The organism is Escherichia sp. MR, from assembly GCF_005280595.1.
Classification (GTDB): domain Bacteria; phylum Pseudomonadota; class Gammaproteobacteria; order Enterobacterales; family Enterobacteriaceae; genus Escherichia; species Escherichia ruysiae.
Genome location: NZ_SZVK01000027.1, coordinates 1 through 53,855, shown reverse-complemented (window position 1 = coordinate 53,855; position 53,855 = coordinate 1). Strand labels below are relative to the sequence as shown.

The window sequence follows — 53,855 nt, the reverse complement described above, 5'->3', positions numbered from 1 at the left end:
ATCGGTGGAGCTGCATGACAAAGTCATCGGGCATTATCTGAACATAAAACACTATCAATAAGTTAGAGTCATTACCTTCAGCGCCCAGGCAATAATCCCCATCACAGAAAGAATAATAAAGCCGGGAATTAATGCTGAGAAAGAACGTGAGACCGATGTCGGTACACTGTCGGGTAATTTAATCACCCAGTTGCGGTGGACAATAAAGGTAAACATTTCTGCCACCACCAGCCCGATAATAATCCCGGAGATGATATTCGCGCCACCTAACCAATTAGCGCCGACCGCATAAGCTTCATCGACACTATAAGGCGTGACGGTCATAAATGCCGCAACGGATAACAACCCTGCCGCGAGCGCATCGACTTTACGCTCTTCTGCCAGCGCCATACCGATAAAAAACGGTGCCATTAAAGACATAATCCCTAATGTTCCGTTGTATACGTTTCCGCCAATACCTTTCAGGCCATTAAGTGTTTCAATGGTTGAAGCGTCGAGGCGAATACCTAAGGAGTAAAAAAACGCCCCCTCCCCAAAGCTCAGAAAAACGTTATTGATTAATACAAACATGGCCCCCGCAAGGGTTAACGGCATTAAGCGAATAAAACCGTTTTTGATTGCATTAACGTGTGGCTGTTTTCCTATTTTGACTGCAAAAGGGAGGAGTACCTTTTCAAGCGATGCAATAACATTACTCATAGAAAAATACCCTTAAAAACCGCAATTAAAGTATTGCGGTATAGATTTATGAAATAACTCTTTGACGGAAAAATTTAAAAATTAATTTGCTGCGGCTTTTTTAATTGCTGCAACTGCAGCCTTAAGCACGCCTAAACCATCGACTTTGCCATATAACAGTGAATCAATGACTTCAACGGGTTTGTTGGGTAACAAACGCTGGATTTCGGGCAACATATAAGCAATCTGCGGCCCTAATAACACGACATCGGCATTCTGACCTTTTTCACCCGCCAGTGTTTCCGGAAATGCTTCAATAATGACCGGAACTTCATATTTTTCTGCCTGTGCGCGCATTTTTGATACCAGTAAAGAGGTAGACATGCCCGCAGAACAAAACAGATAAATGTGTTTCTTTTCCATAAAACTGCCCTCATCAACGATTATCTGTCAGCCAGACACTCCGCAAGCCTTCACCTGCTTCCATGCTCTGGGTAACTTGCGAAACCAACATGACTTTTTTTGGTGGCTGAAAAGAGTATACGGTATTGACCTGAACGATAGTATTTCTTTGACCATGCAAATTGTCTCTCCTTGACCTGTTGTTATGACCTCCTTCACATTTCGGTTAAATAATTCGCGACAATAAATAAGAACACGGGGCAAAAAAAACCGGCGCAATGGCCGGTTTCCGGTGTAACTCAAGCTTTCAGGCGAAGAAATTACTTCGCTGCTTGTGGATCGGTGTCGTATTCGGCACAGGTCTGATAGCCAGAGTTGATAACATGTCCGGTATCATCTAAGGCAACAAAATAGGTTTCTGCTTTACCATCACGTTGACCCAGGATATAGGTCTGGCAAGTACCACGAGCATGGATCATGCTCACTTCAGACGAAGGTTTACCCGCAATTTGTGCAACCTGCGCCCGGCTCATGCCTTTTTTGACGTCTTTCACCACAGGCTGTACAAACTGGTCTTTGGTACGATCATACGCCGTACAACCTGCCAGCATGGTTAATACCGCCGCTGCACCCAGAATTCCTGCCATATTCTTGTTCATATTCCGTCCTCTTGTTTATCAGCGTGTTAGATAAGCCTGGAACACATCGGGGGCTTTTTCAAGCCTGTGAACGAAACGGCTCCGCTTTCAGAGGATTCCTGTATGACGTTTTAACCGCCATTCAACCTGTTGTCGCTTGTCGTTTCAGTAGCAACGGGTTAGCTTTAAGGAAGTTTTATTTTTCTGTCTGGAGGGGTTCAATGACATTGCAACAACAAATAATAAAGGCGCTGGGCGCAAAACCGCAGATTAATGCCGAAGAGGAAATTCGCCGCAGCATCGATTTTCTGAAAAGCTATCTGCAAACCTATCCGTTCATTAAATCACTCGTACTTGGTATTAGTGGTGGTCAGGACTCCACTCTTGCCGGGAAACTGTGTCAAATGGCAATTAACGAGCTTCGTCAGGAAACGGGCAACGAGGCACTGCAATTCATTGCCGTGCGCCTGCCCTACGGTGTTCAGGCTGATGAACAGGATTGTCAGGACGCCATTGCCTTTATTCAACCGGATCGCGTATTAACCGTGAATATCAAGGGCGCGGTATTGGCCAGCGAACAGGCGCTGCGCGAAGCAGGTATTGAATTAAGCGATTTCGTTCGCGGCAATGAAAAAGCGCGTGAGCGGATGAAAGCGCAATACAGTATTGCAGGCATGACCAACGGCGTCGTGGTTGGCACCGATCATGCGGCAGAAGCCATTACCGGATTCTTTACTAAATACGGTGACGGTGGTACTGACATTAACCCGCTATACCGTCTGAACAAGCGTCAGGGTAAACAGTTACTGGCGGCATTAGGTTGCCCGGAACATCTCTATAAGAAAGCACCCACCGCCGATCTGGAAGATGACCGCCCTTCCCTGCCGGATGAAGTGGCGCTTGGCGTCACTTATGACAACATTGATGACTATCTGGAAGGGAAAGCCGTGCCCGAACAGGTCGCCAGAACAATAGAAAACTGGTATCTGAAAACCGAACATAAACGCCGTCCGCCAATTACCGTTTTCGATGATTTCTGGAAAAAGTAATAATTTGCACATAATGGCTTGTACGCAAAAACGTACTTTGTTCATGCCGGATGCGGCGTGAACGCCTTATTCGGCCTACAAAACTTCGCAAATTCAATTCATTGCAGGGGGCGAGTAGGCCTGATAAGCGTAGCGCATCAGGCGGTGTTACTTTTGTCATCGACCCGCCTCTTTTTTAATCGTTTCCCACCTGTTACACTGGATAGATAACCAGCACCTGGAGTCAACAGTGGTACGGCGTTTAACTTCCCTGCGGCCAGAATTTGAAGCGGCGGCAATCTACGAATATCCCGAACATTTACGTTCATTCCTTAATGACTTACCCACCCGACCAGGGGTGTATCTGTTTCATGGCGAAAGTGACACCATGCCGCTCTATATCGGCAAAAGCGTTAATATCCGCAGCCGGGTGCTTTCTCATTTACGCACTCCGGATGAAGCCGCCATGCTGCGGCAATCCCGGCGAATTAGCTGGATCTGCACCGCAGGCGAAATCGGTGCGCTACTCCTTGAAGCGCGATTAATTAAAGAACAACAGCCACTGTTTAATAAACGCTTGCGCCGTAATCGCCAGCTCTGTGCCCTGCAACTGAATGAAAAGCGTGTCGATGTGGTGTATGCCAAAGACGTGGATTTTTCTGCCGCAGCAAACTTATTCGGCCTGTTTGCCAACCGTCGTGCGGCTTTACAAGCATTACAGACCATCGCCGATGAACAAAAACTTTGTTATGGCTTGCTCGGGCTGGAACCGTTAAGTCGCGGGCGCGCTTGTTTTCGTTCGGCGCTAAAACGTTGCGCCGGGGCGTGCTGCGGTAAAGAGAGCCATGACGCTCATGCGCTACGTTTGCGTCAGTCTCTGGAGCGTTTGCGGGTTGTTTGTTGGCCATGGCGAGGTGCGGTGGCGCTGAAAGAACAGCATCCGGAAATGACGCAATATCATATTATTCATAACTGGCTGTGGCTGGGGGTCGTTAATTCGCCGGAAGAGGCTGCAACGTTAATTCGCACACCCGCTGGGTTTGATCACGACGGTTATAAAATCCTCTGTAAACCTCTGCTTTCCGGTAACTATGAAATTACTGAACTTGATCCGGTGAATAGCCTGCCAGCCAGTTAATTTCACTGAACAGCAGTTTGCCTTGCGGTTGCAAAAGCCGCAGGGTGTGCCTTCCGTCGTACCAGCACGCGCCCTGGTCGGTAGTCAACAGCTTGTCGCCCAGTTGCCACGCTCCGCTAATCACAAACACCACCCCACCGCGTGAGCCAAAAGTGGTGAACGTGCGATCGGCAATTCTGACTTTCGCCTTACAGGCATCAAGGCGCGTCATAATGTTGAAATCCATCGACATCTGACCTTCAGTCAGTTTCGCTTTTACCACCTGATCCGCAGCGAAAGCAAAAGGCTGTAGCGGTTTTAAGGTATGGCTAAAACGGTTAGTGCTTTCAAGGAGCATCTCACCGCCTTCCAGCAGCGTCACGCTCCTTTCCATTCCCGGAAACAAAGAAAACTCACCATTTGCCGCAATGGAAGCAATGCTGGCACGCCAGTAAAAATCACGTTTTGCCGGAGGAAAGCTACAGATTTCACGAGTTTCACCGGCAGCGTTTCGCCACAGGTTCACCGACATTTTACGCATATCAAAGTATTCCATACTCGCTCCCGGCATGCTCTTTTCATTGTTATCGTTCAGGCAACCGTGGATTGTTATCGGCAACTCGGGTGATTTACCTTAGTGGTGATTAGACTTTTTTTGCAAAAGTTGAAGAACAGAAAAGAAAACCGCCGATCCTGTCCACCGCATTGCTGCAAGGTAGTGGACAAGACCGGCGGTCTTAAGTTGTCAGGCTGAAAGATTATTCAGCAGTTGCAGGCATTTTACCTTTTGCCGCAGGGCGTTCTGTCAGACGCTTCTCAAAATTAGCATTAAATTGCTTTTTCTGCTCCGGCGTCAGGATGTTGTAAATCTTGTTCTGGGTTTCCAGGTGCGCCAGCATGTTAGCTTTGCGCTGTTCTTCCATTTTTGCGATCTGCGCTTCAGCTTTCGCTTTGTCGAAGGTATCGCTGGCAATAATGTCATGCATTGCGCGGCGTTCTTCCAGCGGCGGGCGTTTCATCTGGTCACGCTGACCTTTCATGATTTCGCGAATCTGCTGTTTCTGCGCGTCGGTCAGGTTCAGATCTTTAAACATCATGTCGTGATGCGGACCGAATTTACCTTTATGGTGCATCATCGGCTTCGCGTCAGCCGGTGCTGCAGTAGTGGTATCGGCGGCATGGGCCAGGTTAGCCGCGCCAAAAGCCAGGGTAGAGGCAACAAACAGTGCAGTTAATTTACGCATATTCTATATCCTTCCTTTCAGTTATTTATTACGGCTTTCTTCAGTAGCGTGCCGTGTTGACGAGATTAACTTTACTGACTTTAGCGTCAATTAATCAGAGCAACGGTAAAACAATGAAAGTGTAAAAAACACTTTTGCGCCAATTATGGAGAAAAAAAGAAAATTTGATGGAGAGTGATGATGAAATATTACAACACACTGATTTTGCAGAAATTATGAAGAACTATACCTGATGACTGGTGATAAATAAAGCAAATAACCAGGATTAATCCGCATTATTTCATTAAAAAGCCAGTAAATACCCGCAGAATGATTTCTGCGGGCAAGTATTAGGTTATTTTTTCCAGCATTAATCCCGCACGTAATCCCGTCGCCACCAATGGATTAGGGAATAACACATACTCAACATCATGAGTCACAGTAAAGTGTTCCTCACCATCCTGCGCCAACAACGTTCCTTTCTTAAACGGCGTGAAGTTCAGCGTCTCGCTTGCCATATGCAGTTCGAAGGATGATGAGTGGCGGGTAATTTGCGAAACGACCCGATAGCGTAGCGGCGACTTTCTCTCAGTACCGACACTCACGCCAGATAACAGCGCAGCAATCGCGCTGGCGGTGGGTGAAAACTGGCGAAGATCGTTTTTGCCAAATGGCAATGCTTTACCAAGCTCCAGCGTACACGCCAGTGCACCGAAATGTTCGGCACTAAAATGGGTAAACGTGCCCCCCGGCGCCTGGTGAAACACCAATGCCTCCAGCCCTGCCGCACCCAGCCATGTCAGAAAGTTTTCGTCCCAGGGAATATTACGTTGCGGTAAAACACCAAACCGTGGGTGATACGAACCACGAATCGCGGTATGCAGATCAAGATGCCAGCGGACAGACTCTTTACCCTGTTCATAAAAATCTTCCAGACACTGTTCCAGCTCGCGCGCACGGCACGTTTCGCCGCTTTCGGCAAATCGCTGCCAGCGTCCGCCAAACATGCGATTCATATCACTATGGCAATAACGTGTTCCTTGCTTCAGCGCCGGGGGATTTCCAAGGATCGCCAGTAACCGCCAGCGTAGAGGGATCTCGCCGTGGAGAATCGCGCCAAGCAAAGCATCAAGCATTTCTACCGGCGCGGTTTCATTACCGTGTATTCCCGCAGATATCACCAGCGCACCTTGCGGTGGCGTTAACGGCGTCAATTCCAGCACACCATCACCCAGCCAGCGCCAGCGAATACCGTTGCTTTCCCTCTCACTCATGGCTGGTTTTTTGCCCGTTAAGGTCAGGGCAAGAAAATTATCCATTGCTCCCTCCCTCACGCTGAAACGGATAAACCGAACCGAGATTCAGTAAACGGGTCAACGAATCCAGGGCTTCCCTTCCTTCACGCAGCAATTGCGGGTCGGAAAGATCGGCGGCTGTAAGACGATCGCGATAGTAGCGATCCACCCAGTCATTGAGCGTATTAAACAAGGTATCGTTCATCATCACAGCCGGGTTTACCGTCTGATATTCTTCTGCCGTCAGCACCACACGTAACCGCAGGCACGCCGGGCCTCCGCCGTTTGCCATGCTTTCGCGTAAATCAAAAACTTTCAGCTCGCTTATCGGGTTATCGGCAGCAAGCAATTCATTGAGATAACGCCATACTCCAGCATGTTCCCGACACTCCTGTGGCAGCACCAACACCATCGAACCATCATCACGGCTCAGTAACTGGCTGTTAAACAGATAAGTCGAGACAGCATCCGCTACGGAAACCTGTGCCGCCGGAACTTCTATCACCATAAAACCGTTCACCCGCGCGCGCAGGTTTGCCAGTAATTGCGCCTGGCGGGCGAACGCCTGCTGATGGCAAAACAGCACCTGGCGGTTGCTCACCGCAATGACATCATTATGAAAAACCCCCTGGTCGATGACGTCCGGATTTTGCTGGGCGAAAATCACCTGCTGCGGATTCACCTGATTCAACCTGGCGACCGCTTCACTGGCTTCGCGGGTTTGCCGCGCCGGATAACGGGAAGGTCGCGTGCCATTGCCCTCTTCTCGGCCATAGACGAAAACCTGTATACCCGGATCACCATAGTTACCACCGAGCCGATTGTGGTTTGCCGCCCCCTCATCCCCCAGCATCGCCACCTGCGGCAGAGCAGAATGAACGGTGAACTTCTCTTCATCGTTAAAAATCGCTTTTAACAGCGACTCGGTGACGGGCGCTTCCAGCGAACGGTGAAATTTATTGTTCAGGTTGGCGACGGTCAGATGCACTTTGCCATCCAGCGTATCAGCGGATGGCGCTACCGTGGCTGCATTCGCTACCCACATTGGCGAAGCGGAACTGACGCTGGAAAGCCAGTGCGGAGCCTGACGGGCAACCTTTTCCAGCACTTGTTCATCGCTGCCGCTGAATCCCAGTTGACGCAAAACAGGAATAAACGGTCGCTCGTGCGGTGGCATCACCGCCTGCGGGAATCCCGCATCAGCAAGGGCTTTCATTTTCAATAAGCCCTGTTTTGCCGCCAGTCGCGGATTAGAGACCTGAAAACGGTGGCGGGTAGAGGCTTCATTGCCAAACGACAGCCCCGCGTAATGATGCGTCAGCCCCACCAGCCCGTCGAAATTCACTTCCCGGGCGTTCATGGCACCACCTCATCGGAAAAATCAAGCCCGGGATTAAGCGTAGTGGGCAGCGTTAATGAAGATGATTCAAGACTTGCCATCGGCCAGGCACAATAATCAGCGGCGTACCAGGCACTTGGTCGGTGGTTGCCGGAAGCGCCAACGCCACCGAATGGTGCAGTACTGGCAGCGCCGGTAAGCGGTTTGTTCCAGTTGACGATCCCCGCCCGCGCTTCCAGTAACAGTTGATCGAACTTTTCCCGCTCCGGTGACACCAGCCCGCAAGAGAGGCCAAAGCGAGTGTTATTCGCCATCTTAATCGCCTCATCAAAGGTGTCATAACGCCAGACGCGCAATAGCGGCCCAAACACTTCTTCATCCGGCACGCCAGCAATGCCCGTCATTTCGATGATCCCCGGCGTCAGCAACGATGTTCCTGCGCGCAGTAAGCGTGGTGCAAGCAGCGTTCGTCCCCCCATTGCTTCCAGTTCCTGCCAGGCAGAAACAACCTGCTGCGCGGCCTGCTCTGATATCAGCCCGCCAATAAATGGCTGTGGTTCGTCATCCCAGTTACCTGGCGTTAACCGCTGGCTGACGGCAACCAGGCGAGCAAGGAACGCATCGCCCTGCGCCCCGCGTTTAAGCATTAAACGGCGGGCGCAAGTGCAGCGTTGCCCGGCAGTGACAAATGCTGACTGAATAGTCAGATGCACTGCGGCGTCGATATCCGCCACGTCATCAATAATCAGCGGGTTATTGCCGCCCATTTCAAGGGCGAGGATTTTTTCCGGCTGACCAGAAAGCTGGCGATGCAACTGGTAGCCCGTGTTGGCGCTGCCGGTGAACAGCAAACCGTCGAGGTCTTCCAGCGCACTCAGCGCCTGACCCGTTTCGCGCCCACCCTGCACCAGATTCAACACCCCCGACGGCAAGCCTGCTTGCTGCCATAAGCGCATTACCACCTCGCCGCTCCACGGTGTCAGTTCGCTGGGTTTAAAGATAATTGTGTTGCCTGCCAGCAGCGCCGGAACGATATGCCCGTTCGGCAAATGCCCTGGGAAATTGTACGGTCCAAACACGGCCAGTACGCCGTGCGGGCGATGGCGCAAACTCGCCGCACCGTCTGGCATTTCGCTGCGCTGCTCGCCCGTGCGCACGTGATACGCCTTGATTGATATCGCGATTTTATTAATCATCGCCGTCACTTCGGTTGCCGCTTCCCAGCGCGGCTTACCCGTTTCTCTGGCAATAATCGCCGTTAATTCGGCTTTATTGCTTTCCAGCAGTCCGGCAAAGCGTTCAACTCTTACCTGACGATCGCCAAAGGAGAGCCGCGCCCAACGCGGAAACGCGGCGCGTGCAGCACGACAAGCCAGCTCCACCTGAGCGGCATCGGCATCATTGCCTTGCCATAATACGTCGCCCGATACCGGATTATGCTTCACGCGAAGTGCGCCCTGCCCCGTCACCCAGTCGCCGTTGATCCATAAAGTCATGTTGTTTTCTCCTCTGCGCACAGGCGCACCAGACGAACGCGATCCCCGGCGTGGCACTTGAGAGCGTCCAGTTGTGCGGCGGTTAAAATCAAACGCTGGGTTGCCGGATCGGCACGCACCAGTACCACGCGGAAATGGTGATAATTTTCATTGGCGACCAGACAGGCCGGGATATCCCCCTGCGCTGGCTGCCCTTCCGCTACTTCCACCAGCCGACTTTTGCGGATGGCGCGAACGCGGTCGATGTCACACTCCAGCGTCGGCCCACCGTCGAAGATGTCGATATAGTTACGGTAGCGAAAACCCTCTTTTTCCAGCACCGCACGCGCGGGAGCTGTTTGCGGATGCACCTGGCCGATAACGTCCTGCGCTTCCTGGGATAAAAAGTCCGTATAGATCGGATGTTTTGGCATCAGTTCAGCGATAAACGCCTTTTGACCAGTACCGCAGAGAAAATCAGCGCGGCTAAAATCCATCGAAAAGAAGCGTTTACCGAGGCTTTGCCAGAACGGCGAATAGCCGTGTTCGTCAATCACGCCGCGCATTTCGGCGACCACTTTGTCGTTAAACTTGTCACGAAAAGCCGCCATAAACATAAAGCGCGATTTCGACAGCAAATAGCCATTGCCCTCTTTGCGCCACTCCGGGTCGAGAAACAGCGTGCATAACTCACTGCTTCCGGTGTGATCATTACTGAGAAACAGCGTCGGTAGCGCGTTATAGACATTCAACTCTTTCGAAGCGTGAACCAGCGTACCGACGCGATAGTTGTACCAGGGATCGTTTAGCCCGACAGCCACCTCAATAGCGCAAATACCCGCCACGGTGCCTGTCTCGCTCTCTTCCAGCACGAACACATAACCCTGTTCGCTTTCGGGTAATTCGCCCTGCCAGGTTTTAATGGATCTGTCGATACGCGCCGAAAGCGTGGCTTCATTGGCAGGGAGCGACGTCAGGCCACCGCCCGTTTTACCTGCAAGCTGCATTAAGGCTGCGACATCGGTACGCTCAACGGGACGGATGACCATCATGATGAACCCCGGCTAACAAAGTGTTCGCAAGTAGCGGCAAAGCGATCCAGGCCGGTTGTCACCTCTTCTTCGCTGACGTTGAGCGCCGGTGCAAAACGCACCACGTTGCCACCCGCAATCAGCACCATCACGCCTGCTTTCGCCGCCTCCTGAGAGATCAGTTTCGCTTGTCCGGCGTAATCCGCATTCAGCACACAGCCAATCAACAGACCTAATCCGCGAATTTCACTGAACAAACCACAGCGATGATTAATGGTATTAAGACGCTCAACAAACCAGTCGTGACGCCGTTTGACACCAGTAAGCATCTCTGGCGTGTTGATGAGATCAAGCACTTTACCCGCCACCGCCGAGGCCAGCGGATTACCACCATAAGTGGTGCCGTGAGTGCCAACGGTCATCACCCGGCCGCACTCTTCGGTTGCCAGCAGCGCACCAATCGGGAAACCGCCGCCCAGGGCTTTAGCGGTGGTCAGCAGATCGGGCGTCACCCCGTAGTGCATATAGGCATACAGTTCACCGGTGCGCCCGACGCCGGTTTGTACCTCATCGAAAATCAGCAATGCATTGTGGCGATCGCATAGCTCACGCAATCCCTGCAAAAATGCCTTGCTGGCTGGCACCACGCCGCCTTCGCCCTGTACTGGCTCGACGATCACCGCGCAGGTGGAGTCGTCAATCAGCGCACTGGCAGAATTAATATCGTTATACGCGGCGTGGCGGATATCCGGCGGCAGTGGCGCGAAATCCTGTGAATAGGCTGGCTGCCCGCCCGCACTAACGGTAAACAGCGTGCGCCCGTGGAAAGCATTTTTAAACGCCACGATGCCGCTCTTATGGCTACCGTAGCGGTCGTGAGCGTATTTGCGCGCCAGCTTCAGCGCCGCTTCGTTGGCCTCCGCGCCGGAGTTACAAAAGAACACGCGATCGGCAAACGTCGCGTCAATGAGCTTTTTCGCCAGCCGTAATACCGACTCGTTGGTGTAACCATTACCGGTATGCCAGAACTTACTCGCCTGCTCGTTCAGCGTCTCCCGCAGTTCCGGATGCGCATGACCCAGTGCGTTCACTGCAATGCCACCCGCGAAGTCGATATACTCTTTCCCCTGCTGATCCCACAAGCGCGAACCTTCGCCACGTACCGGAATAAACGGTGCCGGAGCGTAAACAGGTATCATCCATTCATCAAAATTTTCACGCGTAATTGGCTGAGACATAGCGACCCCTACAGTAAATAAATAGTTATTTATATGTTAATAATAAGTGACGATTACGCTGTAAATGTAGATTGCAGGGTTCGTGCCAGCCAGTGGTAAAAGTGCATAAACGGCGGCAGTTAACTGGAAATCAAGGCGTTACAACCCAGCGATATGCACCTGAAGTGCATATAAAGTGAATACGTTTGCGATACTGATGAATAAAAAGAATAAAAAACGAAATGTTATGCAGAAGTAAAATATAATTCTGGAATTGTGATCGTTGACGAAATTTACTGGAAATTACTGCGCCATTCTGACGCAGCCGCACCAAAAACGGGCATTTTTTGCGCCATCGTTGGCATCATTAACAACCATCGATCAAATCACTTAACAACAGGCAGTAAGCGCGGCGAATTTCTGCTAACATCCACGCACTCTTTATCTGAATAAATGGCAGCGACTATGAAATTTGTCTCTTTTAATATCAACGGTCTGCGCGCCAGACCACACCAGCTTGAAGCCATCGTCGAAAAGCACCAACCGGATGTTATTGGTCTGCAGGAGACAAAAGTTCATGATGATATGTTTCCGCTCGAACAAGTGGCAAAGCTTGGCTACAACGTCTTTTACCACGGGCAGAAAGGCCATTATGGCGTGGCGCTGCTGACCAAAGAGACGCCGATTACTGTGCGTCGCGGCTTCCCCGGCGACGGCGAAGAGGCTCAACGACGAATTATTATGGCGGAAATTCCCTCGCCGCTGGGTAATGTCACCGTAATCAACGGTTACTTCCCGCAGGGCGAAAGCCGTGACCATCCGATTAAATTCCCGGCGAAAGCGCAGTTCTATCAGAACCTGCAAAACTACCTGGAAACCGAACTCAAGCGTGACAATCCGGTGCTGATTATGGGCGATATGAATATCAGCCCCACCGACCTCGATATCGGCATTGGTGAAGAGAACCGCAAACGCTGGCTGCGTACCGGTAAATGCTCTTTCCTGCCGGAAGAACGCGAATGGATGGAGAGACTGATTAACTGGGGTCTGGTGGATACTTTCCGCCATGCGAACCCGGAAACGGCAGATCGCTTCTCGTGGTTTGATTACCGCTCAAAAGGTTTTGATGATAACCGTGGTCTGCGCATTGACCTGCTGCTCGCCAGCCAGCCGTTGGCGGAATGCTGCGTAGAAACCGGCATTGATTATGAAATCCGCAGTATGGAAAAACCGTCAGATCACGCCCCGGTGTGGGCGGCCTTCCGCCGCTAATTTCTCTGTTCTCCTGACTCGCTCTGGGTCAGGAGAATTAACCTTGAGAAAAATCAACAAACTGTCAGTAATGATTTGTTGCCTGCCGTCCTTTGTTATACCGTCACTGCGTTTTTAGTTGTCTGACCACTTCTCTATTATCAAGTTTGATATAGGAAACTCCACGATGAACGCTGAGCGTAAATTTCTTTTTGCCTGTATTATTTTTGCGCTGGTCATTTACGCTATCCATACTTTCGGTTTATTCGATCTGCTCATCGATTTACCTCACTTACAGGCGCTCATTCGCCAGAGCGGATTTTTCGGTTATAGCCTCTATATTCTGTTATTCATCATCGCCACCCTCTTTCTGTTGCCGGGTAGCATACTGGTGATCGCCGGTGGAATAGTCTTTGGCCCGCTCTTAGGGACGTTTCTTTCACTAATTGCCGCCACGCTGGCCTCATCATGCTCCTTCCTGTTGGCGCGCTGGCTGGGGCGTGATTTACTGCTGAAATACGTTGGTCATAGCCACACTTTCCAGGCCATAGAAAAAGGTATTACGCGTAACGGTATCGATTTTCTTATTTTGACCCGCTTAATCCCGCTATTTCCTTACAATATTCAAAATTATGCTTATGGATTAACCGCCATCTCCTTCTGGCCTTATACCCTTATTTCGGCATTAACTACTCTGCCCGGAATAGTAATTTATACCGTAATGGCAAGCGATCTCGCCAGTGAAGGCATTACGCTGCGCTTTATTTTAAAACTCTGTCTGGCAGGACTGGCGCTGTTTATTCTCGTCCAGTTCGCCAGACTCTACGCCCGACACAAACACGTGGATCTGTCTGCTTCGCGCCGCAGCCCACTAACTCACCCCAAAAATGAAGGATAGAACGATGTTGCAACATTATTCAGCGTCATGGAAAAAAGGACTGGCTGCACTGTGTTTACTGGCAGCCGCAGGGCTTAGTGGCTGCGATCAAAAAGAGAACACCGGAGCAAAAGTGGAATACGACGGGCTTTCCGCCAGCCAGCCACTGCGTGTCGATGCCAATAACCATACGGTCACCATGTTAGTGCAAATTAATGGCCGTTTTCTGATAGACGATACCCGCCACGGCATTGTGTTTAAAGATGGCTCCAACGGACATAAATCGCTGTTTATGGGTTATGCGACCCCGAAAGCATTTTATGAAGCCCTGAAACAGGCCGGTGGCACGCCGGGCGAAAACATGACGATGGATAATAAAGAAACGACCCATGTGGCGGGCAGCAAACTGGATATTTCGGTCAACTGGCAAGGGGCGGCAAAAGCGTATTCCTTCGATGAGGTGATTGTCGATAGCAATGGCAAGAAACTGGACATGCGCTTTGGCGGTAATTTAGCAGCGGCAGAAGAGAAGAAAACTGGCTGCCTGGTGTGTCTCGATAGCTGCCCGGTCGGTATCGTCAGCAATGCGACATACACTTATGGGGCAGTGGAAAAACGCGGTGAAGTGCAATTCAAAGGTAATGCGTCGATTCTCCCGGCAGATAACACGCTGGCAACGGTTACCTTTAAAATCGCCGAATAAAACCAGGATAAAGGATGATGAAAATGCAATCGCGTAAAATCTGGTACTACCGTGCCACCATCATCATCCTGTTGATCGCTTCGCTGCTGGCATGGGCGCTGCTTCCTGGCGTCCATGAGTTTATCAATCGCAGCGTTGCGGCGTTTGCCGCCGTCGATCAACAGGGTATAGAACGCTTTATTCAGTCTTACGGCACACAAGCGGCTGTGGTCTCGTTCTTCCTGATGATCTTACAGGCCATTGCCGCGCCGCTGCCTGCGTTTTTGATAACCTTTGCCAATGCGTCGCTGTTTGGCGCATTCTGGGGCGGCTTGCTGTCTTGGACCAGTTCGATGGCGGGCGCGGCGCTGTGCTTTTTTATCGCCAGAGTGATGGGCCGCGAAGTGGTGGAAAAGTTAACCGGCAAAACCGTGCTTAACAGCATGGACGGCTTTTTTACTCGCTACGGCAAACACACCATCCTGGTATGTCGGTTATTGCCTTTTGTCCCTTTCGATCCTATCAGCTATGCTGCCGGATTGACTTCAATACGTTTTCGCTCGTTTTTTATCGCCACCGGGCTTGGTCAGCTACCCGCAACCATCGTCTATTCCTGGGCGGGCAGCATGTTAACGGGAGGCACATTCTGGTTTGTCACCGGGCTGTTTATTCTGTTTGCCCTGACCGTGGTGATATTTATGGCGAAAAAAATATGGCTTGAACGCCAGAAGAGGAATGCCTGATGGGTTTACCGCCGCTTAGCAAAATTCCTTTGATTTTACGTCCGCTGGCGTGGCTGCATCGTCGCCATTATGGCGAGGTGCTAAGTCCTATTCGCTGGTGGGGGCGAATTCCGTTTATCTTTTATCTGGTGTCGATGTTTGTCGGCTGGCTGGAGCGCAAACGCTCACCGCTCGATCCGGTGGTGCGATCGCTTGTCAGCGCACGCATTGCACAAATGTGTCTGTGTGAATTTTGCGTAGATATCACCAGTATGAAAGTCGCGGAGCGTACCGGCAGCACTGACAAACTGCTGGCGGTGGCTGACTGGCGGCAAAGCCCGCTGTTCAGCGATGAGGAGCGGCTGGCGCTGGAATACGCCGAAGCCGCGAGCGTTACACCGCCAACGGTCGATGATGCCCTGCGTACCCGACTGGCTGCCCATTTTGACGCTCAGGCGCTCACCGAGCTGACAGCATTGATCGGCCTGCAAAATATGTCAGCCCGTTTTAACTCTGCCATGGACATTCCCGCTCAGGGGCTGTGCCGTATTCCTGAAAAACGTTCTTAAGGAGAGATGATGCGCCATTGTGTGTGGTTGCTGGGATTGTTATCGCTGTTTTCTTTGGCAACACATGCCAGTGACTGGCAGGAAATCAAAAACGACGCCAAAGGGCAAACCGTCTGGTTTAACGCCTGGGGCGGCGATACCGCAATTAACCGCTATCTCGACTGGGTTAGCGGCGAGATGAAAACCCATTACGCTATAAACCTGAAGATTGTCCGTCTGGCGGATGCCGCAGACGCAGTAAAACGCATTCAGACCGAAGCCGCAGCCGGGCGCAAAACAGGCGGTTCGGTGGATCTGCTCTGGGTGAACGGCGAAAACTTCCGCACCTTAAAAGAGGCCAATTTATTACAAACGGGCTGGGCGGAGACTCTACCCAACTGGCATTACGTCGATACGCAACTGCCGGTACGGGAAGATTTTTCTGTACCTGTCGAAGGTGCAGAATCTCCGTGGGGTGGCGCACAACTGACGTTTATCGCCCGCCGCGATGTTACGCCACAGCCACCACAAACGCCGCAAGCATTGCTGGAGTTTGCCAAAGCCAATCCCGGCACGGTTACTTATCCGCGCCCACCAGACTTCACAGGCACGGCGTTTCTGGAACAGTTGCTGATTATGCTGACGCCCGATCCCGCCGCATTAAAAGAAGCGCCGGACGATGCGACTTTCGCCCGGATCACTGCGCCCTTGTGGCAATATCTTGATGCACTGCATCCGTATTTGTGGCGCGAAGGAAAGGATTTTCCGCCCTCGCCTGCACGGATGGATGCCCTGCTAAAAGCCGGTACATTGCGCCTGTCGCTAACCTTTAACCCCGCTCATGCCCAACAAAAAATAGCCAGCGACGATTTGCCAGCAAGCAGTTACAGCTTCGGCTTTAGCGAGGGGATGATTGGCAACGTGCATTTCGTCACCATTCCTGCCAACGCGAATGCCAGTGCTGCGGCGAAAGTTGTCGCCAACTTCCTGCTCTCACCCGATGCGCAACTGCGTAAAGCAGATCCTGCTATCTGGGGCGATCCTTCGGTTCTCGATCCACAAAAACTGCCTGACACGCAGCGTGAAACATTGCAATCAAGAATGCCGCAGGAGCTGCCACCGGTACTGGCTGAACCGCACGCGGGTTGGGTAAATGCGCTGGAACAAGAATGGCTACGCCGTTACGGTACGCATTAATCTTTCTGCTGTGGGCGATGGTGGCGGTGATTTATGCACCGCTGATCCCGGCTGCTTTCACGCTGATAGCGCCAGCCTTGTCGCTGACGCACTGGCAGGCGTTATTTGCCGACCCGCAGTTACCGCAGGCATTACTGGCGACGCTGGTTTCGACGACTATCGCGGCGGTCGGGGCGCTGTTGATTGCCCTGCTGGTGATTGTGGCGCTGTGGCCTGGCGCAAAATGGCTGCGTATGTGCGCCCGTCTGCCGTGGCTGCTCGCCATTCCCCACGTGGCTTTTGCCACCAGCGCCCTTCTGCTCTTTGCTGACGGCGGCCTGCTTTACGACTATTTCCCGTATTTCACTCCACCAATGGACAAATTGGGTATTGGGCTGGGTTTCACTCTGGCGGTGAAAGAAAGCGCATTTCTGCTATGGATCTTGTCAGCCGCGCTAAGTGAAAAACGGCTGCTACAGCAGGTTATAGTGATGGATTCACTGGGCTACAGCCGCTGGCAATCCCTGAACTGGCTGCTGTTGCCCTCCGCCGCTCCTGCGCTGGCAATGGCGATGCTGGCAATTGTCGCATGGACGCTGTCGGTCGTGGATGTGGCAATTATCCTCGGGCCAGGTAATCCACCGACGCTGGCAGTAATAAGCTGGCAGTGGTTAACCCAGGGCGACACCGATCAACAAATGAAAGGCGCGCTCGCCAGCCTGCTGCTGATGCTGTTACTCGCCGCCTGTGTTTTGCTGGGCTATCTGTTATGGCGCACCTGGCGGCACACCATTCCCCGTGAAGATGGCGTTCGCAAGCCGGCTGCGCCTTTACTGCCCGGCTATACGCTGGCGTGGTTTTTACCCTTAACCGGTGTGCTCTGTGTGGTTCTGCTGGCGATCCTCGCAGATCAGTCGACTAACAATCACGTGGCGCTGCTCAATAGCCTGACGATGGGACTGGTAGCGACGTTCATCGCTTTGATCCTGTTACTGCTATGGCTGGAATGGGGGCCACAGCGTCGCCAGTTGTGGTTATTGTTGCCCATTTTATTACCGGCACTGCCATTAGTGGCAGGCCAGTACACGCTGGCATTATGGTTGAATCTGGATGGTAGCTGGACGGCGGTGGTCTGGGGGCATCTGTTGTGGGTGATGCCGTGGATGCTGTTTATCCTGCAACCTGCCTGGCGGCGTATTGACTCACGGTTAATTTTAATTGCGCAGACGCTAGGCTGGTCGCGTGCCAAAATCTTCTTTTACGTGAAATGTCCTCTTATGCTACGCCCTGCGCTAATTGCATTCGCTGTCGGATTTTCAGTGAGTATTGCGCAATATATGCCGACGCTGTGGCTCGGTGCGGGACGTTTCCCGACGCTGACGACAGAAGCGGTGGCGTTAAGCAGCGGCGGCAGCAACGGTATTCTCGCCACCCAGGCTTTATGGCAACTGCTATTACCGCTTATTATTTTTGCCCTGACCGCCCTGCTTGCAAAATGGGTAGGTTATGTCAGACAAGGACTCCGCTAATGCTCTGCGTGAAAGATGTTTCGCTACGTTTGCCAGGAACCTGCTTACTAAAGGACGTCAACTTTACGGTCACTAAAGGTGACATTGTCACGTTAATGGGGCCGTCTGGCTGTGGGAAATCTACGCTGTTTTCCTGGATGATTGGCGCGCTGTCCGGGCAGTTTTCTTGTACAGGTGAGCTTTGGCTCAATGAGCAACGCCTCGATAGCCTGCCGACTGCACAGCGCCAGATTGGTATCCTTTTCCAGGATGCGCTGCTATTTGACCAGTTCAGCGTCGGGCAAAATTTGCTGCTGGCGCTACCGGCGACACTAAAAGGTGTTGCAAGGCGCAATGCCGTGAATGATGCGCTTGAGCGTGCGGGACTTGGTGATACTTTCCATCAGGATCCGACAACTCTGTCTGGTGGTCAGCGGGCACGGGTAGCTCTGCTACGCGCCCTTCTCGCCCAACCCAAAGCATTATTACTCGATGAACCGTTCAGCCGTCTTGATGTGGCTCTGCGCGATAATTTTCGCCAGTGGGTGTTCAGCGAAGTTCGCGCCCTGGCGATCCCCGTCGTTCAGGTAACTCACGATCTCCAGGATGTTCCTCCTGATAGTTCTGTTCTGGATATGGCGCAGTGGTCAGAAAATTACAACAAACTGCGATAACGCAAAGTTTTTCTCAATACATCAGTTCAGAATGGCGCACTCAAAACTACAATGTCGGGATTTTCGATGAAACGTGTTTCTCAAATGACCGCGCTGGCAATGGCTTTAGGGCTGGCTTGCGCTTCTTCGTGGGCCGCTGAACTGGCGAAGCCTCTTACTCTTGACCAGCTTCAACAACAAAATGGCAAAGCGATAGATACTCGCCCCAGCGCGTTTTATAACGGCTGGCCACAAACTTTAAATGGCCCTTCCGGTCATGAACCTGCCGCCTTAAACCTTTCTGCAAGTTGGCTCGACAAAATGAGCGCCGAACAGCTCAACGAGTGGATCAAGCAGCATAACCTGAAAACCGATACGCCAGTGGCGTTATACGGTAATACTAAAGACGTCGAAGCCGTCAAAACGCGACTGCAAAAAGCAGGCTTTACGCATATCTCCATCCTGAGTGACGCGCTAAGCGAACCTTCCCGCCTGCAAAAATTGCCGCACTTTGAGCAACTGGTTTATCCGCAATGGCTGCATGACCTGCAACAAGGTAAAGAGGTTACGGCAAAACCTGCCGGTGACTGGAAAGTCATTGAAGCAGCCTGGGGCGCACCAAAGTTTTACCTTATCAGCCATATTCCCGGCGCTGACTACATCGATACCAACGAAGTTGAAAGCGAACCGCTGTGGAACAAAGTTTCCGATGAGCAACTGAAAGCGATGCTGGCAAAACACGGCATTCGCCATGACACCACGGTCATTCTGTACGGGCGAGACGTTTACGCAGCAGCACGTGTGGCGCAGATTATGCTGTACGCAGGCGTGAAAGATGTACGCCTTCTGGACGGCGGCTGGCAAACCTGGTCCGATGCGGGGCTGCCCGTTGAGCGCGGTACGCCACCGAAAGTGAAGCCGGAACCTGACTTCGGCGTGAAGATCCCGGCGCAACCGCAACTGATGCTCGATATGGAGCAGGCACGTGGACTGCTGCATCGTCAGGATGCTTCACTGGTAAGCGTTCGTTCATGGGCTGAATTTATTGGCACCACCAGCGGCTATGACTACATCAAGCCAAAAGGTGATATCCCAGGTGCTCGTTGGGGTCATGCGGGCAGCGACTCAACGCATATGGAAGATTTCCATAACCCGGACGGTACCATGCGTACTGCGGATGACGTCGCGGCAATGTGGAAAGAATGGAATATCCGGCCAGATCAACAAGTCTCGTTCTATTGCGGCACCGGCTGGCGCGCCTCAGAAACCTTTATGTATGCGCGCGCAATGGGCTGGAAAAATGTCTCCGTTTACGACGGCGGCTGGTATGAATGGAGCAGCGATCCGAAAAATCCGGTAGCAACCGGTGAACGCGCCCCGGACAGTAGCAAATAACACGGCAATTACTGACGCTGAAGCGACTTCAGCGTCAGATACCCACTCCACACTCGCGTAAATGTTGTCATCCAGCACAGCGCGCCAAATACCCACGCCAACCACGGGAAATACGCCGGAAAGAGACAACTTAAAACAAACAGCAAAATCGTCTCGCTGCCTTCAGTCAACCCGCCCAGATAGTAAAACGATTTGTGCGCATAACCGGGGTTATCAATCTGATGTTTCGCCGCCAGCGCAGCAAATGCGAGAAAACTGCTGCCCGTGCCGATAAACGCAAACAACAGCCAGCCTCCGGCCAGCGCGTTTTGTTCTGGTGCGGCGAGAATAAACCCGAACGGCACCAGCGCGTAAAAGAGAAAATCGAGAGAAATATCAAGAAAACCGCCTGCGTCAGTTAACCCTCTGCGCCTCGCCAGCGCGCCGTCCAGTCCATCAAGCAACCTGTTGAGCAAAATGGCAATCAGCGCCGCCAGATACCATCCCAGTGCCAGAAACGGCAAGGCCAGCACGCCGATGGCAAACCCCACTAACGTTAAACCATCTGGCGTTATACCGGGTCTATCAAGAACCCGCACACACTGATGCAACAACGGTTTAATTCGCGGATGAAGATGGCGGTCTAACACAGGTACTCCTTACATATAAAGCCCTTCTGATCGGGCAACACTGCGGATATTATGACATTTTTCCGGTATTCGACCGTGGGTAATTTATGAAAATGATTGAAGTTGTTGCTGCCATTATCGAAAGGGATGGCAAAATTTTACTCGCACAACGCCCCGCCCATAGCGATCAGGCGGGGTTATGGGAGTTTGCCGGTGGCAAAGTCGAGGCGGCTGAAAGTCAGCCACAGGCGCTGGTACGGGAATTGCGCGAAGAACTGGGCATTGACGCAACGGTTGGTGAATATGTTGCCAGCCATCAGCGGGAAGTGTCTGGCCGGATTATCCATCTTCATGCCTGGCACGTACCGGACTTCCACGGTACGTTACAGGCACACGAACATCAGGCGCTGGTCTGGTGTCTGCCAGAGGAAGCATTGCAATATCCGCTGGCTCCTGCTGATATTCCACTACTTCATGCGTTTATGGCTTTACGCGCCGCCAGACCAGCGGATTGGTGCTAATGGTTTTGTCATCCCGCTGGCATTGCAGCAGTATCCCCTCCGCTTTAATCACTGCGCCCTCCGAATAATTTTGATCCTGATAAACGCAGCACTGGTTACAGGGCTGCGCCGATTTCCCGCCAGAACTAAACACCTCCGACGGCACATTCACTTCCACATCCGGACGGTATTGCGGGTTAGCCAGCGCAAATAATGGAAATACCAACGCTACGGCGAGTAATGTTCGACTCACAGGAAACTCCTTATTTTTCGTTGCCTCTGGTACTGATAACGGTTACCAGGCGGAAAAACTTTAGCATCTGGTAGCCGGATGCGGCGTGAACGCCTTATCCGCCTACGCTCCACTCTTGAAAATGCGCCCGTTTTTTCAGGTCTGATAAAACGCACCTGACATTAGGTGACTTTTATAACTACCACACATTATTAATTTGCTTTCCGGTGTCATTTTTTTCTTGCTTACCGTCACATTCTTGATGGTATAGTCAAAAACTGCAAAAGCACATGACATAAACAACATAAGCACAATCGTATTAATATATAAGGGTTTTATATCTATGGTTCAGACATATTCTCTGGAGTCATTCCTCAACCATGTCCAAAAGCGCGACCCGAATCAAACCGAGTTCGCGCAAGCCGTTCGTGAAGTAATGACCACTCTCTGGCCTTTTCTTGAACAAAATCCAAAATATCGCCAGATGTCGTTACTGGAGCGCCTGGTTGAACCGGAGCGCGTGATCCAGTTTCGCGTGGTGTGGGTTGATGATCGCAATCAGGTACAAGTTAACCGTGCCTGGCGTGTCCAGTTCAGCTCCGCCATCGGCCCGTATAAAGGCGGTATGCGTTTCCATCCGTCCGTAAACCTCTCCATTCTTAAATTCCTCGGCTTCGAACAAACCTTTAAAAATGCCCTGACTACCCTGCCGATGGGCGGCGGTAAAGGCGGCAGTGATTTCGATCCAAAAGGGAAAAGTGAAGGCGAAGTGATGCGTTTCTGCCAGGCGCTCATGACCGAACTGTACCGTCATCTGGGTGCAGATACCGACGTTCCGGCGGGCGATATCGGCGTTGGTGGTCGTGAAGTCGGCTTTATGGCGGGGATGATGAAAAAGCTCTCCAACAATACCGCCTGCGTCTTCACCGGCAAGGGGCTATCTTTTGGCGGCAGTCTGATTCGCCCGGAAGCGACCGGTTACGGTCTGGTTTATTTCACTGAAGCGATGCTGAGACGCCACGGTATGGGTTTTGAAGGAATGCGCGTTTCCGTTTCTGGCTCCGGCAACGTCGCCCAGTACGCTATCGAAAAAGCGATGGAATTTGGCGCTCGCGTGGTTACCGCATCAGATTCCAGCGGCACCGTGGTTGATGAAAGCGGATTCACGAAAGAGAAACTGGCGCGTCTTATCGAAATCAAAGCCAGCCGCGATGGTCGCGTGGCAGATTACGCCAAAGAATTTGGCCTGGTCTATCTCGAAGGCCAACAGCCGTGGTCTGTGCCGGTGGATATCGCCCTGCCATGCGCGACCCAGAACGAACTGGATGTAGATGCCGCGCACCAGCTTATCGCTAATGGTGTTAAAGCGGTGGCGGAAGGGGCAAATATGCCAACTACCATCGAAGCGACTGAACTGTTCCAGCAGGCAGGCGTACTGTTTGCACCGGGCAAAGCGGCTAATGCTGGCGGCGTCGCGACATCGGGGCTGGAAATGGCGCAAAACGCTGCACGTCTGGGCTGGAAAGCCGAGAAAGTTGATGCGCGTTTGCACCATATTATGCTGGATATCCACCATGCCTGTGTTGAACACGGTGGTGAAGGTGAGCAAACCAACTACGTGCAGGGCGCGAATATTGCAGGCTTTGTGAAGGTTGCCGATGCGATGCTGGCGCAGGGCGTAATTTAAGTCATCAGGCGTTTGCGCCGGATGCGGCGTGGACGCCTCATCCGGCCTACAAAAATCTACTGCATCAGACCTTTATGTTATCGCTCCACTGCCCGCGTCTTCTGATGGCGGGCTTTTTTTCACCGCTCGCTTGCGTGGTGAAGCCTTTTTCTTCTCTTCTCCACTACCCGGTGCCACTATGCCGCGAAACTGCCGCACCGGCGTACGTTTTGCCTGATCAATCAATTGGTAAAGCGTCCCCACCAGCGGCTGCATAAAGTCCTGGTAGCGACACTGCTTTTCGCTGATTTGCGTCAGCACCGATTCCCAGTGTGCCGTCATGTCCGGTCGCGTTGCCATCTCTGGCAGCGAATGGAATAACGCTTTTCCGGCGTCGGTGGAGTGGATATAGCGCCCTTTTTTGGTCAGGAAACCACGCTTGAACAGCAGTTCAATAATCCCGGCACGAGTTGCTTCCGTCCCCAGTCCATCGGTCGCACGAAGGATTTTTTTCAGATCTTTGTCCTGCACAAAGCGCGCGATCCCGGTCATCGCTGAAAGCAGCGTTGCATCGGTGAAATGACGTGGTGGCTGAGTTTGCCGCTCTACCACTTCACCTTTTTCACACAATAACTCATCGCCTTTCGCTACCACCGGCAGCGGTGTACCATCGTTTTCTTCATCACGCTCTTTGCTGCCTAACAGCGTGCGCCAGCCTGCTTCAGCAAGAAAACGGGCTTTAGCGACAAATTTGCCTTTGGCAATGTCCAGTTCGATAACACATTTGCGGAACACCGCATCCGGACAGAACTGCATCAAATACTGACGGGCAATCAGGTTATAGACCTTCGCTTCGTTCTCCGTCAGGTTGATGGCAGAACTCCGCGCGGTCGGGATGATGGCGTGGTGCGCATCGACCTTTTTGTCATCCCAGCAGCGATTGCGTAAATCTGGATCAACCACCGGCTGCGGTAACAAGCCCGGCGCATGAACGCTGATGGCATTCATTACCGCCTGACGTCCGGCAAAATGTTCTTCCGGCAAATAACGACAATCGGAACGCGGATAAGTGATCAGTTTGTGCGTTTCGTACAGCTTCTGGCAGATATCAAGTACGTTCTGCGCACTCAGACCAAAGCGTTTTGCTGCTTCAATCTGCAACGCCGAAAGTGAAAACGGCAACGGCGCGGATTCTGATTCCCGTTTATCGTTATAATTGGTGACAATCGCCGGTTGACCGCTGATGCGGTTAACCACATGCTCCGCCAGTGGACGATGCAGCAAGCGCCCTTCTTCATCCTGGTACGGCTCACACGCTTCGCTCGGTTGCCAGATAGCGGTAAATCGCTCATCGGCAGGCGTCACGATATGCGCTTTGACCTCAAAGAAATCTTTCGCCACGAAGTTTTCAATTTCTTCGTCGCGGCGCACCACCAGCCCGAGCACTGGCGTCTGCACGCGTCCAACGGAAAGTACGCCCTGATAACCCGCATTGCGACCGAGAATGGTGTACGCGCGGGTCATATTGATGCCATACAGCCAGTCGGCACGCGCTCGCGCCAGCGCAGAAACGCATAGCGGTACAAACTCGCTATTGGAACGAAGACGATCGATCGCCCGTTCAACCGCCTGCGGGTTCAGGTCGTTGATCAAGCAACGCTGCACCTGCTGGCGCTTTTCCGGTGCCAGTTGCAGATAGTCCAGCACTTCATCCACCAGCAATTGCCCTTCACGATCCGGGTCCCCGGCATGAACGATTTCGCTGGCTTCATGCAAAAAGCGTTTGATGACATTAAGTTGTTTGGTCACGGAGGGTCGGGGCTGTAATTGCCACTTTTCCGGGACAATCGGCAAATCCGCAAGATTCCAGCGCGCATAGCGACTGTCGTAGGCGTCTGGCTGCGCCTGCTCAAGCAGGTGACCAATACACCAGGTCACCACCTGACCGTTACCGCACTCGATAAAGCCATCGCCTTTACGGTGCGGTTTGGGCAAGACATCAGCAATAGCGCGCGCCAGACTCGGTTTTTCGGCAATAAATAACCGCATTGAATTAACGGATCTCAACCATGGCACGACCAGCGCGCGCAGGCACCAGTTCGCCAATCGCCGTCAGTTCGATACCAAATTCGGCAGCGGTAGCTTTTACTTCGTTTTCAGCCTCTGGCATCACCGCCAGCAGCAGACCGCCGGAGGTTTGCGGATCGCACAGCAGATCGCGCACTTCACGCGGCATTTCACCCATCAGATGACCATAGCTGGCAAAGTTGCGTTCGGTGCCGCCAGGTACTGCACCCAGCTTAATGTACTCTTCCACGCCAGGCAGTTTCGGGATCGCGTCATAGTCGACACGTGCCTGTACGCCTGCGCCCTGACACATTTCGCTCAAATGCCCCAGCAGACCAAAACCAGTCACGTCAGTCATCGCTTTTACGCCTTCGATGTTGGCAAAGGACGCGCCTGCGATGTTCATCCGGCACATCACTTCCGTCGCCAGCCCCTGATGTTCCGGTTTCAGCAGTGATTTTTTCTCCGCAGTGGTAAGAACGCCAATCCCCAACGGTTTCGTCAGGAACAGTTTACATCCGGCTTGTGCGGTACTGTTTTTCTTCACCCGCTCAGTTGGAACGATCCCCGTGACCGCCAGACCGAAAATCGGTTCCGGCGCGTCGATGGAGTGACCGCCAGCCAGCGCAATACCCGCCTGACGACATGCGTAGCGACCACCTTCGGTGACTTCGCGGGCAATTTCCGGGGACAGTTTGTTAATCGGCCAGCCGAGGATCGCAATTGCCATAATCGGTTTTCCGCCCATCGCGAAGATATCGCTGATGGCGTTAGTCGCGGCAATGCGGCCAAAATCGAAAGGGTTATCAACGATCGGCATAAAGAAGTCGGTGGTGCTGATAACGCTGGTGCCATTGCCCAGATCGTATACCGCCGCATCGTCGCGGGTTTCGTTACCCACAAGCAAATTCGGATCAACAAACTTCGCCTGTTCGCTGTGCAGGATGGTTTCCAGCACTTTTGGGGAAATTTTACAGCCGCAACCGGCTCCGTGGCTGTATTGGGTCAAACGAATCGAGTTCTCGCTCATGGACATCTCCTGTCAATGCAATCCGGGTATGGTAACCCTCATTCCGTGAAGTGATAAGTGAGAGTGTCTGAATTACTGCGCCTTTGCTCACAATCCACACAGTTTTGCCGTTTTTATCAAAAATAAGTCACAAACGGTGTCGGGTCCGGAATGTTTATCGACGTTGACGCTTTCAGTTGTGGCGTACCGAGATAGAGAAATCCGACAATTTTATCCTGCTCGCGACAGCCGAATGCGTCACGCACCACCGGGCTTTCAGTTAATGCGCCACTGCGCCAGATGCCGCCAAAGCCCTGGGCAACCGCCGCCATTTGCATTGCCATAACCGCGCAACCCGCCGACATTTCCTGCTCCCAGCGCGGGACTTTATGATTTTCTTCGCATTTCGCCACCACCGTTATGATGAGCGGCGCCCGGAACGGCGCATTACGCGCTTTGTCGATTGCTTTTTCATCGTTACCGGCAGCAATCGCCCCCTGCTCCAGAACGGCACTGAAACGCTCACGCCCTTCCCCTTCAATCACAAAGAAATGCCACGGTTGTATGGATTTATGGTCTGGCGCACGCATACCCGCGCGCAGGATATTTTGCAGTTGCTCACCCGTTGGCGCTGGCTCAGCCAGACGGGAGGCGCTACGGCGGTTGATCAATAGTTCGAGTGCATCCATTTGATTAACTCCTGTCATGATGTTTATTCACAAAATTAACACGAGAGTGGATTTTGTTACAGCACAGTCCATGATTCCTGCTGACAAGTGCCGGTTGGGTCATTACGATAACCACATCACTTGCACCTGTAACAGGTGTAACTTTTAGTCTGGGAGAATACATGCGAACCCTTTGGCGATTTATTGCCGGATTTTTTAAATGGACGTGGCGTCTGCTGAATTTCGTCCGTGAAATGGTACTTAACCTGTTCTTTATTTTTCTCGTGCTGGTTGGCGTGGGGATCTGGATGCAAGTCAGCGGTGGTGATTCGAAAGAAACCGCCAGCCGTGGCGCGCTGCTGCTTGATATTTCTGGTGTGATCGTCGATAAGCCCGACAGTTCGCAGCGGTTTAGTAAGTTAAGTCGTCAGTTGCTTGGTGCCAGTTCCGATCGTCTGCAGGAAAACTCGCTGTTTGATATCGTCAACACCATTCGCCAGGCGAAGGACGACCGGAATATCACCGGTATCGTGATGGATCTGAAAAACTTCGCGGGCGGCGATCAGCCTTCCATGCAGTACATCGGCAAAGCTCTGAAAGAGTTTCGTGACAGCGGTAAACCGGTTTATGCCATTGGCGAGAACTACAGTCAAGGGCAGTATTATCTTGCCAGTTTCGCCAATAAAATCTGGCTTTCCCCGCAGGGTGTGGTCGATCTGCATGGCCTTGCCACCAACGGTCTGTACTACAAATCGTTGTTGGATAAGTTAAAAGTTTCCACTCATGTGTTTCGCGTAGGTACGTATAAATCTGCCGTTGAACCGTTTATTCGTGATGATATGTCACCGGCAGCCCGCGAAGCTGACAGCCGCTGGATTGGTGAGCTGTGGCAAAACTATCTTAATACCGTTGCCGCTAACCGCCAGATCCCTGCCCAGCAGGTATTCCCTGGGGCGCAAGGTTTGCTTGATGGTTTAACCAAAACTGGCGGCGATACCGCGAAGTATGCGCTGGATAACAAACTGGTGGATGCGCTGGCGTCAAGTGCCGAAATCGAAAAAGCCCTGACCAAAGAGTTTGGCTGGAGTAAGGCTGATAAAAATTATCGCGCTATTAGCTATTACGATTACGCATTGAAAACGCCGGCAGATAGCGGTGACGGCATTGGTGTAGTGTTTGCCAATGGTGCAATTATGGATGGCGAGGAAACTCAGGGGAATGTAGGCGGCGATACCACTGCGGCACAAATCCGCGATGCTCGTCTTGATCCAAAAGTGAAAGCAATTGTTCTGCGCGTTAATAGCCCTGGTGGCAGCGTTACGGCTTCTGAGGTGATCCGCTCTGAACTGGCAGCAGCCAGAGCAGCGGGCAAACCTGTGGTTGTGTCAATGGGCGGCATGGCGGCATCCGGTGGCTACTGGATCTCCACTCCGGCTAATTACATTGTGGCTAACCCCAGCACCCTGACCGGCTCTATTGGTATTTTCGGCGTGATCACCACCGTAGAAAACAGTCTGGATTCGATTGGTGTTCATACCGATGGCGTCTCAACTTCACCGCTGGCGGATGTTTCCATCACTAAAGCACTGCCGCCGGAAGCGCAGCAGATGATGCAGCTAAGCATTGAGAATGGCTACAAACGCTTTATCACGCTGGTTGCCGATGCGCGCAAATCGACGCCGGAACAGATTGATAAAATCGCTCAGGGGCACGTCTGGACGGGTCAGGATGCGAAAGCTAACGGCCTGGTCGATAGCCTCGGTGATTTCGATGATGCGGTCGCAAAAGCGGCAGAACTGGCAAAACTGAAGCAGTGGCATCTGGAATATTACGTCGATGAACCGACCTTCTTCGACAAAGTGATGGACAACATGTCAGGTTCTGTCCGGGCGATGTTGCCAGATGCGCTCCAGGCCATGTTACCTGCCCCGCTGGCCTCGGTGGCCTCTACCGTGAAAAGCGAAAGCGACAAGCTGGCAGCGTTTAACGATCAGCAAAACCGTTATGCGTTTTGCCTGACCTGCGCCAACGTGCGTTAAGTCTTGTACTGAGTGGTCGACAGATCGTCGGCCACTTATTTTTTACGTCTACGAATCCCCCTTCCCGCTGTTTCGCCCCATATTTCCTTATCCGCATAGTATCAGGTGCGCTCCCCCTGCCTCACGTATATACTTTTGCTCTTTCGATATCATTCATATCAATATCATGCAAAAGAAATCAATTTACGTTGCCTACACGGGCGGGACCATCGGGATGCAGCGTTCCGAGCAGGGTTATATTCCGGTGTCAGGTCATCTACAACGCCAGCTGGCGCTGATGCCGGAGTTCCATCGCCCGGAGATGCCAGATTTCACTATTCATGAATATATGCCGCTGATGGATTCTTCTGATATGACGCCGGAAGACTGGCAGCATATTGCTGAAGATATTAAAGCGCACTATGACGACTATGATGGTTTTGTCATTCTGCACGGCACCGATACGATGGCCTATACCGCTTCTGCGCTGTCGTTCATGCTCGAGAATCTCGGCAAACCGGTCATTGTGACAGGGTCACAAATTCCATTAGCCGAGTTACGCTCTGACGGACAAATCAATCTGTTGAATGCGTTATACGTTGCGGCAAATTACCCGATCAACGAAGTAACACTCTTTTTTAATAACCGTCTGTATCGCGGTAACCGCACCACCAAAGCCCATGCCGATGGTTTTGATGCCTTCGCGTCACCAAATCTTCCTCCATTGCTGGAAGCGGGTATTCACATCCGTCGTTTAAATACGCCACCAGCACCGCACGGCGAAGGTGAACTGATCGTTCATCCAATCACGCCACAACCGATCGGCGTGGTAACAATTTATCCGGGGATTTCTGCTGACGTTGTGCGCAATTTCCTCCGTCAACCGGTGAAAGCGTTGATTTTGCGCTCATATGGCGTGGGCAATGCGCCCCAAAACAAAGCCTTCCTGCAAGAATTACAAGAGGCCAGCGATCGCGGTATTGTGGTGGTCAACCTGACACAATGTATGTCCGGTAAAGTGAACATGGGCGGTTATGCTACCGGTAATGCCCTCGCCCATGCCGGCGTTATTGGCGGCGCGGATATGACTGTAGAAGCCACATTAACCAAACTGCACTACCTGCTTAGCCAGGGACTGGATACCGAAACCATTCGCAAGGCCATGAGCCAAAACCTGCGCGGCGAACTGACGCCGGATGATTAAGGAGACTGCAATGCCCCATCGCGCCCTGTTACTGGTCGATTTACAAAATGATTTCTGTGCTGGTGGCGCGCTCGCCGTACCGGAAGGTGACAGCACAGTGGATGTTGCTAACCGCCTGATTGACTGGTGCCAGTCGCGCGGAGAAGCGGTTATTGCCAGTCAGGACTGGCACCCGGCTGATCATGGCAGCTTTGCCCGCCAGCACGGTGTAGAGCCTTATACGCAGGGACAACTCGACGGCCTGGCGCAAACATTCTGGCCTGAACACTGTGTGCAGAACAGTGAAGGCGCACAATTACACCCGTTACTGAATCAAAAAGCGATCGCAGCCGTGTTCCATAAAGGCGAAAACCCTTTAGTTGACAGTTACAGTGCTTTTTTTGATAACGGCCGTCGGCAGAAAACCGCGCTTGATGACTGGTTGCGCGATCATGAAATCAATGAATTGATCGTTATGGGTCTGGCGACCGACTATTGCGTGAAGTTTACCGTGCTGGACGCATTGCAGGCAGGTTATAGCGTGAACGTGATTACCGATGGCTGTCGCGGCGTGAATATCCAGCCACAGGACAGCGCGCACGCGTTTATGGAGATGTCAGCGGCTGGGGCAACGCTATATACACTGGCGGACTGGGAAGAGACGCAGGGATAATTTTACGCTGGCCTACAATTCTGTACTGTCGTTGTAGGCCAAATAAAGTGCGGCAGCGGTGCCTCTGGCATGTTGGTTGTTAAATCAAACAACCAACACGTGACAGTAAAGATTATCCCCTCCCTTCGTAAACGTGCTACAAAGGGGACAATTCATTCACTTAAACATGGCAATTGGTTTTGCCGTGATACCAAAATCTTCTTTCAACTGTTGTTTGCTCTTCATGACCATCTGGCCGTTCGTATCAATAGTCATATGCTGCGCATCGGTATTGTTACGGGCTTGCCACAGCATCACCAGTTGCAGACAGTTCTCTTTTTGTTCTTCCGTCAAGGCAACACCGTCTGGCCATTTACCCAGTTCAACGGCTGTCGATAAACGCTGGTAAACCTCAGGCGTCATGCTGTTGATTATTTCATCAAGACTCATAATTTTCCCGCTCCTGTGGAATAAGTTGCTGAATCGTTTTTTCAACCGTTGATTTCTTCGCCATTTTCGCCATCAGTAAAACGCAATGATGCCGAGTTAACACAGTAGCGTTCGCCTGTGGGTTGTGGGCCGTCGGGAAAAACATGCCCCAGATGAGCATCACAGTTTCCACAACGAATTTCTATCCGCTGCATTCCATGTGACAAGTCTTTGATATAACGGATTGAATCTTCACTCACCGGCTCATAAAAACTGGGCCAGCCACAGCCTGAATCATACTTGGTTTGAGAATGAAACAGAGGGGCGTCGCAGATCAAACAGTGGTAAATGCCGTCGCGCTTATTATGCAATAAACGTCCAGTAAATGGCGGCTCCGTCCCGTGATTCTGTGTCACGTAAAACTGCATCTCGGACAAATTTTTTTTCAGTTCTTCTGCCGAAGGTTTGTTAGCCATTTGCTCACATCTCACTTTAATCACGCTCACATTACGTGACTTATTCTAACAAAACATTAACACCAACTCGCAAAATTTTGTTCTAAACTTGATCTCAACGAAATGGCAGCACTTAAAACGTGATAAAAATCACATTTTTATCGTAATTGCCCTTTAAAATTCGGGGCGCCGACCCCATGTGGTCTCAAGCCCAAAGGAAGAGTGAGGCGAGTCAGTCGCGTAATGCTTAGGCACAGGATTGATTTGTCGCAATGATTGACACGATTCCGCTTGACGCTGCGTAAGGTTTTTGTAATTTTACAGGCAACCTTTTATTCACTAACAAATAGCTGGTGGAATATATGACTATCAAAGTAGGTATCAACGGTTTTGGCCGTATCGGTCGCATTGTTTTCCGTGCTGCTCAGAAACGTTCTGACATCGAGATCGTTGCAATCAACGACCTGTTAGACGCTGATTACATGGCATACATGCTGAAATATGACTCCACTCACGGTCGTTTCGACGGCACCGTTGAAGTGAAAGACGGTCATCTGATCGTTAACGGTAAAAAAATCCGTGTTACCGCTGAACGTGATCCGGCTAACCTGAAATGGGACGAAGTTGGTGTTGACGTTGTCGCTGAAGCAACTGGTCTGTTCCTGACTGACGAAACTGCTCGTAAACACATCACCGCTGGTGCGAAAAAAGTGGTTATGACTGGTCCGTCTAAGGACAACACTCCGATGTTCGTTAAAGGCGCTAACTTCGACAAATATGCTGGCCAGGACATCGTTTCCAACGCTTCCTGCACCACCAACTGCCTGGCTCCGCTGGCTAAAGTTATCAACGATAACTTCGGCATCATCGAAGGTCTGATGACCACCGTTCACGCTACTACCGCTACTCAGAAAACCGTTGATGGTCCGTCTCACAAAGACTGGCGCGGCGGCCGTGGCGCTTCTCAGAACATCATCCCGTCCTCTACCGGTGCTGCTAAAGCTGTAGGTAAAGTACTGCCAGAACTGAATGGCAAACTGACTGGTATGGCGTTCCGCGTTCCAACCCCGAACGTATCCGTAGTTGACCTGACCGTTCGTCTGGAAAAAGCTGCAACTTACGAGCAGATCAAAGCTGCCGTTAAAGCTGCTGCTGAAGGCGAAATGAAAGGCGTTCTGGGCTACACCGAAGATGACGTAGTATCTACCGATTTCAACGGCGAAGTTTGCACTTCCGTGTTCGATGCTAAAGCGGGTATCGCTCTGAACGACAACTTCGTGAAACTGGTATCCTGGTACGACAACGAAACCGGTTACTCCAACAAAGTTCTGGATCTGATCGCTCACATCTCCAAATAAGTTGAGATGACTTTGTGATCTAAAAAGAGCGACTTCGGTCGCTCTTTTTTTTACCTGATGAAATGAAGTTAAAGGACTGCGTCATGATTAAGAAAATTTTTGCCCTTCCGGTCATCGAACAAATTTCCCCTGTCCTCTCCCGTCGTAAACTGGATGAACTGGACCTTATTGTGGTCGAACATCCCCAGGTAAAAGCCTCTTTTACATTACAGGGCGCACACCTTCTCTCGTGGAAACCTGCGGGTGAAGAAGACGTCCTGTGGTTGAGCAATAACACTCCGTTCAAAAATGGCGTCGCCATTCGCGGTGGCGTGCCGGTTTGCTGGCCGTGGTTTGGTCCGGCAGCACAACAAGGTCTGCCTGCGCACGGTTTTGCCCGTATTCTGCCGTGGACGCTGAAATCGCATAGTGAAGATGCCGATAGCGTGACACTGACTTTCGAACTGACGCAAAGCGACGAGACAAAAAAATACTGGCCGCACGACTTTACGCTGTTAGCGCATTTCCGCGTGGGTGAAACCTGTGAAATCGATCTTGAAGCGCACGGCGAATGTGAAACCACCTCTGCTCTGCATACTTACTTTAACGTGGGTGATATTGCTAAGGTAAGCGTCAGTGGTCTGGGCGATCGCTTCATTGATAAAGTGAACGATGCGAAAGAAGATGTACTGACCGACGGTATTCAGACCTTCCCTGATCGTACCGATCGCGTGTATCTGAATCCGCAAGATTGCAGTGTGATTAATGACGAAGCGTTGAATCGTACTATTACCGTTGGTCACCAGCATCATCTGAACGTCGTCGGCTGGAACCCTGGCCCGGCACTTTCAGTCAGCATGGGCGATATGCCGGATGATGGCTACAAGACCTTTGTTTGTGTAGAAACAGCTTACGCTTCAGAAACTCAAAAAGTGACTAAAGAGCAACCTTCCCATCTGGCACAATCCATTCGCGTTGCCAAACGTTAATTTGTGCTAGTTTATGTGCCGGGTGCGATGCATCCGGCATTTCCCAACATCACACCATATCCAGCGAAGTTTTGCCTTTTGGTGCCGGATACGCGTTGTCCAGCATGGCTAATTCCTCTGACAAAAGCACAATCTCAAGCACAGCTGCATTTTGTTGAACATGGGCGATAGTTGCCGCTTTTGGAATCGCCATCACGCCCTGATGGCTGATTACCCACGCCAGCAACACTTGCGCGGCAGTGGCATTGTGAGCATGAGCTATTTCGTTGACCACTGCGTTTTTTAGCAAACCATTACGTAAGCGCCCGGCCTGCGCCAACGGACTGTAAGCCATCACTGGCATTTGCTGTTGTTGGCACCAGGGGAGTAGATCATACTCAATCCCTCGCGAGCCGAGATGATAAAGCACTTGATTAGTGGCACACTGATTTCCACCCGGCACCTGCCAGAGCTCCTGCATGTCAGAATAATCAAGGTTGGAAACGCCCCAGCGGCGGATTTTTCCCTGGGCGATCAATTTTTCCATTGCTGCGACAGTCTCTTCAAAAGCGAAACTGCCAGACCAGTGTAATAAGTAAAGATCGAGATAATCAGTATTGAGGCGGCGTAAACTGGCTTCACATGCGTTAATCGCTTTTTGTCCGCCAGCATTCCACGGATAGACTTTAGAGACGAGAAAGACTCTATCACGCAGACCGGTTAATGCTTCACCGACCACCTTCTCGGCACCGCCATCGGCATACATTTCGGCGGTATCAATGAGGGTTAAACCGAGGTCAATGCCCGCGCGTAGTGCAGCAACTTCTGTTTTGCGCTGACTGGCGTCTTCGCCCATATACCATGTTCCCTGCCCTACGGCTGGCAGTGAGACATCGCCACTGAACTGAATCATTTTTTGTTGCATTGTTTCCTCCCGGTTTTTGCACCACCGTAATGCAAAACAGGGCGTGACGCCCTGTTTTTATGCACAAAATGCCCTGGAAAGATGCATTATCAGAATTTGTAGGTGATCCCGGTAGAAATCAGACCAGTCCAGGATTTATCCACCATCGGGCTGTCAGTAACTTCATCAGACAGGCGGGTGTAGCGTGCGGTGCCGTAAACACTCCAGTCGCCGAGGAAGTTGTAGCTGGCACTCAGCTCCAGGTAAGGACTCCAGCTGTCATTCGGGTTATAGCCACGCAGACCGCTGCGAGCGGACTCTTTGCGCGATACGCCATAATAGTATTCGTTCTGGTTTTCGCTGTTCCACTGCACACCGATACCCGGAGTCACGGTCAGGCCGCCGTTGGTGTAACGGTACAACCAGGCCATATCCCACACGATACCGTTGCTGTTATCCAGTGTGTCTCCTGCCAGGGTGGTACGCAGATAACCGTACTGGGTAAAGTGTGCGTAGGACAGACCAGCCATCATAGTGCTCTTACGGTCATCCAGGTGGCGCATTTGGTGATCACCACTGTCTTTGGCTTTGAAGTAGAGCGGCGACCAGTAAGCGGTAATTGAAAGTTTATCCGTTGCGTCATTCCACAGGTAGTAACCACCACCTAAGCCACGGAACCAGAAGTTATCGCCTTCATAGTTGATTACTGGTACTGGGTAAACATCGGTATCGTAATCTTTATAGGGGTGTTCAACGACACCTACGCCTGCGCCCAGGGAAAAATTACCTTCAGCGTGCGCTACGCCTGCAGACGTTGCGATAAGCACTCCAAGTGCCAGAAGTTTGAGTTTGGTCACAATTAATCATTCCTTAAACAAATGTTTAGCGGGCGACAAAGTTTACCCGTCAATACATCGAAACCCAACCTTTTTACATTTTCATTTCTAAAGGTAACTGTTTAATTTTCCTGACGCTGATGACATCGGGCTTACACCTGAATGAATTTTGCGTTACTGGCGGCAATATTCTTTACATTAATTATGCAATTTTTATGGATGAGTTGTTGATATGCCATTGAAATCCAGAAAGCCATGCAGGCAAGTTTTCCAATTGCCATCTACGCTTAATTTTGAAGGTGTATCACCGGGCACGTTGTTCTCACAGTCGGTAAGATGGCATGAGAGTTGCTGTGTTTTAGCAAGCGACGTCGTTCAGTTTACCTCTTCCGGGAGCCTCTACTATTCATATGAACGGCTCTTAACCTGTGCTAAAAAACGAAAGGACGGCATACCATGAATATATTCGATCACTATCGCCAGCGATATGAAGCTGCCAAGGACGAAGAGTTCACACTGCAGGAGTTTCTTACCACTTGTCGGCAAGATCGCAGTGCTTATGCCAACGCGGCTGAGCGGCTATTGATGGCTATTGGTGAGCCGATCATGGTCGATACGGCCCAGGAACCCAGACTTTCTCGACTCTTTTCCAACCGGGTCATTGCACGTTATCCGGCGTTTGAAGAGTTTTACGGCATGGAAGACGCGATTGAACAGATTGTCTCTTATCTGAAACACGCGGCTCAGGGGCTGGAAGAGAAGAAACAAATCCTGTATCTGCTGGGGCCTGTAGGTGGGGGTAAATCATCGCTTGCTGAGCGACTGAAATCATTAATGCAGCTCGTGCCTATTTATGTATTGAGCGCCAATGGTGAGCGTAGCCCGGTCAACGATCATCCATTCTGTCTGTTCAATCCACAGGAAGATGCGCAGATTCTGGAAAAAGAGTATGGCATTCCTCGCCGTTATCTCGGCACCATCATGTCGCCGTGGGCTGCGAAGCGTCTGCATGAGTTTGGTGGTGACATCACAAAATTCCGGGTTGTGAAGGTCTGGCCGTCTATTCTGCAACAAATTGCCATCGCCAAAACAGAACCGGGCGATGAGAATAACCAGGACATCTCCGCGCTGGTAGGGAAAGTCGATATTCGGAAGCTCGAACACTACGCGCAAAACGATCCGGACGCCTATGGTTATTCCGGTGCGCTGTGCCGTGCAAACCAGGGGATCATGGAATTTGTCGAGATGTTTAAAGCACCGATCAAAGTGCTGCATCCCCTGTTGACCGCCACCCAGGAAGGTAACTACAACGGGACGGAAGGTATCTCCGCCCTGCCATTTAACGGGATTATTCTCGCTCACTCGAACGAATCCGAATGGGTCACTTTCCGTAATAACAAGAACAACGAAGCCTTCCTCGACCGTGTCTATATCGTGAAGGTTCCGTATTGCTTACGCATTTCCGAAGAGATCAAAATCTACGAGAAACTGCTTAATCACAGTGAACTGACTCACGCCCCATGCGCGCCTGGCACGCTGGAAACGCTGTCTCGTTTTTCCATTCTTTCGCGCCTGAAAGAGCCGGAAAACTCCAGCATTTATTCAAAGATGCGCGTTTACGATGGCGAAAGCCTGAAAGATACCGACCCGAAAGCCAAGTCGTATCAGGAATATCGTGATTACGCAGGCGTCGATGAAGGGATGAATGGTCTGTCCACGCGTTTCGCGTTTAAGATCCTCTCGCGCGTGTTTAACTTCGATCACGTGGAAGTGGCGGCTAACCCGGTTCATCTGTTCTACGTCCTGGAACAGCAGATTGAGCGCGAGCAGTTCCCGCAAGAGCAGGCAGAACGCTATCTGGAGTTCCTGAAAGGTTATCTGATCCCGAAATATGCCGAGTTTATCGGTAAAGAGATCCAGACAGCTTATCTCGAATCCTATTCCGAATATGGGCAAAACATTTTCGACCGTTATGTCACCTATGCGGATTTCTGGATCCAGGATCAGGAGTATCGCGACCCGGATACCGGTCAGTTGTTTGACCGCGAATCTCTTAACGCCGAGCTGGAGAAAATCGAAAAACCAGCGGGGATCAGCAATCCGAAAGATTTCCGCAACGAGATTGTCAACTTTGTGCTGCGCGCCAGAGCGAATAACAGCGGACGCAATCCGAACTGGACCAGCTACGAAAAACTGCGCACGGTTATCGAGAAAAAAATGTTCTCCAATACCGAAGAGTTGTTGCCGGTCATTTCGTTTAACGCCAAAACCTCAACCGACGAGCAGAAGAAACACGACGATTTTGTCGACCGTATGATGGAAAAAGGCTACACCCGTAAACAGGTGCGTTTACTGTGCGAATGGTATTTGCGCGTACGTAAATCGTCTTAACACAATGGCCCGGTGCACATGTTACCGGGCCGACAATGACAGCGAACCGTAGGCCGGAAAAGCAAAGCGCATCCGGCAATACAGGTGCAACATACTGTTGGCAAATGCAGTACGGGGGGCATATGACCTGGTTTATTGACCGGCGTCTGAACGGCAAAAATAAAAGCATGGTGAATCGCCAGCGTTTTTTACGCCGTTATAAAGCGCAAATTAAACAGTCGATCTCCGAGGCCATCAATAAGCGTTCGGTGACCGACGTCGACAGCGGCGAGTCCGTTTCTATCCCAACGGAAGATATTAGCGAACCGATGTTTCATCAGGGGCGTGGCGGCCTGCGCCATCGCGTTCATCCGGGCAATGACCATTTTGTACAGAATGACAGAATTGAACGTCCCCAGGGCGGCGGAGGTGGCTCCGGCAGTGGTCAGGGTCAAGCCAGCCAGGACGGTGAAGGTCAGGATGAATTTGTCTTCCAGATTTCGAAAGACGAATATCTCGACCTGCTGTTTGAAGATTTAGCCTTACCAAATCTGAAACAAAACCAGCAACGCCAGTTGACCGAATATAAAACGCATCGGGCAGGCTACACCGCTAACGGCGTTCCTGCCAATATCAGCGTGGTGCGTTCATTGCAGAACTCACTGGCGCGGCGTACCGCGATGACCGCAGGCAAGCGACGGGAACTTCATGCTCTGGAAGAAAATCTGGCCATCATCAGCAACAGTGAACCTGCGCAATTACTGGAGGAGGAACGGCTGCGCAAAGAGATTGCCGAATTACGCGCCAAAATTGAACGCGTTCCATTCATCGACACCTTCGATTTACGTTACAAGAATTATGAGAAACGCCCCGATCCCTCCAGTCAGGCCGTAATGTTTTGCCTGATGGACGTTTCCGGTTCGATGGATCAATCCACCAAAGATATGGCCAAACGTTTTTATATATTGCTGTATCTGTTTCTCAGCAGAACATACAAGAACGTCGAAGTCGTTTACATCCGCCACCATACCCAGGCGAAAGAAGTTGATGAACATGAGTTTTTCTACTCACAGGAAACTGGCGGCACCATTGTTTCCAGTGCCCTGAAACTGATGGATGAGGTGGTGAAAGAGCGTTATAACCCGGCGCAGTGGAATATCTATGCTGCACAAGCGTCAGACGGCGATAACTGGGCTGATGACTCTCCGCTTTGCCATGAGATTCTGGCGAAAAAATTGTTGCCCGTTGTTCGTTATTACAGCTATATCGAAATTACCCGCCGCGCTCATCAAACATTGTGGCGGGAATATGAGCATCTGCAATCTACTTTCGAAAACTTTGCGATGCAGCATATACGCGATCAGGATGATATTTATCCCGTGTTCCGCGAGCTATTCCATAAACAAAATGCAACGACTAAAGACTAAAATAGTCAGCCGGGTCATTGTTACCTGGCTGATTTTTAGCTCACTGTAAATTAATTCATTTATTACATACATTACCTTACAATTGTTTTAAATATGTCAGCATCAGCTTTACAGGATTTAGTTCCATAAAAAAATCATTCGGAAAAAATGATTCTGTTAACACGCTTTTTTTCAGGGGTATTCTTTAATTATTTTTTTATCGGCAAAGAAATTTGATCCTGGTCAAAACTATATATCTCTGCCATCAATAAAATCCAGCACTCACATTGCTCTCCTTTTTATGGTTCCTATGGGTACACAAAAATTAAAAGCACAAAGCTTTTTTATTTTCAGTTTGTTACTGACATTAATTTTATTTTGCATCACCACCTTATATAATGAAAACACCAATGTAAAACTCATCCCACAGATGAATTACCTGATGGTTGTTGTGGCTTTATTTTTCCTTAACTCCATCATCTTTCTTTTCATGCTAATGAAATACTTCACTAATCGTGATATTTTTCCAACACTCATTTTAAGCCTTGCTTTTTTAAGTGGTATTTTCTATTTAACTGAAACCATTTTCATTATTCATAAACCTATCAATGATAACATCCTTATTCAGACGAAGGCGAATGATGTTTCCATATTATATCTATTTCGCCAGCTAAGTTTTATTTTCTTAACCGCACTGGCTCTCTACTGTTATGGACGAAATAGCATCCTGACGAACAACAAGAAAAAAACCTGTATCTTGTTGCTGGCGCTGATACCTTTTATATTTTTCCCTTTTCTGGCACATAACCTGAGCAGCTATAATCCTGACTACTCTTTATATGTCGTAGATTACTGTCCGGATAGTCATACGGCGAGCTGGGGAATTAACTACACCAAGATTTTGGTTTGTCTGTGGGCGTGTTTACTGTTTTTTATTATCATGCGTACACAATTAGCAAGCGAGATGTGGCCGTCAATTGCATTATTATGTCTGGCATCGCTCTGCTGTAACTTGTTACTACTGACTCTGGATGAATATAATTATACCATCTGGTATATCAGTCGTGGCATTGAGGTTTCGAGTAAACTGTTTGTTGTCACCTTCTTGATATATAACATATTTCAGGAACTACAACTTTCCAGCAAACTGGCGGTTCATGATGTACTAACCAATATTTATAACCGTCGTCACTTTTTCAACAGTGTAGAGACATTACTCTCTCGCCCTGTTGTGAAGGATTTTTGTATTATGCTGGTAGATATTAACCAGTTCAAACGCATAAATGCTCAATGGGGTCATCATGTGGGCGATAAAGTTCTGGTTTCAATTGTCGATATTATCCAGCAAAGTATCCGCCCCGATGACATCTTCGCACGTCTGGATGGTGAAGTGTTTGGCTTGATATTTACCGAGTTGAATACCGCCCAGGCAAAAATTATCGCCGATCGGGTGCGTAAAAATGTCGAGCTCCTGACCGGTTTTAGTAATAGATATAATGTCCCTGAACAAATGACCATCAGCATTGGCTGTGTTTTTTCCACGGGTGATACGCGTAATATCTCGCTTGTCATGACAGAAGCAGATAAAGCGTTACGTGAGGCGAAAACCGATGGCGGTAACAAAGTGATTATTCATTATATTTGAGTGCAAAATTATTCACAGCCATGCATTTTGCGTGGCTTTGGCATACAATTTATTACCAATACCCCTAAATTTCCCCTCCCCAGCGGCGCAGAGATGAGTATAATTAGCGCCCCTGTACCAGGCCGCAATCGAACTTTATCTGGTTTTCTCGTTTCACTAACCGAAGGAGTGCCATTTATCATGAAATTGCACCATAGAATGCTCCGGCATTTTATCGCCGCAAGTGTCATTGTGCTGACATCTTCCTTCCTTATTTTTGAACTTGTCGCCAGCGACAGGGCAATGAGTGCTTATTTGCGCTATATCGTCCAGAAAGCAGACTCCTCCTTTCTCTACGACAAGTATCAAAATCAGAGTATTGCCGCACATGTGATGCGCGCGCTTGCTGCTAAACAGTCTGAGGTGTCGCCAGAACAGCGACGGGCCATCTGTGAGGCTTTTGAGTCTGCCAACAATACCCATGGCTTAAACCTGACTGCCCATACTTATGCAGATTTACACGGAACATTGCAGACTGCATCCACTGACTGCGACACAATTGTCGAAGCAGCGGCGCTATTACCGGCATTTGATCAGGCGGTGGAAGGTAACCGCCACCAGGATGATTACGGTTCCGGCCTTGGGATGGCCGAAGAGAAATTTCACTATTATCTCGATCTCAATGATCGCTATGTCTATTTTTATGAGCCGGTAAATGTTGAATACTTCGCGATGAATAATTGGTCCTTCTTGCAGTCAGGAAGCATTGGTATTGATCGTAAAGATATTGAAAAAGTGTTTACCGGTCGCACCGTATTATCGAGCATTTACCAGGATCAGCGTACTAAACAGAACGTGATGAGTTTGCTGACGCCCGTCTATGTTGCCGGGCAATTAAAAGGTATTGTGTTGCTGGATATTAGTAAAAACAATCTGCGCAATATTTTTTATACTCATGACCGCCCTCTCCTCTGGCGTTTTCTCAATGTTACGCTAACCGATACAGATTCGGGACGCGACATTATTATCAATCAGAGCGAAGATAATCTGTTTCAGTATGTCAGTTACGTCCATGACTTGCCTGGCGGCATTCGTGTTTCGTTATCCATTGATATTCTTTACTTTATTACATCATCATGGAAAAGCGTTGTATTCTGGCTGCTGACAGCATTGATATTACTCAATATGGTACGGATGCACTTCCGCCTGTACCAAAACGTGACTCGTGAAAATATCAGTGATGCGATGACCGGACTGTATAATCGCAAAATATTAACGCCCGAACTTGAGCAGCGTTTGCAGAAACTGGTGCAATCCGGTTCTTCGGTGATGTTTATTGCAATTGACATGGACAAGTTAAAGCAAATAAATGACACCCTCGGTCATCAGGAGGGGGATTTAGCCATTACGTTATTAGCTCAGGCGATTAAACAGTCGATTCGTAAAAGCGATTATGCTATCCGCCTCGGTGGCGATGAATTCTGTATCATTCTTGTCGATTCGACGCCGCAAATTGCAGCACAACTGCCTGAACGTATCGAAAAACGTCTGCAACATATCGCGCCGCAGAAAGAGATCGGCTTCTCTTCCGGTATTTACGCGATGAAAGAAAACGATACGCTGCATGATGCATATAAAGCTTCCGATGAGCGTTTATATGTCAATAAGCAGAACAAAAACAGCCGTTCATGATAATCTTCTGTGGTTGTTTGCTTGTAATCCCAGGAGCGTGAAATGACTGAAATGGCTAAAGGAAGCGTGACGCATCAGCGGTTAATCGCTTTATTATCACAAGAAGGCGCTAACTTCCGCATCGTTACCCACGACGCGGTGGGTAAATGCGAAGCGGTGTCAGAAATTCGTGGCACCGCTTTGGGTCAGGGTGCTAAGGCACTGGTGTGTAAAGTCAAAGGTAATGGCGTAAATCAGCATGTTCTGGCGATCCTCGCTGCCGATCAACAGGCCGACCTTAGCCAACTCGCCAGCCATATCGGTGGGTTGCGTGCTTCGCTGGCCAGCCCGGCTGAAGTCGATGAACTTACAGGCTGTGTCTTCGGTGCTATCCCTCCATTCAGCTTCCATCCAAAACTCAAACTGGTCGCCGACCCGCTACTTTTTGAGCGATTCGATGAGATCGCCTTCAATGCGGGTATGCTGGATAAATCCGTTATTTTGAACACCGCAGATTATTTACGCATTGCACAACCAGAGCTGGTCAAATTCCGTCGTACTACGTAACTAGCTGCTCCGTTCAATAAGCAGAACAGACAGCACCAGCACAACTGCAATGGCAAAAAACGATGACGTGATAATCAGTGTCTCAACGAGCATTTGATCGTTCATGGTCTTATCCCAGGAGATACCTGTTTTCACGTTATTGTTAGCGCGCACAAATGGCAATTTGATGACAATTTGCCTGATTTTTTATGCATAGCACGTAATTGTTCTCTGCTTCCTCTCATCAGCAGGCGTAAAGTAGGCAGGTTTATTATTTTTTGGCAAGGAAACCACGATGTTTGATGTCACTTTGCTGATCCTGCTCGGGTTAGCTGCGCTGGGCTTTATCAGCCACAACACCACTGTCGCTGTTTCAATTCTGGTGTTGATCATTGTCCGCGTCACACCGTTAAGCACCTTTTTCCCGTGGATCGAAAAACAAGGACTGAGTATCGGGATAATCATTCTGACTATCGGCGTAATGGCTCCTGTAGCCAGCGGGACACTGCCACCATCGACACTTATTCACTCGTTTCTGAACTGGAAATCGCTGGTGGCAATTGCAGTAGGCGTTATTGTTTCCTGGCTTGGCGGACGCGGCGTGACCTTGATGGGCAGCCAGCCGCAACTGGTTGCCGGGCTGCTGGTGGGCACGATTTTAGGCGTGGCGCTGTTTCGCGGTGTGCCGGTCGGTCCGCTTATTGCCGCAGGTCTGGTCTCCCTGATCATCGGGAAACAGTAGTTAATCCCGCAATATATCGGCCTGGGGTTTGCCCCAGGCCTTTCTTAAACATGGTAATAAAAGCCGTTGTTGAATCATACCCCAGCATATGCGCCACTTTCTGAACACTATCGCCTTTCACTAACCTCTGAAGTGCCAGAATGAGCTGCAACTGATGACGCCACTGACGAAAGCTCAACCCCGTCTCTTTAACTATCAACCTGGCGAGATTGCGTTCACTCATCGCAAAAAAATTTGCCCATTGCCCCAATGTCCCCCATTCAACGGGCTCTTTTGCCATCGTATCCACCATCACGCGGATTTTGGGGTGTGAAGAAACGGGTAACTGCAACTGTTGTTGCGGTTGCTGAGGAAGTTCATCAAACAGCACCTGAATTAATCTGCGCGTCATTGGTTCAGCACGTTGAGCTGCTGTTCTTTTTGCCAGCGTTAAAATTAATTCACGACATAAAGGCGCAATTTTCAGCGTGCAACATTTGCCCGGCATTATCACCGCACTGGATTCAATAAATAAAAAACAAAGCTCGGCATTCGCTGTTACCTGATTACTATGCTCCACACCACCGGGAATCCATACTGCATATTGTGGCGGCACCATCCACAGCGCATTTTCCACCGTACAGGTAATGGCTCCACGCAGCGCCAGTATCAGTTGTCCTTTGCGGTGCTGATGTACAGGACTGGTCAATTCATCCTTTCCGGCATGAATACAAAATGCGACCGCCGTTTCATGGTGAAGATCGGGTTCATAACCATTGAGATTTAACCTGTGCATCATTTTGTCCGAATTTAGCGATAATTTGTCATTTTAGCTTGATTCAACATAGCAATAAAAACGCTAAGGTACAGCCTCGCTTGTAACAATGAGATATCTATGATCCGTTCAACTTCATTAAGCGGCAAAAACAGGATTGTCCTGATAGCCGGCGTTCTAATGATTGCCACCACACTCCGTGTTACCTTCACCGGCGTAGCACCGTTACTGGATACCATTCGTTCCGCTTACTCACTGACGACGGCGCAAACAGGGTTACTGACGACCTTACCTTTATTAGCCTTTGCCCTGATATCCCCTCTTGCCGCGTCGGTGGCTCGTCGTTTTGGTATAGAGCGCAGTCTGGTGGCTGCATTACTTTTGATTTGTGCTGGCATAGCACTTCGCTCTCTTCCTTCGGCTTACTTATTATTTGGCGGTACGATTATCATTGGCTGTGGGATTGCATTAGGGAATGTCTTGCTACCTGGTCTCATTAAACGCGATTTTCCCCATTCCGTCGCCAGACTTACCGGCGCATATTCCCTGACGATGGGCGCTGCAGCGGCGCTGGGGTCAGCTCTGGTGGTGCCGCTGGCTTTGAACGGTTTTGGCTGGCAGGGCGCGTTGCTCATGCTGATGTGTTTTCCTCTGCTGGCTCTATTTATATGGCTGCCGCAATGGCGTAATCGACAACATGTGAATTTGAGTACCTCACGCGCCTTACATACCCGGCGTATCTGGCGTTCGCCGCTTGCCTGGCAAGTGACGTTGTTTCTCGGTATCAACTCACTGGTCTATTACGTGATTATCGGCTGGCTTCCGGCGATCCTCATCAGCCACGGCTACAGCGAGGCACAGGCTGGTTCGCTGCATGGTTTGTTGCAATTAGCCACTGCTGCTCCCGGTTTGCTGATCCCACTTTTCTTACATCATGTGAAAGATCAGCGCGGTATTGCCGCTCTGGTCGCCTTAATGTGCGCAGTGGGTGCGGTTGGGCTCTGCTTTATGCCAGCACACGCTGTCACCTGGACTCTGCTTTTCGGTTTTGGTTCCGGGGCAACAATGATACTTGGACTAACGTTTATCGGACTGCGAGCAAGCTCTGCGCATCAGGCTGCTGCTCTTTCGGGTATGGCACAATCCGTCGGGTATCTGCTGGCAGCTTGTGGGCCGCCGCTAATGGGCAAAATACACGATGCTAACGGTGACTGGTCCACGCCACTGATTGTTGTCGCAATTCTTTCACTGCTGATGGCGATTTTTGGACTTTGCGCCGGAAGAGACAAAGAAATTCATTGATGTCCGGTGCTATAGTGACGACGCAAATCATGCGTGAAAGGGAGAACAAACACGATGAATATTCAGTGTAAACGCGTTTATGATCCGGCTGAACAGAGCGATGGTTATCGCGTACTGGTCGACCGTCTCTGGCCGCGTGGTATCAAGAAAACAGACTTAGCACTTGATGAGTGGGACAAAGAGATCACGCCGTCAACGGAACTACGCAAAGCCTTTCACGGCGAAGCGATCGATTTTAAAACCTTTCGCGAACAATATATTGCAGAACTGGCGCAACACGAGCCAGAAGGGAAGCGGCTGGCGGAAATCGCCCAAAAACAGCCGCTGACCCTGCTCTACTCAGCAAAAAATACCACGCAAAACCATGCGCTGGTGCTGGCCGACTGGCTGCGAAGCTTGTGATTTTAGCCTGGCATCCGGCGGTTATTTTTCACCAGCCGGATGATCCCGTCGCCATAATGCCCATTCATCAATGGTTTCACCGCCCGGTAATTTGCAATTGTTGCTGACCCCTTGCGATGTCTGCACGGGAATGAGCGTACCGCCTTTCTGTTGGCAGTAGACCGACGCCGGATTCGCCATCCCAACATGCGGCGGTTTTGGTGCATCGGGCTGAGAAGTGGTTGAACATCCCGCAAGAATTAACAGGCAAGGCAGAGTAAAACTGATAATTTTCATTCGTTGATCTCACACGTTTATCTACGCCTTAGAGTATCGCGGTATCGTTTTGTTTTGCAGCACTATTTATTTTACATTCACTTAAAATATATTACGGCTAGTTTCATCTTCTTTGATGATGTTTTATCATGCCTGCAAAGATTAAATAATCAGCATTTTACCCGCCGTATCCTGGAGTTCTTTCGTGTCAGATCAGATTATTGCCCGCGTCTCGCAGTCACTCGCCTCAGAACATTCTCTGGAAAGTCTGGTTCGGCAACTTCTGGAGATGCTGGAAATGGTCACCGACATGGAATCGACCTATTTGACAAAGGTGGATATTGACGCACGTCTGCAACATATCCTGTTTGCCCGTAACAGCCAGAAAATGCACATCCCGGAGAATTTTACCGTCTCGTGGGATTACTCGTTGTGCAAACGCGCCATTGATGAAAACTGTTTTTTCAGCGATGAAGTTCCCGACCGTTGGGGTGACTGCATTGCGGCGCGCAATCTCGGTATTACCACATTCCTGAGCACGCCGGTTCACTTACCGGATGGTTCGTTCTATGGCACGCTTTGCGCCGCCAGCAGTGAAAAGCGCCCGTGGAGTGAACGCGCAGAGCAGGTTTTGCAGCTATTCGCCGGACTGATTGCACAATATATTCAAAAAGAGGCGCTGGTTGAGCAATTACGTGAAGCCAATGCCGCTCTGATTGCGCAATCTTACACCGACTCTTTGACCGGCCTGCCGAATCGGCGGGCGATTTTTGATAATCTGACGACGCTGTTTTCCCTCGCTCGGCATCTGAAGCGTAAGGCAATTATTGCTTTTATCGACCTGGATAACTTCAAATTAATCAACGACCGATTTGGCCACAATAGTGGCGATCTGTTTCTTATTCAGGTTGGCGAGCGCCTCACCAGGCTACATCAGAATGGCGAGATTATTGGTCGTCTTGGCGGCGATGAATTTTTGGTCGTTTCCCTGGCTAATGAAAACGCCGATATCCAGTCACTGCGTGAGCGTATCCAACAGCAAATACGTGGAGAATATCACTTGGGTGATATTGACCTGTTTTATCCTGGCGCCAGTCTTGGCGTAGTAGAAGTGGATCCTGAAACCACCGATGCCGACAGTGCCCTACATGCTGCCGATATCGCGATGTATCAGGAGAAAAAACACAAACTGAAAACCCCTTTTGTCGCGCATTCAGACAGGCACTCCTGAGGCGTATTCACATCCTTTTCTTTGGTGGTAACATGCGAATCGGTATTGTTTTTCCCGTCGTGATCTTTATTACGGCAGTCGTATTTTTAGCGTGGTTTTTTATTGGTGGCTATGCGGCCCCAGGGGCATAAAGATGAAAAAAACAACGATTATTATGATGGGCGTGGCGATTATTGTCGTTCTTGGCACCGAGCTGGGATGGTGGTAATACCGCGTCGATAAAATAGCAAAGGCTGCCTGTAGGCAGCCTTTGTACTTTTCAGTATTAACTTTTGACTTTTCTGTAGATAAACAGCACGACAAGCGCACCAATCACGGCAACCACAAAACTACCAAAGTTGAAGCCATCGACTTTGCCAAAACCAAACAGTGTACTGATCCATCCACCAACTACGGCACCGATAATTCCCAGCAGGATGGTCATAAAGAATCCACCACCATCTTTACCAGGCATGATCCACTTCGCCAGAATACCGGCAATAAGTCCAAAAATAATCCATGACAGAATGCCCATTGTTTCCTCACTTATCTGTTTTGCATTAGCGGGTTAGTCGCTGATAAAAAGCATAGCACAACATAAGAGAGGCAAGAATTGTGATATGTGTCACGGAGGATTTTTTTTATGATGGCGCAGAATTAGCGCCATCTGCATTACTAATAATTACCAACCACAAACATCATGCTCATTTTCCGTGTCATAAGAGCGCACGGTATTGACGAGATCTTTGATCACTTCAGCCGCCACTTCTGGCACCAGTAATGTCATCGGCGTCTCTGTTTCGTAATCGACAGAAACGCCATTACTGTTATTGGTGACGGTTACGGTATACGTTGCTTTGCCCATAATTCATTTCCCGCTATGAATGACTTTCCGCTGTTTTGCACCTTCCATCAGGACTTCAGGAGCAACGAAGAAGTCGATGTTAAAATAAGTATCGTCAGTCATGGCTTCAATATTGTGCCACTTTTCCGGCGGGAACACTGCGAATTGACCTGCTTCGATGAGGATCACCTGATCAGGTTCTGCGCTGTGTTCATCAGCATAGCCGAGATATTTGACCGCCCCATGCATAACGGACAGGCGTGGATAAACACCCGGACGCGTTCCTTTATCAAGATGACGTTCGAATATTCCGGCAGGCGCAGTTTGTTTATTCCAGAAAGGTGTTGAGCGCGTATGAATGTAATTTTGTGGGATTTGCAGCATCCTTTTCCCTCCTTCGGTAAATGTGCTGAAAACCATTTATTCCAGCCGTTTCAGGGTACGCCTGATAATTTGCATTTTAAATACCATTTATTGGTTACTTTTTAGCACCATATCAGAGAAGAATCAGGGAGGATTACAGATGGGAAGCCCGCGACAACGCGGGCTGAAAGCATCAGGATTGCAGCGTCGCCAGTCGGGCAGCGAAACCCACGAACATCAAACCAATCAGTGAGTTGCCCACTTTAGCCAGTTTCTTTTTGGTACGAATGTACTGCGTGACAAAAGCACCTGAAATAATCAGGAAGCTCAAATAACAGAAGCTTACCAGTTCCAGCGTTGTCGCCAGAATAAAGAATGAAATCCCCGTATGTGGCGCATTAACATCGATAAACTGTACGAAAAACGACACATAGAACAAAATGGCTTTTGGATTGGTCAGACTCAAAATTAACGCACGCTTGAAAATAGCGCCATATTGAGGTTCATCTGATTTGGCCTCGCTATTTTTACCCTTCAGAGTTGCGTAAAGAATTTTACTCCCCAGATAGAGCAAATAAAACGCGCCAAGATAACGTACAATATTGAATAATATCGGTGTGGTCTTAATTAAGGTTGCTACACCGGCCCACGCCAGAAACATCAATACTGCATCGCCAATAAATACACCACAGGCCGCAAGATAACCGCCTTTCACTCCACTACTAACGCTATTTTTAAGCACAAACAGGGTATTCGGCCCTGGCACCAGCACGATAAAAATGGCCCCAACCAGATAGGTCCAGTAATTCAGAACCCCATATTCTGCGAACACATTAACCTCTTTAATTCTCTTTGGATCATGCGCGATTAAAGGTGAATATGCTAACCAATCCGCAACGGCTTAGAAAGGAGAAAATCAGGTTTTAACCTGACAACAACCTGAGAATAGAGTAAAAAATTGCACTCATTCCAGTGAAAAATTCGGGTAATGATTTGCAAAATACTGGCGCAAAAACTCTACCGTAATCCGTACTTTTGCGGATGTCGCCAGCCTTGAGACATAAACAGCCCAGACATTTGCTGGCTGATAATATTCAGGTAAAACCTGTACCAGATGCCCACTGGCAATATTTTCACTAACGTCCCACCAGGAGCGCAACGCAATTCCCTGCCCATCGAGACACCACTGATGGACAATTTCACCATGATTAGACGACATCGATCCGGTGACTTTAATGGCATGGTGACCTTCTTTATTGCGCAATTGCCAGACACCAAACGGATGATCGCGCTCTTTTATGACCAGGCGGGGTAACGCAGAAAGATCCGTTAAATGTTTCGGTGCACCATATCGCGCAATAAACCCCGGCGATGCGCAGAGAATACGGTAATTGGTCGCCAGTTTGCGGGCAATTAAGTTAGGTGCAATGTCGTCGCCAATACGAATATCCAGATCGACCCCTTCATTGACCAAATCGACCAACCGGTCTTCCACATCAAAACGTAACTCCAGTTGCGGATACGCTTTCGCAAGTGCTGACAGTGCCGGAGCTACCACCTGCCGTCCAAAACCAAAACTGCTGATAATACGCAGCATTCCCTGCGGCACCTGGCGCACGTCGGAAAGCTCATCCATCATCTGCCCGACATCCTGCAATATGCGCTGCGCCCATTCATAAATCCGCTCACCTTCCTCGGTAATGGTGACGCGACGGGTGGTGCGGTGTAATAGCACCACGTTTAAGGTTTGCTCCAGCAAGGCGATGCGCTTGCTGACGAAGGCCGGTGAAACGCCTAATTCTTCCGCCACGGCAGCAAAACCGGCCCGGCGAGCCACCAGCATAAAGACGCGCAAATCGTTCAGCAGCGGTAAATTATTCATGATTCGTGTTTTATGTTTCACCAGTTGCGGGGATTAATTCCTGATCAGTCAATTATAGGATGGTGGAGTTGTCAATTTTGCTGATCAGGAAGTGAGAACCTAATGATGAAAACGATGCGTATTGCTGCGATCCCTGGAGACGGGATTGGCAAAGAAGTCCTTCCTGAAGGGATTCGTGTGTTACAAGCTGCTGCTGAACGCTGGGGCTTTGCCTTAAGTTTTGAGCAGATGGAGTGGGCAAGTTGCGAGTATTACAGCCATCACGGCAAAATGATGCCGGACGACTGGCATGAACAACTCAGCGGTTTCGACGCTATCTACTTTGGTGCCGTCGGCTGGCCGGACACCGTTCCGGATCATATTTCGTTATGGGGGTCGCTGCTGAAATTTCGCCGCGAGTTTGATCAGTACGTTAACCTGCGCCCGGTACGCCTCTTTCCCGGCGTTCCCTGCCCACTGGCGGGTAAACAGCCTGGCGACATCGATTTTTACGTGGTGCGCGAAAATACGGAAGGCGAATACTCGTCTCTGGGCGGTCGACTGAATGAAGGAACGGAACATGAGGTTGTCATCCAGGAATCGGTATTTACCCGCCGTGGCGTCGATCGCATTTTGCAATATGCTTTTGAGCTAGCACAAAGCCGCCCGCGCAAAACCCTGACTTCTGCCACGAAATCTAACGGTTTAGCCATTAGTATGCCGTACTGGGATGAGCGAGTAAAAGCAATGGCAGAAAATTACCCGGAAATCCACTGGGACAAGCAGCATATTGATATTCTCTGCGCGCGCTTTGTGATGCAGCCGGAACGCTTTGATGTGGTGGTAGCGTCTAATTTATTTGGAGATATTCTTTCCGATCTTGGCCCGGCCTGCACCGGCACCATCGGCATTGCCCCATCCGCTAACCTGAATCCGGAACGCACTTTCCCGTCGCTCTTCGAGCCAGTCCACGGCTCTGCGCCGGATATCTACGGTAAAAATATTGCCAACCCTATCGCCACGATTTGGGCCGGGGCAATGATGCTGGATTTCCTTGGCAATGGCGATGAGCGTTTCCAGCAAGCGCACAACGGCATTCTGGCAGCGATTGAAGAAGTGATTGCTCACGGGCCGAAAACACCCGATATGAAAGGTAATGCCACCACGCCACAGGTTGCCGACGCGATTTGCAAAATTATTTTGCGTTAAGGTCAAACCAGTTTATTTGAACCGCGTCACTGACGCGGTTTTTTTATTCGTTCTTTACAGTAAATAACCTGCGTCATTTCACCTTTTATTGTTTCCGTTTCGTGTTTTATGGCTTTCCGTATTCTTAATTGTTTAATTTATGTAACATGCAAATAATCAATTTGTTAAACACAACAAAAGTTCATTACCCTGCAAATAATTACAACTGGCAAAAGCCAGCGACGGGCTTTTATGCCCAGGAGATGACTCATGATGAGCAATGTTAAGAAAAAAGATTTGCCGCTGATTAGCATCAGCCTGGTGGCCATTCTTTTCATCGCAGCCACATTAAGCCTTTTTCCGCAACAGTCGGCCGACGCGGCCAACGCAATATACAGTTTAGTTACCCGCACGCTGGGTTCTGCCGTACAGGTATTAGTTTTGCTGGCAATGGGGCTGGTAATTTATTTAGCCACCAGCAAATACGGCAATATTCGTCTTGGCGAAGGTAAACCGGAATACAGTACGCTCTCCTGGCTGTTTATGTTTATTTGCGCCGGATTAGGTTCCTCCACGCTTTATTGGGGCGTAGCGGAGTGGGCCTATTATTATCAAACGCCGGGTTTAAATATCGTGCCGCGTTCACAGCAGGCACTGGAATTTAGCGTTCCCTACTCCTTTTTCCATTGGGGCATCAGCGCCTGGGCAACTTATACGCTGGCCTCATTAATCATGGCTTACCACTTTCATGTGCGGAAAAATAAAGGGCTGAGTCTTTCCGGCATTATTGCTGCTATTACCGGCGTTCGCCCGCAAGGCCCATGGGGAAAACTGGTGGACTTAATGTTCCTGATCGCCACTGTCGGCGCACTGACCATTTCCCTTGTTGTCACCGCAGCAACCTTTACCCGTGGGCTTTCCGCGCTGACCGGTTTACCCGATAACTTCACCGTGCAGGCATTTGTGATCCTGCTTTCCGGCGGCATTTTTTGCCTAAGCTCGTGGATAGGTATCAACAACGGTTTACAACGTCTGAGCAAAATGGTCGGCTGGGGCGCGTTCCTGCTGCCATTGCTGGTTTTGATTGTCGGTCCAACCGAGTTTATTACCAACAGCATCATCAATGCCATCGGCCTGACCACACAAAACTTCTTACAGATGAGCTTATTTACCGATCCACTTGGCGATGGTTCATTTACCCGCAACTGGACCGTTTTCTACTGGCTGTGGTGGATCTCTTACACCCCCGGCGTGGCAATGTTTGTCACCCGCGTATCACGTGGTCGTAAGATCAAAGAAGTTATCTGGGGGCTGATCCTCGGTAGCACCGTCGGCTGCTGGTTCTTCTTCGGCGTGATGGAAAGCTTCGCCATTCATCAGTTTATCAAAGGGATAATCAACGTTCCGCAGGTGCTGGAAACGTTGGGCGGTGAAACGGCTGTTCAACAAGTTCTGGGTGATGCTGCCAACTTACTGATTTAGTGTATGATGGTGTTTTTGAGGTGCTCCAGTGGCTTCTGTTTCTATCAG

At 50.3% G+C, this 53,855-nt stretch carries 57 protein-coding genes and 2 pseudogenes; 32 read left to right on the top strand and 27 right to left on the bottom strand.

Annotation, left to right across the window (positions count from 1 at the left end; genetic code table 11):
- Window positions 1-4: 4 nt before the first annotated feature.
- On the top strand, window positions 5-61 hold the full coding sequence (locus FC814_RS23510) for an IS1 family transposase (protein ID WP_003032489.1): 57 nt from the start codon (window positions 5-7) through the stop codon (window positions 59-61).
- 17 nt (window positions 62-78) lie between these two features.
- On the opposite strand, the pseudogene FC814_RS13190 reads toward FC814_RS23510, so the two are convergent.
- From FC814_RS13190 to osmE, 3 genes and pseudogenes are all read right to left on the bottom strand, one after another.
- Window positions 79-699, bottom strand: a pseudogene (locus FC814_RS13190) (PTS transporter subunit EIIC); the annotation flags it as partial.
- Between the two features lie 81 nt (window positions 700-780).
- Window positions 781-1,101 carry a PTS N,N'-diacetylchitobiose transporter subunit IIB gene (gene chbB, locus FC814_RS13185; RefSeq protein WP_000412169.1) on the bottom strand — a complete coding sequence of 107 codons (321 nt, stop codon included), beginning with the start codon at window positions 1,099-1,101 and terminating at the stop codon, window positions 781-783.
- Between the two features lie 299 nt (window positions 1,102-1,400).
- Window positions 1,401-1,739 carry an osmotically-inducible lipoprotein OsmE gene (gene osmE / locus FC814_RS13175; protein WP_001039038.1) on the bottom strand — a complete coding sequence of 113 codons (339 nt, stop codon included), beginning with the start codon at window positions 1,737-1,739 and terminating at the stop codon, window positions 1,401-1,403.
- Window positions 1,740-1,939: 200 nt separating this feature from the next.
- On the opposite strand from osmE, the gene nadE reads away from it, so the two are divergent.
- Together nadE and cho are read left to right on the top strand one after the other, a co-directional pair.
- Window positions 1,940-2,767 carry an ammonia-dependent NAD(+) synthetase gene (gene nadE / locus FC814_RS13170; protein ID WP_000175015.1) on the top strand — a complete coding sequence of 276 codons (828 nt, stop codon included), beginning with the start codon at window positions 1,940-1,942 and terminating at the stop codon, window positions 2,765-2,767.
- A 229-nt stretch (window positions 2,768-2,996) separates the two neighbouring features.
- Window positions 2,997-3,884: an excinuclease Cho gene (gene cho, locus FC814_RS13165; protein ID WP_137326045.1), complete on the top strand. Its 888-nt coding sequence runs from the start codon at window positions 2,997-2,999 to the stop codon at window positions 3,882-3,884.
- Here the strand turns inward: cho and ves are convergent.
- The 7 genes from ves to astC form a co-directional block, all read right to left on the bottom strand.
- Window positions 3,844-4,419, bottom strand: a complete 576-nt coding sequence (gene ves / locus FC814_RS13160) for an environmental stress-induced protein Ves (protein WP_010345878.1) — start codon at window positions 4,417-4,419, stop codon at window positions 3,844-3,846. The two genes, cho and ves, sit on opposite strands and share 41 nt — an antisense overlap.
- Window positions 4,420-4,621: 202 nt before the next feature.
- Window positions 4,622-5,107, bottom strand: coding sequence for an ATP-independent periplasmic protein-refolding chaperone Spy (gene spy, locus FC814_RS13155; RefSeq protein ID WP_001228965.1), 486 nt, complete (start codon window positions 5,105-5,107; stop codon window positions 4,622-4,624).
- A gap of 329 nt (window positions 5,108-5,436) precedes the next feature.
- Window positions 5,437-6,405: a succinylglutamate desuccinylase gene (gene astE / locus FC814_RS13150; RefSeq protein ID WP_000368470.1), complete on the bottom strand. Its 969-nt coding sequence runs from the start codon at window positions 6,403-6,405 to the stop codon at window positions 5,437-5,439.
- Window positions 6,398-7,741 carry an N-succinylarginine dihydrolase gene (gene astB, locus FC814_RS13145; RefSeq protein WP_137326044.1) on the bottom strand — a complete coding sequence of 448 codons (1,344 nt, stop codon included), beginning with the start codon at window positions 7,739-7,741 and terminating at the stop codon, window positions 6,398-6,400. Before astB ends, astE begins: the two co-directional genes overlap by 8 nt.
- On the bottom strand, window positions 7,738-9,216 hold the full coding sequence (gene astD, locus FC814_RS13140) for a succinylglutamate-semialdehyde dehydrogenase (protein WP_000177302.1): 1,479 nt from the start codon (window positions 9,214-9,216) through the stop codon (window positions 7,738-7,740). The genes astB and astD overlap by 4 nt, the downstream gene beginning before the upstream one ends.
- The gene (gene astA / locus FC814_RS13135) at window positions 9,213-10,247 is read right to left on the bottom strand and encodes an arginine N-succinyltransferase (protein ID WP_137326043.1); all 1,035 of its coding nucleotides are present in this window, start codon (window positions 10,245-10,247) and stop codon (window positions 9,213-9,215) included. The genes astD and astA overlap by 4 nt, the downstream gene beginning before the upstream one ends.
- Window positions 10,244-11,464 carry a succinylornithine/acetylornithine transaminase gene (gene astC / locus FC814_RS13130; RefSeq protein WP_137326042.1) on the bottom strand — a complete coding sequence of 407 codons (1,221 nt, stop codon included), beginning with the start codon at window positions 11,462-11,464 and terminating at the stop codon, window positions 10,244-10,246. Before astC ends, astA begins: the two co-directional genes overlap by 4 nt.
- 444 nt (window positions 11,465-11,908) lie before the next feature.
- Here astC and xthA point away from each other — a divergent pair, with 444 nt between their 5' ends.
- The 9 genes from xthA to ynjE all read left to right on the top strand — a co-directional run bounded on the left by xthA (window position 11,909) and on the right by ynjE (window position 20,255).
- A complete protein-coding gene (gene xthA, locus FC814_RS13125) occupies window positions 11,909-12,715 on the top strand; it encodes an exodeoxyribonuclease III (RefSeq protein WP_137326041.1) in 807 nt (268 codons plus the stop codon).
- A gap of 166 nt (window positions 12,716-12,881) precedes the next feature.
- Window positions 12,882-13,592 carry a TVP38/TMEM64 family protein gene (locus FC814_RS13120; protein WP_024212352.1) on the top strand — a complete coding sequence of 237 codons (711 nt, stop codon included), beginning with the start codon at window positions 12,882-12,884 and terminating at the stop codon, window positions 13,590-13,592.
- Between the two features lie 4 nt (window positions 13,593-13,596).
- A complete protein-coding gene (gene ydjY / locus FC814_RS13115; protein ID WP_137326040.1) occupies window positions 13,597-14,274 on the top strand; it encodes a lipoprotein YdjY in 678 nt (225 codons plus the stop codon).
- A gap of 14 nt (window positions 14,275-14,288) precedes the next feature.
- Window positions 14,289-14,996, top strand: coding sequence for a TVP38/TMEM64 family protein (locus FC814_RS13110; RefSeq protein WP_000977122.1), 708 nt, complete (start codon window positions 14,289-14,291; stop codon window positions 14,994-14,996).
- On the top strand, window positions 14,996-15,544 hold the full coding sequence (locus FC814_RS13105; RefSeq protein WP_137326039.1) for a carboxymuconolactone decarboxylase family protein: 549 nt from the start codon (window positions 14,996-14,998) through the stop codon (window positions 15,542-15,544). The genes FC814_RS13110 and FC814_RS13105 overlap by 1 nt, the downstream gene beginning before the upstream one ends.
- A 9-nt stretch (window positions 15,545-15,553) precedes the next feature.
- Window positions 15,554-16,720, top strand: coding sequence for an ABC transporter substrate-binding protein (locus FC814_RS13100; protein WP_137326046.1), 1,167 nt, complete (start codon window positions 15,554-15,556; stop codon window positions 16,718-16,720).
- The gene (locus FC814_RS13095; protein WP_000224949.1) at window positions 16,693-18,228 is read left to right on the top strand and encodes an ABC transporter permease subunit; all 1,536 of its coding nucleotides are present in this window, start codon (window positions 16,693-16,695) and stop codon (window positions 18,226-18,228) included. The genes FC814_RS13100 and FC814_RS13095 overlap by 28 nt, the downstream gene beginning before the upstream one ends.
- A complete protein-coding gene (locus tag FC814_RS13090) occupies window positions 18,228-18,881 on the top strand; it encodes an ATP-binding cassette domain-containing protein (RefSeq protein ID WP_085460653.1) in 654 nt (217 codons plus the stop codon). Before FC814_RS13095 ends, FC814_RS13090 begins: the two co-directional genes overlap by 1 nt.
- Before the next feature lie 66 nt (window positions 18,882-18,947).
- Entirely contained in the window at window positions 18,948-20,255 is a 1,308-nt protein-coding gene (gene ynjE / locus FC814_RS13085; protein ID WP_010345866.1) for a thiosulfate sulfurtransferase YnjE, read from the top strand.
- A gap of 8 nt (window positions 20,256-20,263) precedes the next feature.
- Here the strand turns inward: ynjE and FC814_RS13080 are convergent, their stop codons facing one another.
- Complete coding sequence (locus FC814_RS13080; RefSeq protein ID WP_000886996.1) at window positions 20,264-20,884, bottom strand: CDP-alcohol phosphatidyltransferase family protein; 621 nt, start codon at window positions 20,882-20,884, stop codon at window positions 20,264-20,266.
- Between the two features lie 86 nt (window positions 20,885-20,970).
- On the opposite strand from FC814_RS13080, the gene nudG reads away from it, so the two are divergent.
- Window positions 20,971-21,384: a CTP pyrophosphohydrolase gene (gene nudG, locus FC814_RS13075; protein WP_137326038.1), complete on the top strand. Its 414-nt coding sequence runs from the start codon at window positions 20,971-20,973 to the stop codon at window positions 21,382-21,384.
- On the opposite strand, the gene FC814_RS13070 is transcribed toward nudG, so the two are convergent.
- Window positions 21,344-21,616: a YnjH family protein gene (locus FC814_RS13070; RefSeq protein ID WP_000091758.1), complete on the bottom strand. Its 273-nt coding sequence runs from the start codon at window positions 21,614-21,616 to the stop codon at window positions 21,344-21,346. The genes nudG and FC814_RS13070 overlap by 41 nt on opposite strands.
- 322 nt (window positions 21,617-21,938) lie before the next feature.
- Here FC814_RS13070 and gdhA point away from each other — a divergent pair, with 322 nt between their 5' ends.
- Window positions 21,939-23,282, top strand: coding sequence for an NADP-specific glutamate dehydrogenase (gene gdhA / locus FC814_RS13065; protein WP_137326037.1), 1,344 nt, complete (start codon window positions 21,939-21,941; stop codon window positions 23,280-23,282).
- Between the two features lie 72 nt (window positions 23,283-23,354).
- Here the strand turns inward: gdhA and topB are convergent, their stop codons facing one another.
- From topB to FC814_RS13050, 3 genes are all read right to left on the bottom strand, one after another.
- Complete coding sequence (gene topB, locus FC814_RS13060; protein WP_137326036.1) at window positions 23,355-25,310, bottom strand: DNA topoisomerase III; 1,956 nt, start codon at window positions 25,308-25,310, stop codon at window positions 23,355-23,357.
- A gap of 4 nt (window positions 25,311-25,314) precedes the next feature.
- Window positions 25,315-26,358: a selenide, water dikinase SelD gene (selD, locus tag FC814_RS13055; RefSeq protein WP_010345861.1), complete on the bottom strand. Its 1,044-nt coding sequence runs from the start codon at window positions 26,356-26,358 to the stop codon at window positions 25,315-25,317.
- Between the two features lie 116 nt (window positions 26,359-26,474).
- A complete protein-coding gene (locus tag FC814_RS13050) occupies window positions 26,475-27,026 on the bottom strand; it encodes an NAD(P)H nitroreductase (RefSeq protein ID WP_137326035.1) in 552 nt (183 codons plus the stop codon).
- A gap of 161 nt (window positions 27,027-27,187) precedes the next feature.
- Here FC814_RS13050 and sppA point away from each other — a divergent pair, with 161 nt between their 5' ends.
- From sppA to pncA, 3 genes are all read left to right on the top strand, one after another.
- Window positions 27,188-29,044 carry a signal peptide peptidase SppA gene (gene sppA / locus FC814_RS13045; RefSeq protein WP_137326034.1) on the top strand — a complete coding sequence of 619 codons (1,857 nt, stop codon included), beginning with the start codon at window positions 27,188-27,190 and terminating at the stop codon, window positions 29,042-29,044.
- Between the two features lie 166 nt (window positions 29,045-29,210).
- On the top strand, window positions 29,211-30,227 hold the full coding sequence (ansA, locus tag FC814_RS13040; protein WP_137326033.1) for an asparaginase: 1,017 nt from the start codon (window positions 29,211-29,213) through the stop codon (window positions 30,225-30,227).
- Window positions 30,228-30,237: 10 nt separating this feature from the next.
- Entirely contained in the window at window positions 30,238-30,879 is a 642-nt protein-coding gene (pncA, locus tag FC814_RS13035; RefSeq protein WP_085460649.1) for a bifunctional nicotinamidase/pyrazinamidase, read from the top strand.
- A gap of 156 nt (window positions 30,880-31,035) precedes the next feature.
- Here pncA and FC814_RS13030 read toward each other — a convergent pair whose 3' ends face one another.
- On the bottom strand, window positions 31,036-31,308 hold the full coding sequence (locus FC814_RS13030) for a YeaC family protein (protein ID WP_137326032.1): 273 nt from the start codon (window positions 31,306-31,308) through the stop codon (window positions 31,036-31,038).
- A gap of 41 nt (window positions 31,309-31,349) precedes the next feature.
- Window positions 31,350-31,763 carry a peptide-methionine (R)-S-oxide reductase MsrB gene (gene msrB, locus FC814_RS13020; RefSeq protein ID WP_001284610.1) on the bottom strand — a complete coding sequence of 138 codons (414 nt, stop codon included), beginning with the start codon at window positions 31,761-31,763 and terminating at the stop codon, window positions 31,350-31,352.
- Window positions 31,764-32,104: 341 nt separating this feature from the next.
- Here msrB and gapA point away from each other — a divergent pair, with 341 nt between their 5' ends.
- Together gapA and FC814_RS13010 are read left to right on the top strand one after the other, a co-directional pair.
- Window positions 32,105-33,100 (top strand): glyceraldehyde-3-phosphate dehydrogenase, encoded by a 996-nt coding sequence (gapA, locus tag FC814_RS13015; protein ID WP_000153502.1) that lies wholly within the window; start codon window positions 32,105-32,107, stop codon window positions 33,098-33,100.
- 83 nt (window positions 33,101-33,183) lie between these two features.
- Window positions 33,184-34,068, top strand: coding sequence for a D-hexose-6-phosphate mutarotase (locus FC814_RS13010; protein ID WP_137326031.1), 885 nt, complete (start codon window positions 33,184-33,186; stop codon window positions 34,066-34,068).
- A 49-nt stretch (window positions 34,069-34,117) separates the two neighbouring features.
- Here FC814_RS13010 and yeaE read toward each other — a convergent pair whose 3' ends face one another.
- The gene (gene yeaE, locus FC814_RS13005) at window positions 34,118-34,972 is read right to left on the bottom strand and encodes a methylglyoxal reductase YeaE (protein ID WP_137326030.1); all 855 of its coding nucleotides are present in this window, start codon (window positions 34,970-34,972) and stop codon (window positions 34,118-34,120) included.
- 89 nt (window positions 34,973-35,061) lie between these two features.
- Window positions 35,062-35,808: a scaffolding protein MipA gene (gene mipA / locus FC814_RS13000; RefSeq protein ID WP_000163784.1), complete on the bottom strand. Its 747-nt coding sequence runs from the start codon at window positions 35,806-35,808 to the stop codon at window positions 35,062-35,064.
- A gap of 435 nt (window positions 35,809-36,243) precedes the next feature.
- On the opposite strand from mipA, the gene yeaG reads away from it, so the two are divergent.
- The 5 genes from yeaG to yeaK all read left to right on the top strand — a co-directional run bounded on the left by yeaG (window position 36,244) and on the right by yeaK (window position 43,425).
- On the top strand, window positions 36,244-38,178 hold the full coding sequence (yeaG, locus tag FC814_RS12995) for a protein kinase YeaG (protein ID WP_001019859.1): 1,935 nt from the start codon (window positions 36,244-36,246) through the stop codon (window positions 38,176-38,178).
- 122 nt (window positions 38,179-38,300) lie between these two features.
- Entirely contained in the window at window positions 38,301-39,584 is a 1,284-nt protein-coding gene (locus FC814_RS12990; protein WP_000219690.1) for a YeaH/YhbH family protein, read from the top strand.
- A 280-nt stretch (window positions 39,585-39,864) separates the two neighbouring features.
- The gene (locus FC814_RS12985; protein ID WP_137326029.1) at window positions 39,865-41,208 is read left to right on the top strand and encodes a GGDEF domain-containing protein; all 1,344 of its coding nucleotides are present in this window, start codon (window positions 39,865-39,867) and stop codon (window positions 41,206-41,208) included.
- Between the two features lie 180 nt (window positions 41,209-41,388).
- Window positions 41,389-42,879, top strand: a complete 1,491-nt coding sequence (dgcJ, locus tag FC814_RS12980) for a diguanylate cyclase DgcJ (RefSeq protein ID WP_010345844.1) — start codon at window positions 41,389-41,391, stop codon at window positions 42,877-42,879.
- Window positions 42,880-42,921: 42 nt separating this feature from the next.
- Window positions 42,922-43,425: a mischarged aminoacyl-tRNA deacylase gene (yeaK, locus tag FC814_RS12975; protein WP_000138047.1), complete on the top strand. Its 504-nt coding sequence runs from the start codon at window positions 42,922-42,924 to the stop codon at window positions 43,423-43,425.
- On the opposite strand, the gene yoaI is transcribed toward yeaK, so the two are convergent.
- Window positions 43,426-43,530, bottom strand: coding sequence for a small membrane protein YoaI (yoaI, locus tag FC814_RS12970; protein ID WP_077629632.1), 105 nt, complete (start codon window positions 43,528-43,530; stop codon window positions 43,426-43,428).
- Window positions 43,531-43,699: 169 nt separating this feature from the next.
- Between yoaI and FC814_RS12965 the strand changes: the two genes are divergently transcribed.
- Complete coding sequence (locus FC814_RS12965) at window positions 43,700-44,146, top strand: DUF441 domain-containing protein (protein ID WP_000460713.1); 447 nt, start codon at window positions 43,700-43,702, stop codon at window positions 44,144-44,146.
- Here FC814_RS12965 and FC814_RS12960 read toward each other — a convergent pair.
- Complete coding sequence (locus FC814_RS12960) at window positions 44,130-44,924, bottom strand: helix-turn-helix transcriptional regulator (protein ID WP_000972229.1); 795 nt, start codon at window positions 44,922-44,924, stop codon at window positions 44,130-44,132. The two genes, FC814_RS12965 and FC814_RS12960, sit on opposite strands and share 17 nt — an antisense overlap.
- Before the next feature lie 96 nt (window positions 44,925-45,020).
- Here FC814_RS12960 and FC814_RS12955 point away from each other — a divergent pair, with 96 nt between their 5' ends.
- Both FC814_RS12955 and FC814_RS12950 read left to right on the top strand, forming a co-directional pair.
- On the top strand, window positions 45,021-46,202 hold the full coding sequence (locus tag FC814_RS12955) for a CynX/NimT family MFS transporter (protein WP_137326028.1): 1,182 nt from the start codon (window positions 45,021-45,023) through the stop codon (window positions 46,200-46,202).
- Window positions 46,203-46,256: 54 nt separating this feature from the next.
- Window positions 46,257-46,604: a DUF488 domain-containing protein gene (locus FC814_RS12950; RefSeq protein ID WP_010345838.1), complete on the top strand. Its 348-nt coding sequence runs from the start codon at window positions 46,257-46,259 to the stop codon at window positions 46,602-46,604.
- 21 nt (window positions 46,605-46,625) lie between these two features.
- On the opposite strand, the gene FC814_RS12945 is transcribed toward FC814_RS12950, so the two are convergent.
- The gene (locus FC814_RS12945) at window positions 46,626-46,880 is read right to left on the bottom strand and encodes a DUF333 domain-containing protein (RefSeq protein WP_000691925.1); all 255 of its coding nucleotides are present in this window, start codon (window positions 46,878-46,880) and stop codon (window positions 46,626-46,628) included.
- A 184-nt stretch (window positions 46,881-47,064) separates the two neighbouring features.
- On the opposite strand from FC814_RS12945, the gene FC814_RS12940 reads away from it, so the two are divergent.
- From FC814_RS12940 to yoaJ, 3 genes are read left to right on the top strand one after another with little or no spacing between them, the layout of a single operon-like run.
- The gene (locus FC814_RS12940; RefSeq protein ID WP_010345834.1) at window positions 47,065-48,090 is read left to right on the top strand and encodes a sensor domain-containing diguanylate cyclase; all 1,026 of its coding nucleotides are present in this window, start codon (window positions 47,065-47,067) and stop codon (window positions 48,088-48,090) included.
- A 32-nt stretch (window positions 48,091-48,122) separates the two neighbouring features.
- Window positions 48,123-48,221 carry a YoaK family small membrane protein gene (locus FC814_RS12935; RefSeq protein ID WP_032225340.1) on the top strand — a complete coding sequence of 33 codons (99 nt, stop codon included), beginning with the start codon at window positions 48,123-48,125 and terminating at the stop codon, window positions 48,219-48,221.
- Window positions 48,222-48,223: 2 nt separating this feature from the next.
- Entirely contained in the window at window positions 48,224-48,298 is a 75-nt protein-coding gene (yoaJ, locus tag FC814_RS12930) for a protein YoaJ (RefSeq protein WP_001386836.1), read from the top strand.
- A 57-nt stretch (window positions 48,299-48,355) separates the two neighbouring features.
- On the opposite strand, the gene FC814_RS12925 is transcribed toward yoaJ, so the two are convergent.
- The 5 genes from FC814_RS12925 to dmlR form a co-directional block, all read right to left on the bottom strand.
- A complete protein-coding gene (locus tag FC814_RS12925; protein WP_000512152.1) occupies window positions 48,356-48,604 on the bottom strand; it encodes a GlsB/YeaQ/YmgE family stress response membrane protein in 249 nt (82 codons plus the stop codon).
- Between the two features lie 147 nt (window positions 48,605-48,751).
- Window positions 48,752-48,934: a DUF1869 domain-containing protein gene (locus tag FC814_RS12920; RefSeq protein WP_000513737.1), complete on the bottom strand. Its 183-nt coding sequence runs from the start codon at window positions 48,932-48,934 to the stop codon at window positions 48,752-48,754.
- Between the two features lie 3 nt (window positions 48,935-48,937).
- On the bottom strand, window positions 48,938-49,297 hold the full coding sequence (gene yeaR, locus FC814_RS12915; protein WP_000939314.1) for a DUF1971 domain-containing protein YeaR: 360 nt from the start codon (window positions 49,295-49,297) through the stop codon (window positions 48,938-48,940).
- A 172-nt stretch (window positions 49,298-49,469) separates the two neighbouring features.
- Entirely contained in the window at window positions 49,470-50,108 is a 639-nt protein-coding gene (leuE, locus tag FC814_RS12910; RefSeq protein ID WP_000457214.1) for a leucine efflux protein LeuE, read from the bottom strand.
- Between the two features lie 132 nt (window positions 50,109-50,240).
- Window positions 50,241-51,158 carry a DNA-binding transcriptional regulator DmlR gene (gene dmlR / locus FC814_RS12905; protein ID WP_137326027.1) on the bottom strand — a complete coding sequence of 306 codons (918 nt, stop codon included), beginning with the start codon at window positions 51,156-51,158 and terminating at the stop codon, window positions 50,241-50,243.
- Window positions 51,159-51,260: 102 nt separating this feature from the next.
- On the opposite strand from dmlR, the gene dmlA reads away from it, so the two are divergent.
- Window positions 51,261-52,346: a multifunctional D-malate/3-isopropylmalate/tartarate dehydrogenase gene (gene dmlA / locus FC814_RS12900; protein WP_137326026.1), complete on the top strand. Its 1,086-nt coding sequence runs from the start codon at window positions 51,261-51,263 to the stop codon at window positions 52,344-52,346.
- 249 nt (window positions 52,347-52,595) lie between these two features.
- Window positions 52,596-53,780: pseudogene (yeaV, locus tag FC814_RS12895) on the top strand (BCCT family transporter YeaV); the annotation flags it as partial.
- Between the last annotated feature and the right edge of the window lie 75 nt (window positions 53,781-53,855).

What these genes read in the sequence shown, in the direction of transcription:
- nadE (WP_000175015.1), top strand. Translation starts at nt 1,940, where the DNA reads ATGACATTGCAACAACAAATAATAAAGGCGCTGGGCGCAAAACCGCAG.
- topB (WP_137326036.1), bottom strand. Translation starts at nt 25,310, where the DNA reads ATGCGGTTATTTATTGCCGAAAAACCGAGTCTGGCGCGCGCTATTGCT.
- yeaK (WP_000138047.1), top strand. Translation starts at nt 42,922, where the DNA reads ATGACTGAAATGGCTAAAGGAAGCGTGACGCATCAGCGGTTAATCGCT.
- ansA (WP_137326033.1), top strand. Translation starts at nt 29,211, where the DNA reads ATGCAAAAGAAATCAATTTACGTTGCCTACACGGGCGGGACCATCGGG.
- astE (WP_000368470.1), bottom strand. Translation starts at nt 6,405, where the DNA reads ATGGATAATTTTCTTGCCCTGACCTTAACGGGCAAAAAACCAGCCATG.
- FC814_RS13100 (WP_137326046.1), top strand. Translation starts at nt 15,554, where the DNA reads ATGCGCCATTGTGTGTGGTTGCTGGGATTGTTATCGCTGTTTTCTTTG.
- osmE (WP_001039038.1), bottom strand. Translation starts at nt 1,739, where the DNA reads ATGAACAAGAATATGGCAGGAATTCTGGGTGCAGCGGCGGTATTAACC.
- FC814_RS13050 (WP_137326035.1), bottom strand. Translation starts at nt 27,026, where the DNA reads ATGGATGCACTCGAACTATTGATCAACCGCCGTAGCGCCTCCCGTCTG.
- yeaE (WP_137326030.1), bottom strand. Translation starts at nt 34,972, where the DNA reads ATGCAACAAAAAATGATTCAGTTCAGTGGCGATGTCTCACTGCCAGCC.
- dgcJ (WP_010345844.1), top strand. Translation starts at nt 41,389, where the DNA reads ATGAAATTGCACCATAGAATGCTCCGGCATTTTATCGCCGCAAGTGTC.
- yeaR (WP_000939314.1), bottom strand. Translation starts at nt 49,297, where the DNA reads ATGCTGCAAATCCCACAAAATTACATTCATACGCGCTCAACACCTTTC.
- ydjY (WP_137326040.1), top strand. Translation starts at nt 13,597, where the DNA reads ATGTTGCAACATTATTCAGCGTCATGGAAAAAAGGACTGGCTGCACTG.
- FC814_RS13110 (WP_000977122.1), top strand. Translation starts at nt 14,289, where the DNA reads ATGATGAAAATGCAATCGCGTAAAATCTGGTACTACCGTGCCACCATC.
- spy (WP_001228965.1), bottom strand. Translation starts at nt 5,107, where the DNA reads ATGCGTAAATTAACTGCACTGTTTGTTGCCTCTACCCTGGCTTTTGGC.
- FC814_RS12945 (WP_000691925.1), bottom strand. Translation starts at nt 46,880, where the DNA reads ATGAAAATTATCAGTTTTACTCTGCCTTGCCTGTTAATTCTTGCGGGA.
- dmlR (WP_137326027.1), bottom strand. Translation starts at nt 51,158, where the DNA reads ATGAATAATTTACCGCTGCTGAACGATTTGCGCGTCTTTATGCTGGTG.
- gapA (WP_000153502.1), top strand. Translation starts at nt 32,105, where the DNA reads ATGACTATCAAAGTAGGTATCAACGGTTTTGGCCGTATCGGTCGCATT.
- ves (WP_010345878.1), bottom strand. Translation starts at nt 4,419, where the DNA reads ATGGAATACTTTGATATGCGTAAAATGTCGGTGAACCTGTGGCGAAAC.
- astB (WP_137326044.1), bottom strand. Translation starts at nt 7,741, where the DNA reads ATGAACGCCCGGGAAGTGAATTTCGACGGGCTGGTGGGGCTGACGCAT.
- yoaI (WP_077629632.1), bottom strand. Translation starts at nt 43,530, where the DNA reads ATGAACGATCAAATGCTCGTTGAGACACTGATTATCACGTCATCGTTT.
- sppA (WP_137326034.1), top strand. Translation starts at nt 27,188, where the DNA reads ATGCGAACCCTTTGGCGATTTATTGCCGGATTTTTTAAATGGACGTGG.
- FC814_RS13120 (WP_024212352.1), top strand. Translation starts at nt 12,882, where the DNA reads ATGAACGCTGAGCGTAAATTTCTTTTTGCCTGTATTATTTTTGCGCTG.
- FC814_RS13095 (WP_000224949.1), top strand. Translation starts at nt 16,693, where the DNA reads ATGGCTACGCCGTTACGGTACGCATTAATCTTTCTGCTGTGGGCGATG.
- FC814_RS13030 (WP_137326032.1), bottom strand. Translation starts at nt 31,308, where the DNA reads ATGAGTCTTGATGAAATAATCAACAGCATGACGCCTGAGGTTTACCAG.
- FC814_RS12920 (WP_000513737.1), bottom strand. Translation starts at nt 48,934, where the DNA reads ATGGGCAAAGCAACGTATACCGTAACCGTCACCAATAACAGTAATGGC.
- ynjE (WP_010345866.1), top strand. Translation starts at nt 18,948, where the DNA reads ATGAAACGTGTTTCTCAAATGACCGCGCTGGCAATGGCTTTAGGGCTG.
- pncA (WP_085460649.1), top strand. Translation starts at nt 30,238, where the DNA reads ATGCCCCATCGCGCCCTGTTACTGGTCGATTTACAAAATGATTTCTGT.
- selD (WP_010345861.1), bottom strand. Translation starts at nt 26,358, where the DNA reads ATGAGCGAGAACTCGATTCGTTTGACCCAATACAGCCACGGAGCCGGT.
- astC (WP_137326042.1), bottom strand. Translation starts at nt 11,464, where the DNA reads ATGTCTCAGCCAATTACGCGTGAAAATTTTGATGAATGGATGATACCT.
- astA (WP_137326043.1), bottom strand. Translation starts at nt 10,247, where the DNA reads ATGATGGTCATCCGTCCCGTTGAGCGTACCGATGTCGCAGCCTTAATG.
- xthA (WP_137326041.1), top strand. Translation starts at nt 11,909, where the DNA reads ATGAAATTTGTCTCTTTTAATATCAACGGTCTGCGCGCCAGACCACAC.
- gdhA (WP_137326037.1), top strand. Translation starts at nt 21,939, where the DNA reads ATGGTTCAGACATATTCTCTGGAGTCATTCCTCAACCATGTCCAAAAG.
- msrB (WP_001284610.1), bottom strand. Translation starts at nt 31,763, where the DNA reads ATGGCTAACAAACCTTCGGCAGAAGAACTGAAAAAAAATTTGTCCGAG.
- FC814_RS12925 (WP_000512152.1), bottom strand. Translation starts at nt 48,604, where the DNA reads ATGGGCATTCTGTCATGGATTATTTTTGGACTTATTGCCGGTATTCTG.
- FC814_RS13090 (WP_085460653.1), top strand. Translation starts at nt 18,228, where the DNA reads ATGCTCTGCGTGAAAGATGTTTCGCTACGTTTGCCAGGAACCTGCTTA.
- yeaG (WP_001019859.1), top strand. Translation starts at nt 36,244, where the DNA reads ATGAATATATTCGATCACTATCGCCAGCGATATGAAGCTGCCAAGGAC.
- astD (WP_000177302.1), bottom strand. Translation starts at nt 9,216, where the DNA reads ATGACTTTATGGATCAACGGCGACTGGGTGACGGGGCAGGGCGCACTT.
- FC814_RS12990 (WP_000219690.1), top strand. Translation starts at nt 38,301, where the DNA reads ATGACCTGGTTTATTGACCGGCGTCTGAACGGCAAAAATAAAAGCATG.
- FC814_RS13105 (WP_137326039.1), top strand. Translation starts at nt 14,996, where the DNA reads ATGGGTTTACCGCCGCTTAGCAAAATTCCTTTGATTTTACGTCCGCTG.
- FC814_RS12955 (WP_137326028.1), top strand. Translation starts at nt 45,021, where the DNA reads ATGATCCGTTCAACTTCATTAAGCGGCAAAAACAGGATTGTCCTGATA.
- FC814_RS12960 (WP_000972229.1), bottom strand. Translation starts at nt 44,924, where the DNA reads ATGATGCACAGGTTAAATCTCAATGGTTATGAACCCGATCTTCACCAT.
- chbB (WP_000412169.1), bottom strand. Translation starts at nt 1,101, where the DNA reads ATGGAAAAGAAACACATTTATCTGTTTTGTTCTGCGGGCATGTCTACC.
- FC814_RS12965 (WP_000460713.1), top strand. Translation starts at nt 43,700, where the DNA reads ATGTTTGATGTCACTTTGCTGATCCTGCTCGGGTTAGCTGCGCTGGGC.
- FC814_RS12935 (WP_032225340.1), top strand. Translation starts at nt 48,123, where the DNA reads ATGCGAATCGGTATTGTTTTTCCCGTCGTGATCTTTATTACGGCAGTC.
- dmlA (WP_137326026.1), top strand. Translation starts at nt 51,261, where the DNA reads ATGATGAAAACGATGCGTATTGCTGCGATCCCTGGAGACGGGATTGGC.
- FC814_RS12985 (WP_137326029.1), top strand. Translation starts at nt 39,865, where the DNA reads ATGGTTCCTATGGGTACACAAAAATTAAAAGCACAAAGCTTTTTTATT.
- FC814_RS13010 (WP_137326031.1), top strand. Translation starts at nt 33,184, where the DNA reads ATGATTAAGAAAATTTTTGCCCTTCCGGTCATCGAACAAATTTCCCCT.
- FC814_RS12950 (WP_010345838.1), top strand. Translation starts at nt 46,257, where the DNA reads ATGAATATTCAGTGTAAACGCGTTTATGATCCGGCTGAACAGAGCGAT.
- nudG (WP_137326038.1), top strand. Translation starts at nt 20,971, where the DNA reads ATGAAAATGATTGAAGTTGTTGCTGCCATTATCGAAAGGGATGGCAAA.